We start from the raw sequence: 53,624 nt of genomic DNA, 5'->3' as shown, positions 1-53,624 counted from the left end.
GGCTCAACGAAAAGCGCATCGCCACGATCCGCGCCGGCTCGATCCTGTGGGGCAACGAAACCTGCGCGCAGGATCCGCTCGACCGCTTCGTCAACGTGGTGCGCACCACGGACGCCATCGACGACGCGGTCATCAACGCCTTCTATTGGGCGCTCGACCGCAACCTGTCGGTTCCGCTCGGCGTCGCCGTCATCCAGTCGCTCGACAACTTCCTCGACGAGCTGAAGGCAGTCGGCGCGATCCTTGGCGGTCGGGCGTGGTTCGAGCGCCCGCTCAACACGAACGAGAGCCTCGCCTCGGGCATTTTGCGCGTCGAGTACGACCGTGAGCCCGCCGCGCCCCTGCAGGATCTGCAGTTCGGCGCCCGTCGCAACCTCACCTACTACGCCGAGCTGGCCAACGGCATCCTGCAGACGCTGGAGCGGCAGGCGGCCTGACGGCGCGGGCAACGGAGACCTCCCATGGCGAAGCTTCCCTTCCTCATCCTGCGCGCAGCCAATCTTCTGGCCGAGGACGCCAACGGCCAGACGCTGAACGCTCACCTCGTGCTCGGGCGCACCAAGCTCCCTGTGCAGCGGGAGACATACGAGTCGTTTACGCCGGCCGGCGCCAATGGCGCCGTCGAGATCGCCACCTCGCGTGAGCCCTGCGCGGTGCCCTTCAAAATGCAGGGCATGCAGCCGGAGATGCTGGCGCTGTTCCAGACGCCCTTCGGCACGCGGCGCAAGTTCACCATCCTCGGCGCCCTCGTGAACGAATATGCGACCTCGGCGTCCGAGAGGGAGGTGCAGGTCATCGCCACCATGTACGGGCGCCTCAATGCCGAGACGGACGAGACCGAGGGCGGCGGCTTCGCCGGGACGGAATACGAGATCAAGTCGATCTCGAAATACGTCCTCACCATCGGCACGCGCGAGATCTGCCGGTGGAACGTCGAGCTGGGCGGCTGGGTCGACGGCGACGGGCAGGCCCAGCGCATCGCCAACATGATCGGGGCGAACCTCTGATGGCCGAGGACGATCTGACGCCCGTGAAGCCACCGCCGGGCTTCCCCGGTGCAACGCCCCAGCCGGCCGCACGCATCGCGCCGGCCGGGCCAGTCGTGGCGCCGGCGGATCCCGATCGCTGGTCGACCGTGGTGCCGCTGGACTATCCGCTCCTGGTCGATGGCGAACGGCTCGATCAGCTCACCGTGCGGGCGCTGTCGGGCGTCCAGTTCATGGGCATCATCGTCGATGCTGGCGGCGACGAGGATGCCCTGCTCGATCTCGCCCGCGCCGCCATGGCCGGCGTGCACCCGGCCGTCGTCGCCGGGCTGCGCGATATCGATTACCTGCGCTTCGTGGCTGCCTGCCGCCCTTTCTTGCCGCGCCAGCTACGGGACGACCCGGACCTCGCCGACGTCGTGGCGCTGGCGGACGAAGCGATGGCGGGGACCGAAACAGAGGCCTGACGGCGTTCCCGGCCTTCGTCGCCGAGGTGGCGCATGTGCTGATGACCCCGCTGCCTGCCGTCCTCGCCATGCGCGTGCCCGAGATCCTCATGTGGCACCACGAGGCCGCCCTGCTGACGCTGGGTGAGGAGGACTGACATGTCCAACATGCGCGTCAAGCTCTTCCTGGAGCTGGTGAGCAAGCTGGCTGGCCCGGCCAAGCGGGCGCAGCGTGACCTGCAGGGGGTGAAGAAGGAGGCCGACCGCCTCGGCAAGACGCGCGGCGGCGAGCAGCTGGAGCGCGGGCTCAAGCGAGCCGGCAACGAGTCGCGCCGCACGAAGCGCGAGGTCGCCGGCGTTGTCGTCGAGGCGAAGAAGCTGAACAACACGCGCGCTGGCAAGCGGTTGGCGGACGATCTCCGCAAGGCCGGCAAGGAGGCGGCGCGGACCCGTCAGGAGCTGGACAAGCTCAACAAGCGCCAGCCCCGCAACCAGCGGCAGTCGTCGAGACATGCGTCGGCAGCGGCCGTCGAGCAGCCGCCCGGCCTTATCGCTGGGGGACGTGGCGCGCTGGCGGCGGTCGGTGGCGTCTACGCTGCCCGGCTCGTGACCGGCGGCACCGTGGGACAGTCCATTTCCTTCGAGAAGGCAATGGCGGAGGTACAGAAGAAGCTCGATGGGATGGATGACCCGGCCGCACGGGAGAAGATGGAACGCTTCATCGCGCGTACCGCAATAGACTTCGGACGTCCGCGCGAGGAGGTAGCGTCCGCTGTGGCCGAAGCTGGCGCCAGCGGTATCCCTCTTGAGGATATGGAGCAGTACATTCGGCTCGTGTCCCGCGCATCCGTCGCATGGGACGCTTCAGCAGGACGTGTATCGGAGGACTTGGCGAAGATCCGTGCAGGAACGGGCTGGAACATTGACCAGTTGTCTGACTACGTCGACAAGGTCAATGCCCTTTCCGACGCTGGCGCACTCAAGGAAGTTGATCTCGTTGACATGTTCCGGCGTGCCGGCGCCGCCGCGGAAGCTTCCGCGGTTTCCTTGGACGCTTCATTGGCCGGCCTTTCGGCACTCGGCAACATCGGCATGCCGCCGGAGGTAGCGTCGCGCTTCTTTCCGCAGTTCGCTGCCACGTTGCGAACAGCCCAGTCCGGCGGACGTAAGAAGACCGGTGAGGGTCTGAAGATGCTCGGCTTGTCCGCCAGGAAGGTCGAGAACTCGATGAAGACCGACGCGCTGGCGACAATGCTCAACGTCCTGGAGCGCCTCGAAAAGCACCCGGACAAGGCGACGGCAGCAATTAAGATCTTCGGCCGCGAATGGTGGGATGAAGCGGCGCGCATGGGGCGTGCACTGCCCGAAATCCGCAAGAACCTCGCGATCATCGGCGATCCAGCCAACTGGCAGGGCTCGGCGCAGAAGAACCTCAATATCGAGCTGGAGACCACCGCCAACCACCTCGAACGGCTGAAGTCCCTTGCGACGGAAGTGGGCGACCGCATGGGCCGCTGGGCGCTGCCCGGCATCAACGAGCAGGTCAAGGAGCTGATCGACCTCATGGGCCGCGTCGACGAGCGCGGCACGTTCCTCCAGCGGCTCATGACCAAGATCGACACCTATTACCGCGAGCGGGCGCGGCTCGAAGGGCGGATGGGCGAGAACGGTCTCATCCAGATCGAGCCCGCCGCGGACCTCGGCGCCGGCGGCAACATCGAGAAGAAGCTTGAGGAGAACCTGCCCTGGCTGAGCGGGCGGAAGTGGAACGAGTGGCTCAATGACTGGGTCGGCGGCTCGGCCGAGGACGCCGAGGCGAAGGCCAAGGCGTCGGCCGAGGCCGATCACGCCTATGACAGCCGATTCCGCGACCGGAATGCCGTGCTCGCCCAGATCCACGAGCGCGAGCGGCGCCGCCGTGCCGCCTTCGACAAGCTGCAGGGGAACAGCACGCTGCATTTCGGCCCGTCCGGCCCCATCGGCCGGGAGAGTCGCGGCATCGCCTCGATGGGCGCGGGCAATTGGCCCGGCCTCGACATCAACCTGGGCTCCACCATCACCCAGCAGCTGCAGGAAGCTGCCGACAGTGCCGTCGAGACCGGGGCCACCATCCGCTCGACGCTCTCCGGTACCAATCTCGCCCCGGCCGGGCAGGCGATGATGTCGACGCTCGCCGCCGGCATCCGGGCCGGTGGGGCACAGGCGGTTGCCGAGGCAGAGGCCGTCGCGCGGCGCGTGCAGGCCGTCTCCGGGCGGGCCGGCGGCAGTCGGCCGGCGCCGATCAACGGCGCCCTTCACGACGGAGTCGACTGATGCAGATCCCGCTGCTCGCCCTCGGCCCGCATGTCTTCGCTTCGCTGCCCTTGTCGCTGCAGCGCCTGCGCGAGCGGACGGTCGCAAACTGGCCGGCAGTGGGGCGCTTCGGCGTCGGTCCTGCGCGGCAGTTCACCGGCCGCGGCGAGGACGAGTTCGAGATCGAGGGCCTCTACTTCCACCAGGAGTTCGGCGGGCACGAGGAGTACCTCGCCCTCAAGGCAACGCAGTCGGCCGGCCAACCGGTCGATCTTCTCGGCTGGGCGGCCGGCGGTGCGGCGGCGTCCGTCTTCGGCACCGTCGTCATTCTGGAAGTCGGAGCCGAGCACGAGTGGATCGGCGACAACGGCATCGGCCGCAAGGTCGGATTCGACGTCAGGATCGCTCCCCTTGGCGGCGATCCCCGCTTCGGAGGGCTGTTCTGATGCGCGTCAAGGTGGAGCGGGAGAACATGACCGTCGACCTCGTCGTCTGGCAGGCCTTCGGCCGGCAGGACGAGGGGCTCGTCGAGCAGGTTCTCGCCCTCAATCCCGACATCGCTGACCTCGGCATCATGTTGCCGGTGGGCATCGAGATCGAGGTGCCCGAGCCGCAGGCCCGGCCGAGGACACGACAGGACGTCGTGCGCCTGTGGAGCTGAGATGCCCTACGTCTTCAACACGACACAGCGCGGCTTCACGCCCGTCCTCATCGTGAAGGTGGACGGCCAGGAGGTCTCGGGCGGCTTCTACAATCGCCTGATCGAGGCGAGCGTGCGTGACGAGGCCGGCCAGAAGTCCGATCAGGCCACATTCAAGCTGGACGATGCCGGCAACGCCCTGGAGCTGCCGCGCGAGAAGGCGTCGATCGAGGTCTATGCGGGCTGGAAGGAAACCGGGCCGGCCCAGCTGATCGGGCTTTACGAGCTGCAGACCCCGAGTCTTGCCGGCGACGTGAGCGGCGGCGAGACGATGGTGCTGCAGGCGAGCGCGGCCGACCTGCGGCGCAAGCTGAAGGGCGAAGGCCGGGAGCACTTCGAGAACACGACGGTCGGCGAGATCGTTGAGCGCATCGCCGGCCGCAACGGCCTCTCGGCCCGTGTCTCTCCCGAGCTGGCAGGCATCTCGATCCCATACAAAGCGCGCATCGACAGCAGCGAGATCGACTTTCTGACGCGCCTCGCCGATGACCTGGGCGCCGTGCTGAAGCCCATGGGCAACGTCATCGTCATGGCGCCGCGCGGCATGGCGAAGTCCGCGAGCGGGCTGCACCTGCCAGCCATCAAGATCGAGAAAAGCGACTGCTCGAGTTGGGAGGTGAACCCGAACGGCCGGGCGCAGTACGGCAAGGTGCGGGCCGCCTACATCGACCAGCGTACCGGCAAGCGCGTCATCGTCAACGCACCGACTGGCCTCGACGGCCCGGACTTCACCATCCGCGACCCGCTGCCCGGCCACGAGCAGGCCGAGAAGGCGGCACAGGCCGAGGCGCGGCGCCTGACGCGCAACACTGGCGACGGCCATTTCGAGCTGGCCCTCGGCCGCGTCGACGCCCAGGCCGAGGCCGACGTCATCGCCGGCAGCTCCTTTCGCAAGGAGATCGCCGGCGTGTGGCGTGCCGAGGCCGTTGAGCACACGTGGAACGACGAGGGCTGGCACACCCGCATCGAGATCAAGGCGAAGGAGGACGGGACATCGACCAAGGACGATGATGACGACTGAATGGTGACGTGACGGGGGAGCCCGAGGGCTCCGGCGGCGCAGTCCCTGGCAGGAAAGCCGCCCGACGAGCATAGCACCACATCGCCCGCCACGACGGCCTTGCGAGGCCGCGCGCGCATGGGCGCTGATTCTGGACCGATACACAATATGAATGCTGATCTGCAGACGGTGCGGCCGATCCGTCCGGTGGCCGCCTATATCGGCGGCAAGAAGCAGCTCTCGAAGCTGCTGGCGGACCTCATCGCCGCAACCGACCACACCACCTATTGCGAGCCCTTCGTCGGCATGGGCGGCGTGTTCTTCAAGCGCCATGCCGTGCCCAAGGCCGAGGCGATCAACGACCTCAGCCGCGACGTCGCGACGTTCTTCCGCATCCTGCAGCGGCACTATCAGCCGTTCATGGACATGCTGAAATGGCAGCTGAGCAGCAGGGCAGAGTTCGAACGGCTGCTGAGGCAGGAGCCAGACACGCTGACCGACCTCGAACGTGCGGCTCGCTTCCTCTATCTGCAGCGCCTCTCATTTGGCGGCAAGGTAGCCGGTCGGGTGTTCGGCATCGACACCCAGGCGCCGGGCCGTTTCGACGTGCGCAAGCTGGGGCCGCTCTTGGAGGCGGCACATGAACGCCTCGCTGGTGTCTGGATCGAGTGCCTGCCGTGGCGGCAGTTTATCGAGCGCTGGGACCGTCCGGGCACGCTGTTCTATCTCGACCCGCCGTACTGGGGCACCGAGCACTACTACGGCCGGGAGCTGTTCGGGCGCGACGAGTTCTCCGAGATGGCAGCCGTTTTGAGGGGCCTTCAAGGCCGCTTCATCCTCACGCTGAACGACGTGCCCGACGTCCGGGAATTATTCTCATGGGCACGGATCGAGACGGCCGAATTGACCTACACGGCAGGCGGAAATGGCGCCGCCAAATCCGTGCGCGAGGTGATCATCCGAGGGCCGTCGTGAGGGCGCGGCGTGCGCTCGCATGTGATGTTGCGCAGAGTCGCACGCGATTTTGCGCGCTACAGTTTCCTCCAGATGCTGGCGCAGCGGCTGCCAGTTGCGGCGAAACTCGTCCTCCGTCGAATGCGCATAGTACATCTGTCACCTCCCCGTGCCCGGCTCCAGTTTGCACAGATTTGGATGACGGTGATATCGATGCCCTCGACGCGCTCGCGCCTCGCCGGGAGGGACCCAAGAGTGCAAACAGATGATGTGGCGCGGAGTGGCAAGCGTTCTTGCGCACTGCAGCAAGCCCGTCCTGAAGCGGATGGGGTCGAAAACGGCCACACGGCTGCGGCAAGCGCTGAAGTGGCGCGCCCAAGGGGACTCGAACCCCTGTTTTCGCCGTGAAAGGGCGACGTCCTAGACCGCTAGACGATGGGCGCGCGGCCTCGCGAGGCGAGGTAGCGGCGCGACATATAGAGCGGTTCGCCGGCCGCGGCAAGCACAACCGCCGGGGAAGAACGGTGGATCAGTTCCCATCCACAGCCTTGCCGGGCGTGGCGGGCGCCACGTCCGTGACCCGCAGGTCGACGCGCTCCGCCCCGCCCCAGCGGTCGATGGCGAGGCTGCCGGCAGCGTGGATACGCTCGCCGCGCGCCGCAAGGAGCGCGCGGCCGAGCGGCTGGTCCGCGGCGCGGAAGGCGATGCCGCCGACCTGGCTGCCGTCGCCGGCACGCAGCTTGAGGCGCACATGGCCGTTACCGACGACGGCCGCCTCGGTAAGGATGTGATGCGGAAAGGCGAAGACGGGCTCCGGGTGGCCGGAGCCGAAGGGACCTGCCCCATTGAGCCGTGCCATCAGCTCCACCGTGGCGGAGGCGGCGGTCATCGCCCCGTCGACCAGGAGAAACGTGTCCGCTCCCGCCGCCACGACGCTGTCGCGCAGCAGGGCGTCGATGGCCTCGGTGAAGGCCGGCAGGCTGTCATTATTAAGCGTCACGCCGGCCGCCATGGCATGGCCGCCGCCCTTCGCCACCTGCCCCGCCTCGACCAGCCGGCGCACCGCAGCGCCGAGATCGACCCCGGGAATCGAGCGGCCGGAGCCGGTGAGGCCCCCGTCGCCGTTGGCGGCAAAGGCGAAGGCGGGCTTCTGAAAACGCTCCTTCACCCGCGCGGCGACGAGGCCGGCGACGCCGGGGTGCCAGTCCGGTGCGTGCACCACAAGCACCGCCCGGTCGGGATCGGCCGTGAGCGCCATGTCAGCCTGCGCCATCGCCTCTTCGACGGCGATGAGCTCGATGGCCTGGCGTTCCTTGTTGAGCCGGTCGAGTTCCGCCGCGGTCTCCCGCGCCACGGCATCGTCGAGCGTCAGGAGAAGCCGGGCGCCGAGCGCGGCATCGCCGATCCGTCCGCCGGCATTGATGCGCGGCCCGAGCAGGAAACCGAGATGCCAGGACTCGGGCGGCCCGGACAAAGCGGCCGTATCCATCAGCGCCGTCAGCCCCGCACGGCCGCGCCGGCGCATGACGGCGAGCCCCTGGCGCACGAAGGCACGGTTGAGCCCCTTGAGCGGCACGACGTCGGCCACGGTCGCCAGCGCTACGAGGTCGAGTTCGGCGAGAAGATCGGGCTGGGGCCGGTCGGCCCGCCAGAATCCGGCCTCCCTCAGCGCGCGATTGAGCGCCACGAGCACGAGGAAGACCACCCCCGCCGCAGCGAGATGGCCAAGGCCGGAGAGATCGTCCTGCCGGTTCGGGTTGACGAGGGCCTCGACGCTCGGCAGATCCGTCGGCGCCTGGTGGTGGTCGATGACGACGACATCCATGCCGAGTTCGCGCGCATGAGCGAAGACCGCATGGCTCGCGGTGCCGCAGTCGACGGTGACGAGAAGGCGCGCTCCTGCCTGCCGCAGCGCCGTGACGGCCGCCGTGTTGGGCCCGTAGCCTTCCGTCAGCCGGTCAGGGATGTGAATGACGTAGGGAACGCCGCAGCGGCCGAGAAAGCCGCCGATGAGGGCGGCCGAACAGGCGCCGTCGACGTCGTAGTCGCCGAAGATCGCCACCTGCTCGCCCCTCTGCGCCGCGGCGGCGAGCCGCGCAACGGCGGCCTCCATGTCGCGCAGCACGGCAGGGTCCGGCAGCAGGTCGCGCAGGCGCGGCTCGAGGAAGGGAACGGCATCGCCAGCGGCGACGCCACGCGCGGCGAGCACGCGCGCCACCATGTCCGGCAGGCCATGCTGCTGCACCATGGCGAGGGCCTGCAGCGCCTGCACCTCGTCGCAGCGGTCGCGCCACATGCGGCCGAGCGCCGAGCGGGAGACGCCGAGAAAGGGGCGCGGCGCGTGGGACGCCGCCGCGGGACTGTCTACGGAATCGACGGGAGCCCGCGCGAGGGATGATTCGCTCATGGCCCGATTATTCACGGTGCAAACGGGCGGGCCAACCGCTTCAGGACAGCGCCTTGCGGTACTGGATGAAGCCCGCATCCTCCGCCACGCGGTCGTACAGCGCCCGGCCGGCTGCATTATCCTTGTGCGTCAGCCAGTAGACGCGCTCCGCCCCGGCGGCGCGCGCCGCGTCATAGACCGCCTCGATGAGCCGCCGCGCCAGGCCTCGCCCCCGATGAGTCTCGGCCGTGAAGAGGTCGTTGAGGTAGCAGCGCGGGGCGAGGCTCCACGTCGTGGCGTGGAAGACGTAGTGCGCGATGGCCGCCAGTTCTCCGTCGACGAAGGCGCCGAGGCCATGGATCGGCGCGGCGGGATCGAGCATGCGCGCAAAGGTGCCGTCCGTCACCGCCGGCGGCAGGCAGATGCGGTAGAAGGCCTGATACCCCTGCCACAGCGGTTCCCACGCCGCCCGGTCCACGGCCGCGAACGGCCGCACGACAATGCCAACGTCGGACATCAGGCCTCCTCCACCGGATGACGGCCATCCGGACCGCTCCGCCGAAACTCAATCCAGATGGAACTTGGCGAGCTCCCGGTGCTCGGCCTTGATGCGGCGCACGGTGCCGGTGGCGGAGCGGTAGACCACCGTCTCCGTCTCGATCACGTCCTTGCGGAAGCGCACGCCCGAGAGAAGGGCCCCGTTGGTGACGCCTGTGGCGGCGACGATGACGTCGCCCGAAGCGAGATCGAGCAACTGGTATTTCTTGTTCGGGTCGGTGACGCCCATCTTGGCCGCTCGGTCGAGCTTCTCCGCCGTGTCGAGGATGAGGCGGGCCTGCATCTGGCCGCCGACGCAGCGCAGCGCCCCGGCCGCGAGCACGCCCTCCGGGGCGGCGCCGATGCCGAGATACATGTCGATGCCGGTCTCTTCCGGGTTCGCCGTGAAGATGACGCCGGCGACGTCGCCATCGGTGATAAGGCGGATGCCGGCGCCCGTCTTGCGCACCGCGGCGATCATGTCGGCGTGGCGCGGCCGGTCGAGCATCAGCACGTTGATCTCGTTGGGCTTGACGCCCTTGGCCCTGGCGAGCGCATTGATGTTGTCCGCCGGCGAGGCGTCGAGGTCGATCACCCCGTCCGGATAACCTGGACCAACGGCAATCTTCTGCATGTAGACGTCGGGCGCGCCGAGCAGCGTACCCGCCTCGGCCATGGCCATGACAGTGATGGCGCCGGGCATGTCCTTGGCGCAGAGCGTCGTGCCCTCGAGTGGATCGACCGCGATGTCGACCTTCGGCCCCTTGGTGTTGCCGACCTTCTCGCCGATGAACAGCATCGGCGCCTCGTCGCGCTCGCCCTCGCCGATGACGACAGTGCCGTCGATCGGCAGGCGGTTGAGCTCCCGGCGCATGGCATCGACCGCAGCCTGGTCGGCCGCCTTTTCGTTGCCGCGCCCACGCAGCCGCGCCGCCGCTACGGCGGCGCGCTCGGTCACGCGCACGAGCTCCAGCGTGAGGATGCGTTCGATCAGCTGGTTCGGCTTGACGGTAATCTCGCTCATCGCGGTCGGATCTCCCTAAAGGCCGCTCAGAACAGCGGGCCGGAACGGCCGTCTGGATAGGTCAGAGTACGTGCATGGTCTCGGATGCGGCACGATCGGCCGCGACCTACTCCCGTTCAATACGGATCACTTGTGGCGCCTCGGCGACATGCCCGTCTCCGATCACCTTGTCCACCGCCCTGCGGATGGCGGCTTCCGTCGTCGCATAGGTGATGAGCACCACCGGCACCGGCGCGCCGGAGCGCCCGGAGGGATCCCGCTGGGCGGCATCCTCCGACCGGTGCTGGACGATGCTCTCCAGCGAAATGTCCGCCTCCGCCATGCGGGTGACGATGGAGGCCGCGGCGCCCGGCCTGTCATAGGCGGTGAGGCGCACGTAATAGCCGCCGGTATGCATGCGCATCGCCGCGCGCTCGGGCTTGCGCAGCGCGCCGACGGGCACGCCGAAGGCCGGCACTGCACCGCCCGCGGCAAGGTCGCAGATGTCGGCGACGACGGCCGAGGCGGTCGCGTCGCCCCCCGCCCCTGGGCCGACGAGCGTGACCTCGCGCACCGCATCGGCGTCGATGGTCACGGCGTTGGTGACACCCATCACCTGTGCGATGGCGGAGGATTTCGGCACCATCGTCGGATGGACCCGCTGCTCGATGCCGGTCTTCGTCCGCTCGGCGACGCCGAGCAGCTTGATGCGATAGCCGAGCTCGTCGGCCATGCGGATGTCGATGGGGCTGATCGAGGAGATGCCCTCGACATAGATCGCCTCGGCGTCGATCTCGGTGCCGAAGGCGAGGCTCGTGAGGATCGCAAGCTTGTGTGCCGTGTCGAAGCCGCCGACGTCGAAGGTCGGATCGGCCTCGGCATAGCCCAGCCTCTGCGCGTCCTTGAGGCAGTCGTCGAAGGACAGGCCCTCCGCCTCCATGCGCGACAGGATGTAGTTGCAGGTGCCGTTGAGGATGCCGTAGACGCGGCTGACACTGTTGCCGCCGAGTGCCTCGCGCAGCGTCTTGATGACGGGAATGCCCCCGGCGACGGAGGCCTCGAAGGCGAGCGACACGCCCTTCTTCTCGGCGAGGGCGGCGAGCGTCACGCCGTGCCGCGCTAGCAGCGCCTTGTTGGCGGTGACGACGTGCTTGCCGGTTTCCAGCGCCGCGGTGACGGCCTCGAGGGCCGGGCCGTCCTCCCCGCCAATGAGTTCGACGAAACAGTCGATGTCGCCGCTGCGGGCGAGCGCGACCGGATCGTCGAACCAGGTCAGGGCCGCGAGATCGAAGCCGCGTTCGCGCGCGCGGTCGCGCGCAGTCACGGCGGTCACCCTCACCCGGCGTCCGAGACGGGCGGTGAGCTGCTCGTCCTGACGGACAAGCATGCGCACGGCGGAAGCGCCGACCGTGCCGAGGCCGGCGATGCCGACCCTGAAATCATGCGACATGGTGAACCAAACTCGCGGGAACGAAAGGCAACGAGAGCCGGCGCGGCCGGCGCCTCAGCGCCGGGCCGCGAGCGGGACCACGTTGTGCAACGTTTTGTCCGCCGTTTCAAGGAAGCGGCGGATATTGCGGGCGGCCTGGCGGATGCGCTGCTCGTTCTCCACAATGGCGATCCGCACATAATCGTCGCCATGCTCGCCGAAGCCGATGCCCGGCGCGACGGCGACATCCGCCTTCTCGACGAGCAGCTTCGAGAATTCGAGGCTGCCGAGGCCGCGGAAAGGCTCCGGAATCGGCACCCAGGCAAACATCGAGGCGCTCGGCGTCGGGATCGGCCAGCCCGCCCGGCCGAAGGAATCGACCAGCGCGTCGCGGCGCCGGCGATAGATGTCGCGCATCTCGACGATGCAGTCGTCCGGCCCGTTGAGGGCGGCCGTGGCTGCCACCTGCACGGGCGTATAGGCGCCGTAGTCGAGATAGGACTTCACGCGGGCGAGCGCCGCCAGCAGCCGCTCGTTGCCCACGGCAAAGCCCATGCGCCAGCCGGCCATGGAATAGGTCTTCGACATCGAGGTGAACTCGACCGTGACGTCCACGGCGCCCGGCACCTGCAGCACCGACGGCGGCGGCTCCCCGTCGAAATAGACCTCGGCATAGGCAAGGTCGGACAGGACGATGAGCTCGTGCTTCTTCGCGAAGGCCACGAGGTCCTTGTAGAAGTCGAGCGAAGCCACATAGGCCGTGGGGTTCGACGGATAGCAGACGACGACGGCGATGGGCTTGGGAATCGAATGCACCACCGCCCGCTCGAGCGCGGGGAAGAAGGCCGGCGTCGGCTCGGCCGGCACGGAGCGGATGGCGCCGCCGGCCATCAGGAAGCCGAAGGCGTGGATCGGATAGCTCGGATTGGGGACGAGCACGACATCGCCAGGCCCGGTGATGGCCTGCGCCATGTTGGCGAAACCCTCCTTGGAGCCGAGCGTGGCAACGACCTGGGTGTCGGGATCGAGCTTCACGCCGAAGCGGCGCTCGTAATAGCCCGCCTGGGCCCGGCGCAGGCCGCCGATCCCCTTGGAGGCGGAATAGCGGTCGGTACGCGGTTTGCCCGCGGTCTCCACCAGCTTCTCGATGACATGGCGCGGCGCCGGCAGGTCGGGATTGCCCATGCCGAGGTCGATGATGTCGGCCCCGTTGGCTCGGGCTGCGGCCTTGATCCGGTTCACCTGCTCGAAGACATAGGGCGGCAGACGCTTGATGCGGTGAAAATCGGTCATGGCTACTCAAGTCCCTGGATCGGGCCGCGCATCGCAGTCCTTCCGGCGCGGCAGCTTTGATTTAGCACCCGGCCGGCCAAAGGCAGAATGTTTTTTCGCGCCTGCGGGATGACTGCCGGGCTATTGCGCTGCCGGCGCCGCCGACAGCGCCCTGGCCTCCGAGGCGGCAGCCTCGTTTGCCCGCCGCCGCGCCTCCAGCTCCTGCTTCAGCCGCTCGGCCTCATCGGCGCTCCGCGGGCGGATCGCGCGGGCCGGCGGCTGCACGCCGATGGGCATGTAGTTGAGGTCGCTGGGCCGCGATTGGGCGACGAACTCGGCCGACCGCGGCGCCTCGGCGCGCAGCCCCGTGGCGACGGCGACATTCCGCACTGCCTCACCACCGCTCGTGCAGGCGGCGAGGACGAGCGGCAGCAGCACGAGCAGCGCCTTGCGGGCACGGCTGCCCCGCACGGACTGGAAAAGGCCTCGCAGGTAACGTCTCATCGGTATGAACTCTTGTGAAAGGACCATCTGCGACAAGTCTTGCGTCGATATGCGCGATGCCCATGCCGGCGATCATGCCCGTCAATGATGCCCATGTCACAGATTGTCGGTTAATATGAGGAAAAAGGGAACGGATCGAGACATGCCGTCGAGGAAAGAGGCGGAGGGCGCATGACTGATAAGGGCGACCAGCGACCCGGCACGCCGATGCCGGATTTCGAGGCCCTGTCGCGCAACATGGCCCAGTTCGTGGAGGAAGCTGGCCGGGTGGCGGCCGCCTACCTCAAGCCATACGAGGAGGGCCGCGCCAAGGGCGGAGCCGCCGACGAGGTAGGCGACATCGTCAAGACGCTAGGCAATGTGGCCGAGAAGTGGATGTCCGATCCGCAGAAGGCGATCGAGGCCCAGTCCGCCCTCACCTCTCGCTTCCTCGATCTGTGGGCCTCGACCCTCAAGCGCATGCAGGGCGAACAGGCCGAGCCGGTAATCACGCCAGACCCGAAGGACAAGCGCTTCGCTGACCCCGAGTGGGAGGAAAATCCGCTCTTCGATTTCATCAAGCAGGCCTATCTGCTGACGACCGACTGGGCCGACCGGCTCGCCGCCGAGGCCGAGGGACTCGACGACCACACCCGTCACAAGGCGCAGTTCTACGTGCGCCAGATCGCAAGCGCGCTCGCGCCGTCGAACTTCATCGCCACCAATCCGGAGCTCATCCGAACCACCCTGCGCGAGAGCGGCGCCAACCTGGTGCGTGGCATGCAGATGCTGGCCGAGGACGTGGAGGCCGGCGGCGGCCAGCTCAAGGTGCGCCAGTCGGACCCGCACCGGTTCGAGGTCGGCATCAATCTCGCCAACACGCCCGGCAAGGTCATCTTCCGCAACGAGCTTGTGGAACTCATCCAGTACAGCCCGACGACCGAGAAGGTGCTGCGCCGGCCGCTCCTCATCGTGCCGCCGTGGATCAACAAGTACTACATCCTCGATCTCAACCCGGACAAATCCTTCATCCGCTGGGCGGTGGCGCAGGGACTCACCGTCTTCTGCATCTCCTGGGTCAACCCCGACGAGCGGCTGGCCGAGAAGAGCTTCGAGGATTACATGCGCGAGGGCATCTTCGCCGCCCTCGACGCCATTGCCCGCAACACGGGCGAGGAGGAGGTCTCGGCCGTCGGCTATTGCGTCGGCGGTACCCTGCTCGCGGCGACGCTCGCCTTCATGGCGGCGAACGGCGACACGCGCATCGCCGGCGCCACCTTCCTGACCACCCAGGTGGACTTCACCCATGCCGGCGATCTCAAGGTCTTCGTCGACGAGGACCAGATCAGGGCCATCGAGCAGGAGATGGCCAAGCGCGGCTATCTCGAGGGCTCGCGCATGGCGACCGCCTTCAACATGCTGCGGCCGAACGACCTGATATGGCCCTACATCGTCAACAACTACGTGCGCGGCGTCTCCCCGCTGCCGTTCGACCTGCTCTACTGGAACTCCGATTCCACCCGCATGCCGGCAGCCAACCATTCGTTCTACATGCGCGAATGCTACCTGAAGAACAATCTCGCCAAGGGCCGCATGAACTTCGGCAATACGCGGCTCGAACTGTCGGACGTCACCATACCCACCTATCACCTCGCCACGCGCGAGGACCACATCGCCCCGGCCCGCTCGGTCTTCCTTGGCGCGCAGCTCTTCGGCGGGCGCATCCGCTTCGTGCTTGCCGGCTCGGGACACATCGCCGGCGTCGTCAATCCGCCGGCCAAGCCGAAGTACCAGCACTGGGTCAACGGCAAACCGCGCGGCGAGCTCGACGACTGGCTGAAGGAGGCGCAGGAGGTGCCCGGCTCCTGGTGGCCGGACTGGATCGACTGGATCGCCGCCCAGAGCCCCGAAAGGGTCAAGGCGCGCGACCCCGCCGAGGGGCCGCTCGCGCCCCTATGCGACGCCCCCGGCACCTATGTGAAGATGCGGGACTGAGGCGGGACGCCGACGCGCAAAGGCCGGCGGTTGCCCGCCGGCCTTTCTTCTTGCCCCGAGCTTCTTGCCCGAGCTTCTTGCCCGAGCCGGCGACCCGGCCTGGGCCTTCGCATGGGCAATCCGGGAAAAGCGATCAGTACTTGCGCACGATCGGCGCGGGGATCGGCTTGGCTGGCTCGTCCCAGCGGTACTTGAGCGCCACGGAGACGATGTCGACTGACGGCTTCGTCTCGGCGACGAAGGGCAGCGCCGCGAACTGCGGATTGCCCGGCACGAGGCGAATGTCCGTGTCCTTGACGAAGATGTGTGTGTAGCCGACGTCGAAGGACAGCTGGTCGTTCCACTGGTAGGTGGCGCCGATCGAGGCCCAGAGACGATCGTTGTCGGGAATGCGCACGTCACGCGTGCGGTCGGTGATGGGCGACCACTCGTAGCCGAGGCCGGCACGCAGCGCGAGTTGATCGTTGACCTGATATTCCGCACCGACGGAAGCGAACCAGCCGTCGCGATAGCTGAACGGCAGCGCCGTCACGGCCGTCCCGCTGATCGCGCTCGTGACCGGCACGATGTTGAGCCTGCTCCAGTTCGTCCACTCGACCCCGGCCATCACCTTCCACTGTGGCGACAGGCGCTGGGCGACGCCGAAGGTCAGCACCTCCGGCAGGTTCACATTGGCCTTGACGGGGACGATCGTCGCCGGCCCCACGTGCAGGTTGCCCTCGAGCTGGTGACGGATCGACGACCGGAAGCCGAGGCCGATCTCGGTGCCCTCGAACGGCGTCAGCGTCAGGCCGAGCGTGTAGCCGACGCCGTACGCATCGCCCTCGAGGATGGCGGCCGGGGCGAGGGGCGACAGGCCGAGCGCGCGCTTCAGCGTCACGTCGAGATATTGCACCTGCAGCCCGACACCGATGGAGAGCCAGTCGGTGACCCTGTAGCCGATCGTTGGCGTGACGTTGATGGAGAAGGCCTTCGACGAACGCCCGTAGGTCTGGCCGGCCCAGTTCTGGTCCGGCTTGGTGATGAAGCCGTAGGGCGAATTGATCGACACGCCGAGCCAGAGCCGGTCGTTGACCTGATAGCTCGCATAGCTGGCCGGCACGACGGCCGTCTGGCCGATATTGCCGGACCCGACGGGGGTGCCCCCGAGCGCGCCGACGAGGCCGAGGGTCGGCAGGTCCGGATTGATCTTCGCCTCGGGAAAGATCACCGACGCATGACCCTCGAAGCGGAAGCCGGGGCTCATGGTGATCGTCGCCGGGTTCCAGAACATCGACGAGAGACCGGCAGAACCGGCCGCAACGCCGGAGAATGACATGCCCTGTCCGGTGGCACTCTGCTCACGGATCGCGAAGGAGCCAGCCTGTGCATCGGCCATAGCAACGATCAATGAAACTGAACAAATGGCCGTCCACGTAAGAAATTTCCGAGAATCCCTCATGGATGTTCCCCTGACCCATACGTTCCATGGAGGCGTCTGTTACTTGCGAGCGCCCTTGATTCGCATGCTGCCAAGGCCGTCTTCGACAATCAATGTATTGGTACACATACAAATATCTGAAATGGCGACTAACATTTCAGTCTTGACACCGCAAAAAACACATCAAAACATGCCTTTTGATGCACCGCACAACACCAATCCGGTTCACATGGGTATAGTTCATATCGAAACCATATCGATTTTCGCGCCTGCCCACAGGTCCTTCTCATCCGCGGAAAAAGCGTGCGGCTGGCGACTTTTCGCCTGATGTGACATTACCGCAACAAGCGCCGGTTACGCGCTGCGCGCATCGGATCTGCGCCGATCCGGCTTGCGATCGGCGCCCCGCCGCAGCACACTCCGCCCGCTTGAAACGTTTCAATTGGAGGATACCCCATGAAGTTGGTGCGCTACGGCAATCCGGGTGCGGAGAAGCCGGGCATCGTCGACGCCGAGGGCACGATCCGCGACATCTCCGGCATCGTCCCCGATCTCGCCGGCAAGGCCCTCACAAGGGCCTCGCTGGCGCGCATCGCCGCCGTCGACCCCAAGACCCTTCCAGCCGTGCCGGCCGGCACGCGGCTCGGCCCCTGCGTCGGCAACGTGCGCAACTTCATCGCAGTGGGCCTCAACTATGCCGATCACGCGGCGGAGACGAACTCACCGATCCCGAAGGAGCCGATCCTCTTCAACAAGGCCCCGTCCTGCATCGTCGGCCCCAATGACGACGTGATCGTGCCGCGCGGCTCGCAGAAGACCGACTGGGAGGTCGAGCTCGCCATCGTCATCGGCGAGGAGGCGTCCTACGTCGAGGAGAAGGACGCGCTCGACTACGTGGCCGGCTACTGCGTCTGCAACGACGTGTCGGAGCGCGAGTACCAGATCGAGCGCGGCGGTCAGTGGGCCAAGGGCAAGGGTTGCCCCACCTTCGGTCCCCTCGGCCCCTGGCTCGTCACGACTGACGAGATCAAGGACGTGCAGAACTTGTCCATGTGGCTCGAAGTGAACGGCGAGCGGGTGCAGGACGGCTCGACGAAGACCATGATCTTCTCCGTTCCCTTCCTCGTGTCCTACATCTCGCAGTTCATGAAGCTCGAGCCCGGCGACGTCATCACCACCGGCACGCCTCCCGGCGTCGGCATGGGCATGAAGCCGCCGCGCTTCCTCAAGGGCGGCGAGGTCGTGGAACTCGGCATCGAGGGCCTCGGCACGCAGAAGCAGCAGGTGCGGGCCTACCAGAGCTGAGCATCGGCACGAGTTCCGGTTTAAGGGCGGGCACTTGCCCGCCCTTTTTCACATGGCGCGCAAGCTTCAGACGCCGAGCATCAACCGGATGTTCTGCACTGCCGCACCGGAGGCGCCCTTGCCCAGATTGTCGAGCCGGGCGACGAGCACGGCCTGCCGCCGCGCCTCGTTGGCATAGACCCTGAGCTCCAGCCGATCGGTGTCGTTGAGCGCCTCGGGCTCGATCTTGCCGCCCGTGACGCTCGCATCGTCGTGCCGGGCGACCGAGACGAGCTCGCTCACCGCATAGCGCGTGGCGAGCACCGCCTGCAGGTCGGCCCCCGTCGGCCGCTCGGGCAGCGTGTCGAGATGCAGCGGGATCGACACCAGCATGCCCTGGCGGAAATTGCCGACCGAGGGCACGAAGATCGGCCTGCGCGAGAGGCCGCAATAGGTCTGCAGCTCCGGCAGGTGCTTGTGCTCGAGGCCGAGGCCGTAGAGCTCGAAGGACGGCGCCGTGCCCGCCTCGTAGGCCTCGATCATCGTGCGTCCGCCGCCGGAATAGCCGCTGACCGCATTGACGGTGACGGGATAATCCGCCGGCACGAGTCCGGCGTCGACGAGCGGCCTCAGAAGCGCGATCGCCCCCGTCGGATAGCAGCCCGGATTGGACACCAGGCGCGCCCCGGCGATCGCCGCGCGCTGGCCCGGCGTCATCTCGGCGAAGCCGTAGACCCAGCCCGGCGCGACCCGGTGGGCGGTGCTCGCATCGAGCACGCGCGGACCGGCCTCTCCCAGGGCCTCGACGAGCGCCACCGTCTCCTTGGCGGCCGCGTCCGGCAGGCAGAGCACGACGAGATCGACATCGGCGAGCAGCGCCTTCTTCGCCTCCACGTCCTTGCGCAGCTCCGGCGCGATGGACCTGAGCTCGATCTGCGGCAGCGCCGAGAGCCGCTCGCGGATGCCGAGGCCCGTGGTGCCGGCCTCACCGTCGATGAAGACGCGCGGCGCCCGCGCACCCGCAGCCTTGGCCCGGGCGGGATTGAGAAGCGAGGTGTCGTTCATGGACGGCTCCTGACGATTGTCCGGGCGACGGTTTTCGAGCGTTTGCCGGTGGTAACAGAAGATGGGGACGAAATTGCAACAAAAAAGCCGCGCTGCGGGCGCGGCTCCGATCACGACACGCGAGGTCGCGTCATCGCACGCGCGCAAGGACGGCGCGGCGGCGTCGGTTCGGCGTGGTGTGCGCGACGGTGATCATGGGCACGCTTATCCGGGAAAGGGGCGCCGGTGTCAATGACGACCCGGCCAGTCTCTCCCGTTCGCGGGGAGGGGTATCGCACACGAAGGTCGAGGTCATGATCCTCCCCCGCATGGGGGGAGGGAAAACACTCACCCCCGCGCCCGCTCGGCGAGGATCTGCAGGTAGTGCTGCACCACCGTCGCGCCGGCGATGGCGGTGATGTCAGCATGGTCGTAGGGCGGCGCCACCTCGACGAGGTCCATGCCGCGCCAGTCGATGTCGCGCAGGCTCCACAGCGCCATCAGCGCCTCGGCGCTCGAAAGGCCGCCGGCGACCGGGGTGCCCGTGCCCGGCGCGAAGGCGGGATCGAGCGCGTCGATGTCGAACGACAGATAGGCCGGCCCCTCGCCCACCCGCTCGCGGATGCGCTGGGCGATGCCGGCGACGCCGAGCCCGCGCGCCTCGTAGGCATCGACGATGGCGATGCCGAAATCGTCCGGCGCCACGGTGCGGATGCCGATCTGGATGGAGCGCGAGCAGTCGATCAGCCCCTCCATCTCGGCGCGGGTGACGAAGGTGCCGTGCGAGGTGCCCTCGCCGTCGTCCTCCCAGGTGTCCTGGTGGGCGTCGAACTGCACCAGCGCCAGCGGCCCGTGCTCGGCCACATGGGCGCGCAGCAGCGGCAGGGTGATGGAATGATCGCCGCCGAGCGTCACGAGATGGCATCCGGCCGCGACGATCTCCGCCGCCTGCGCCTCGACGAGGCCGTGCACCTGGTCGAGCCGGCGATAGTCGAACGAGCAGTCGCCCCAGTCGATCACCGTGAGCGCCTCGAAGGGATCGAGCCCGGAGGGGAACTGCGGATCGCCGTCGAAGATCGCGGAGGCGCGGCGCAGCGCCTGCGGCCCGAAGCGCGCCCCCGGCCGGTTGGACGTGGCGCAATCGAACGGCACGCCCCACACGACGACGTCCGCCGCCGACAGATCGCGGCTGTAGCGCCGGCGCATGAAGGACAGCGCCCCCGAATAGGTCGGCTCGAGCGAGCCGCCGTCGAGCGGGCCGAGAAAGGCGTTGTCCGTCGGACGCGGGCGGATCGAATCGTTGCGGCTCACGGCGTCTCCTCGCAGCACTTTGCCGAAGGATAGCCGGCACCCGCGCCGCATCAAGCGTGGGGCGGCGACACGCAGGGCCTCACATCGGCGCGAGCGCCATTGGCAGGCCCGCCCCGTCGAGCTATGGGCGGTGCGATGACGCGCGCACGCCCCCTCTCCCGCCGCTCCCTCATCGGCGGCCTCGCTGCCCTCGCCGCCCCTGCTCTGCCCGCCCGCGCCGCCCCCTCTCTCCGGCAGGGCGGCAGCCAGTTCGTCTGGCTGGAGCCGCGCCGGCAGATGCCGGCGCTCGCCCTGACCGATGTCCGGGGCCGCCGGCACACGCTCGCGCCGGACGGGCGCGTCCATCTCCTCAATTTCTGGGCGAGCTGGTGCCCGCCGTGCCGGGAGGAGATGCCGCGCCTCGAGGCCTTCGTGCGGACGATCGATGCGCAGCGCCTCAACGTCGCCGCCATCTCCTTCGACCGGGACGGCACAAGGGCCGTCGCGCCCTTCCTGAAGCGCCACGGCATCGAGAAGCTCCCCGTCTTCGTCGATCCCGAGGGGGATGTCGCCTATTCGGACGCCGGCAACCGCAAGGGCGCGCCCTTCGCCCTCTACGGCATGCCCATCACCTATCTCGTCGACCGCGGCGGCGGCATCGTCGGCTACATCTCCGGCGCGGTGGACTGGCTGCAGCCGGACGCCGAGGCCTTCCTCGCCGCCTTCATGGCCTGACCTGCGCCGCGCCTACTCCGTCGGCAGCACCGTGAACCCATCCGCCGCGCCCCCCGGAGCGAGCGCGCTCCCCGTTTCGTCATAGCGCTCGATGGCCTCGACCCGCGCGCCGAGCGGCCCCGCGCGGCACGCCGCGAGCATCGCCTCCACGGCATCGGCCGGCCCGGCGAAGACCGCCTCGACGAAGCCCTCGCGCCGGTTGCGCACCCAGCCCGCAAGCCCCCGCGCCCCCGCCTCGCGCGCCGTCCAAGCCCGATAGCCGACGCCCTGCACGCGACCCTTGATGACGGCATGGACGATGACGCGGGAGGTCATGACTCACTCCACAACGACGGCCTCCGACAGCCTACCACGCCATCGCGCGCGGAGGATAAGGAACATTTTCCTTGATCTTAGGATTTGTTCTCTATATGTTCCGACCTGCGCGCGTACCCCTATCATCAGGAGATACCCTCGTGGCCTCGTATGCGATAACCGATGACAAGATCGTCTTCACGAACGGCACGCCGGCCGGCTATACGGTCGGAACCCTCCAGGATGCGATGAATGTTGCGCGAAGCAATGGGAAGCCCCCTGTTCATCGTTGCCGGCACCTACGATGTGGGCAACCTCTCGGTCAGAACCTCCAACGGCGGAGGCGCACCACTTGTCATGGAAGCCAATCCCGGCACCGTGACGTTGCGCTTCACGACTGGTACTTTTTTCCTAGAGATCGACAATGTTCCGGATTGCGTGATCCGCGGCATCACATTCAACGCAAACGGCCGTCCCTATGCCGAGTCCGGCAATGGCGGCGCCATCACCGCCTATCGTGCGCACAGGACCCGCATCGACCGCTGTACGGTGCATGGCGCGCCGGGCATGGGGATCGTCTTCGAACAGTGCGGAACGCGCCAGACGATCGGGACAACCGGAACCGACGAACCCGTCTCCCCGGCAGGCGCTATTGCCGGTTGCGAGGTTTACAACTGCGACACCGCCATCTTCGGCGTGGCCAATGTCAGCTTGTCGGTGACCGGCAACGTCGTTCGAAACTGCGGCAATAACGGCATCCTCATCTGGCAATACTCGCCGCGGTTCGACGGCAGCACCGTGAGCGGCAATGTCATCACTTACATTGAGGCGCAAGGCGGCGGCACCGGCCAGCGCGGCAATGGCGTCAATCTCTACCGCGCCCACGGCTGCACCGTGACGGATAACCGGATTCGCTACTGCAAGTTCAGCGCGGTGCGAGCCAACGTCTGCAACGACACGATTATCTCCGGCAATAACATCTACGCGATGGGCGAGATGGCCATCTACGTCGAAGAGACGGACGGCGCATCCGGAGAGAACGACGTCGGCACCGTCGTCGGCTCGAACCTGATCGACACCTGCGGCAGCGGCATCTCCGTCACCAACTTCAACAATGGCGGCAGGCTCGCGAGCATCACCGGCAACGTGGTCCGCAATGCCAGGCAGTCGAACAATCCGACGGTGAGCTATGACACGGGCACGGGCATCAGTGCGGAAGGCGACTGCGTCGTCAACGGCAATGTCGTCGAGTGCGCCCTCCGCTACGGCATCGTTGTCGGAACGAACAATTATGCCCGCAACCTGATCGCTTCCGACAACGTCATCCGCCGGTGCGGCATCGGTATTGCAGCCTCGGCCAACGCGAATGCGGGCCACATGCTTGTGACCGACAACATGATCCAGATGCCGGCGGGCGTTTCTACCGAAAATGGTATCGTGGCCTATACCTATCTCGGCGAGACCAGCGGCGTGAGGATCGACGCAACGATGAGCGGCATCACGCCGAGCACCTATCCCAAGATCCACCTTGGCCTCAACATCGTGCACGACCAGCAGACGCCCGATCCGGTACCGGTGCCCTGCCTGGCCAGCCTGCCGGTCTTCTGAGGCAGCGCACCGCGAGGGAGGGAAGACCTCCCTCGCATTAACCCGGTCTTGGCATTTTGCGCACAGACTGGCGGCGATTCTTTGGGAGAATGATTGCCATGAATGCCAACGCGACCGGAATGGCCGCTGCGCGTGAGGCGCCCCCCCGCCTTGCCGAATTGCTTGCGAAACAACGGCCGGATTGGCATTCCGAATGGGCATGGGCCAACTACAAGTCCACGCTCGTCGACCTCGTCAGGGCCTACCACCTTCGCCACCTGTGCGAGATCGGCGGCGGACGTGACCCTTCGTTCACGGCCGAGGAGGCTGCGGAACTCGGCATCACGCTCACCATCAACGACATCAGCGCCACCGAGCTCGAAAAAGCGCCGCCGGGCTTTCCGACAGCCTGCTTCGACGTATCGGGAGATATCGCCGCAGCGGGTATCGCGCCCGGCCAGTTCGACCTGATGTTCTCGCGCATGGTCTTCGAGCATGTGAAGGACGTGCGGCAGGCCTGGCGCAACATTCACACGTTGCTCGCACCGGGCGGCGTGGCGGTGGCGTTCTTCCCCACCCTCTATTCGTTGCCCTTCCTCGCCAATCACCTGATGCCGGAATGGCTGTCGAGCGCCATCGTGCGCGCCTTCTATCCCAACCGGGGCGAAGAGACCGACGACCCCAAGTTCCCCGCCGTTTACGACTGGTGCTTCTCCAGTGAGGCCCGGATGCTGCCCATGCTGCGGGACTGCGGCTTCTCGGACGTGGCCATCCAGCCTTTCTGGGGGCATGGCTATTTCAAGCGGCTGCCCGTGGTGCGGCAGATCGATGATGCCTTCAACGCCTTTTCCGCACGGCACGACTGGCGGAGCATGTCCGCCTACGCCTACGTGCTGGTGCGCAAGTAGTCACGCAAATTCCAGAATCACCGCATCCACCGCGAGGCTGTCGCCCTCCTTCGCGTGGATCTTCGCGACGGTGCCGTCGCGCTCGGCCTTGAGCACGTTCTCCATCTTCATCGCCTCGACGATGGCGAGCGTCTCGCCGGCCTTGACCTCCTGGCCCTCGGCGACGGCGATGGCCTTGACGAGGCCGGGCATGGGGCAGAGCAGCTGCTTCGAGGTGTCGGCCGCCACCTTCTCCGGCATCAGGGCGGCAAGCTCGGCCTCGCGCCGGGTATAGACGCGCGCCTCCGTGGCCGTGCCCGCGTGGGCGAGCGCCACGCCGTTGAGGATCGGCCGCACCTGCACCGCGATCGCCTTGCCGTCGACGCGGCCGTGCCATACCGGCTCACCGGGGCGCCAGGACGACGCGACGGCGACCGTGCGCCCGTCGGAAAAGGCGAGAACGAGAGCCCCGTCCCTGTCGTCGATGGTGAGCGGGATGGCCTCGCGACCCAGCATCACCACCCGCTCGCGCTCGAACCTGACAGGCTTGGCCGAGCGCAACTGGCCCGAGATGCGGCGCTTGCGCTCGTTGAACAGATGGTCGATGGCCGCCGCCACCGCCGCGAGGTGGATGGCGACCTCCCCTTCGGGCTTCGGCATGGCGAAGCCGTCGGGAAACTCCTCGGCGATGAAGCCCGTCGACAGGCGGCCCTCCTGCCAGCGCGGATGGGCCATCAGCGCCGAGAGGAAGGGAATGTTGTGGCGGATGCCGTCGATGGCGAAGGCATCGAGCGCCCGCTGCTGAGCCGCGATGGCGGCCGCGCGCGTCGGCGCGTGGGTGATCAGCTTGGCGATCATCGGGTCGTAGTAGATGGAGATCTCGCCCCCTTCCACGACGCCGGTGTCGTTGCGCACCCGCGCCCCGTCCGCCTCGCCCTCGGCCGGCGGGCGATAGGTGACGAGCCGGCCCGTCGAGGGCAGGAAGCCGCGCGTCGGGTCCTCGGCATAGACGCGGCTCTCGACGGCCCAGCCGTCGAGCCGGATGTCTTCCTGCGAAAAACGCAGCTTCTCGCCGGCGGCGATGCGGATCATCTCCTCGACGAGGTCGATGCCGGTGACCATCTCGGTCACCGGATGCTCCACCTGCAGACGGGTGTTCATCTCGAGGAAGTAGAAGGAGCGGTCCTGGCCCGCCACGAACTCGACCGTGCCGGCCGAGTCGTAGCTCACCGCCTTGGCGAGCGCCACCGCCTGCTCGCCCATCCTGCGGCGCGTCGCCTCGTCGAGCAGCGGCGAGGGCGCCTCCTCGATGACCTTCTGGTTGCGGCGCTGGATGGAGCACTCGCGCTCGCCGAGATAGACGACGTTGCCGTGCTTGTCGCCGATGACCTGGATCTCGACGTGGCGCGGATCGGTGATGAATTTCTCCACGAACACCCGGTCGTCGCCGAAGGAGGATGCCGCCTCCGAGCGGGCGCGGGCGAAGCCCTCCGCCACCTCGGCCGCCGAATAGGCGATGCGCATGCCCTTGCCGCCGCCGCCCGCCGAGGCCTTGATCATGACCGGATAGCCGATGTCGTCGGCGATCCTCACCGCCTCTTCCGGGCTCTCGATGACGCCGAGAAAGCCCGGCACGGTCGAGACCTTCGCGGCATTGGCGAATTTCTTCGATTCGATCTTGTCGCCCATGGCCTCGATGGCCTTGGGGTTGGGCCCGATGAAGGTGATGCCGGCGCTTGCCAGCGCCTCGGCGAAGGCTGCCCGCTCGGACAGGAAGCCGTAGCCCGGATGCACCGCCTCCGCCCCGGTCTGCCGGCAGGCCTCGACGATCTTCTCGATGACGAGATAGGACTGGGCGGCGGGCGCCGGCCCGACGAAGACGGCCTCGTCCGCCATCTCCACGTGCAGCGCGTCCCTGTCCGCCTCGGAGAACACCGCCACCGTCCCGATGCCCATGCGACGCGCCGTCTTGATGACCCGGCAGGCGATCTCGCCGCGATTGGCAATCAGGATCTTCGAGAACATGGACGCTCCCCTGGTGACCGTTTCCCCTCACCGCTTCTAGACGAGAGCGCCGGGGGCGACAATTGCGGCGAAAGACGGATGCTCATCCGGGCATTTGTGCAGAGGCGACAAGAAAGCCGGCGGCGAGCGCGACAAGCGCGAGCAAGGACACGAGGCTGAAGCGCCCGGCATAGGCCCTCCCGCCGAGCGTCGCGGCATAGATGCATTTGGCGATCGTGTTGCTGCCGACGGCGATGGCGATGGCGATGGCGCCCGCACCGAGAGCGAGACGGTCGGGCACGAGGCCGGACACGCCGAGCGACACCGCATCGACATCGGCAAGACCCGAGACGGCAGCGACGGCATAGACGCCCACGGCGCCGAGATGCTCGGCCGCCAGATCGCCCGCCACGCGCACGAAGGCGAGCAGCGCGGCGAGCTTGAGCACCTCGCCGAGCTCGAACGGGTTGCCGCCCTCGGGGGCGGCCGATTGCGCCGGCGCCCCTTCGCGGCGGGCGAGCAGCCAGGCGCCGGCGACGAGCACGGCGGCTCCGAGCCCGAGGCCCGGCGCCAGCAGCCGGCCGAGTTCAGGCGCGACCGCCGTGACGATGACGGCCGTGCGGATGAAGGACACCGCCCCCGCCGCGAGCGCGCCGGCGGCGAGCGGCAGCGCCGCCTCCCCCATCCGGGCAAGCCGGGCATTGGCGAGCGTCACTGCCGTGGAGGACACGAGCCCGCCGGTGGCGCCGGCGACGAGCCGACCGCGTTCCGCGCCGAAGAGCTGCACCGCGACATAGCCGAGAAAGGACACACCGGCGAGGATGATGGCAAGCAGCCAGACCCGCGCCGGGTTGAGCCCCATGAACTGCGGCAGCGGCTCGTCGGGAATGAGCGGCAGCGCCACGAAGGTCATGACGGCGAGCACGATGGCGGAGCGCAGTTCGCTCCAGCGCATGCGCCGCAGCAGCGCGTGAAGCACCTCGCGGCTGGCGAGAAGCGCCGTCATGACGACGGCCGCGGCCCCTGCGAAGGCCGGATCTCCGAGGACCACAAGCGCCCCGAGCACGAAGGTCGCCTGCCCGGCGACGACGCCAGTGACGCTGAAATTGGCGTCGGCCTCCGCCTCTCGGCGCTTGAACGTGATGAGCGCGGCCGACAACACGGCGAGCGCTGCGACGAGGACGATCGCCGCAACCGGTGCGTTCTGCGGCGCCAGCGCCTGGGCGGTGATCGCGGCGATACCGCCGAAGAAGCCGAACAGCGCGAAGGTGCGCACACCCGCGGTGCGGCTGCCGGCCGGCGCGTCACGCTCGCGCCAATGGCGCTCGACACCGACGAGAAGGCCCACGGCGAGGGACACCGCGAGCCTGTGGAAGAGATCGTTGAGGTCCATGCGCAGAATGCGTCACTGCTCGCATGGCTTGTAAAGGGAAATGATGCGCACTCTGCCGTTTATGCCGCGGCGAAGCGGCGCGGCATGGCCTTCACCGGCACGCCCAAGGCCCGTCGCAGGCGATTGCCCTGGCCGCGCAACAGGAAGGCGAGCAGAACCTCGTCCACCTGCTGGGCCTCGCGCACCACCTCCATGCCGATGCGCAGCGCGTTGACCGTCGGCCCGCCGCCGGCGCCGAGAGAGGTGACCAGCCAGTGCGCATCCTCGCCGCGCACGATGCCGGTGGGACGCTCGCCCCACACGACGAAATCCACCACCATCGCCACGAGGCAATCGGCGAAGGATGCATCCTGATCCTTCACCGCGCGGTCGAGCGCGATCAGCACATCCGCTTCTTCCCGGAACGCGATGCCATCCGGCAAGATCTCGCGCTGCAGATACGCCACGTCCTTCGCAGTAATGCGCTGACGGTCGAGGATCTCATCGACGAAACGGAAGAAGTTCTTGTTGATCATTGTTTGATGCCTCCCCGGCATTCTTTTCGCCGGTGTGATTGCTTCCTGTCGCGAACGATCCTGCGCCCAACCACTCGCCAAGTTCTTAACGGCCAATCGTGAATCTTTGTTCAGGTTAAGCGTTGTTGACGGCCCGTGGTTGACGGAAAATCACCGTCATCGGTGCAACTGTCGCCATCCTGCCGAGGTTCCCGGCTTGCAGGGGTGCAAGAGGCATTTGCGCGGCTAGGGATTTGCGCTGCCGTCGCCATCTGGCAGCAAGAGCACAACAGCAGCCAGGGAGCAGAGCCATGGCACGTTCGGCAGGCATCCACCACGTCACCGCCATCGCGAGCGATCCGCGGCGCAACCTCGACTTCTACACTCGCGTTCTCGGGCTGCGCTTCGTCAAGAAGACGGTGAACTTCGACGATCCCAGCACCTACCACTTCTATTTTGGCGACGAGGAGGGCAACCCTGGCACCATCCTCACCTTCTTCCCATGGTCGCATGTGGCGCCGGGACGGCCGGGCGTCGGCCAGACGCTGGAAACCGCCTTCCTCATCCCCGAGGAAGCGCTCGGCTTCTGGACGGAGCGGCTCGTGACCCTCGGCGTCACGCATGAGGCACCCATCAGACGCTTCGACCGCACGGTCCTGCCGTTTCGGGATCCTGACGGCATGCGCCTTGCGCTCGTCGCAACGCCAGGCCTCGTCGCATCGAGGGCCTGGACGACGGCCGACATCCCGGCGGAAGCCGCCGTCCGCGGCTTCGCGGGCGTGACGCTGCTCGTCGACCGGCCGGAGCCCACGGCCGCGGTGCTGACGGAGGTCTTCGGCTTTGTGGAAGTCGGCCGAACGGAGAACCTCGTCCGCTACCGGGGCGAGGCCGAGGTCGGCGGCTATGTGGACCTGCGCATTGCCGGCGGCTTCCTGCCCGGCACGATGGGCGCCGGCTCGGTGCACCATGTCGCCTTCCGGGCCGCAGGCGACGCGGACCAGGCGGCGATGGCGAAGGCGCTGCGCGAGAAGCTCGGCATCGTCACGACGGAGCAGAAGGAGCGCAACTATTTCCGCTCCGTCTATTTCCGGGAGCCCGGCGGCGTCATCTTCGAGATCGCCACCGACGATCCGGGCTTTGGCATCGACGAGAGCTTCGAGGCGCTCGGCACCTCCCTCAAGCTGCCGCCCTTCTACGAGAAGGACCGGGAGCGGATCGAGGCCGTCCTGCCCGCGCTCGACTGAGCCGGACCATCACCCCCGTGAGCCGTGCCCGCCCTCGCGCGGGCACGGCAGGGATAATTGCGATGAGCGACTTCATCCATCACTATGAAGCTGGCGGCACTGAGCGCCCGCCGCTCCTCCTGCTGCACGGCACCGGCGGCGACGAGCACGACCTCGTGCCGCTCGGCCGCACGCTCGCCCCCGGGGCGGCTCTCCTGTCGCCACGCGGCAAGGTGCTGGAGAACGGCATGCCCCGCTTTTTCCGCCGCTTCGGCGAGGGGCGGTTCGACGTCGAGGACATCAAGCTCCGCGCGGCCGAGCTTGCCGGCTTCGTCGAGGAGGCGCGCGAGCGCTACGGCATCGCGCAGCCAATCGCGCTCGGCTTCTCCAACGGCGCCAACATCGCCGCGGCGATGCTGCTGCTCGCGCCGGAAGCGCTCGCCGGGGCCGTCCTCTTGAGGGTCATGACGCCGCTGGTGCCGGACGTGCTGCCGGACCTTGCCGGCAAGCCCGTGCTGATGCTGTCGGGGTCGGCCGATCCGATCGTCCCGGCCGACGATGCGGGGCGGCTCGCCAGCCTGCTGCGCGAGGCGAGCGCGACGGTGCAGCACCAGGTGCTGCCGGCCGGGCACGGCCTGACGCAGGCGGACGTCAATCTCTCCGCACGCTGGCTGGCCGAGGCCGGTTGAAGCCTCTCAAAGGACAAGGAGGGCCCGGAGCGCGGATCGCCCCGCTCCGGGCCTTGCCTTTTTGCGCCCTCGCCTCCTCCGTCACCTGCAGCCTCGCGTCCCCTGCAAGGCTCGCCCGGCAGCCCTGACCCGCAACCGCTTGTCAATCACCGAAGAGCAACGGAGTGTGTGGCGTCGGCCCCGACGACCGGCTCTACCGAGGGGAAAGAAGAATTGGTACAGGTTGCGGCTCACAGGTCGCCGGCGCGCGACGATGCGCTCGACAAGGCTCTCCGGCTTCTCGAAACACTGCCGCTGGTCGACGGCCACAACGACCTGCCATGGGTGATTCGTGAGGACGTCCGGGCTCGCGGCGACGTCTTCGCCTATGACCTGACGCGCGAGCATCAGGACGGCGACACCGACATCCCACGCCTCCTCGCCGGCCGCGTCAGCGCCCAGTTCTGGGCCGCCTTCATCCCGACTCATGTGCCCCACCCCGGCCGCACCACGCTGGAGCAGATCGATGTCATCCTGCGCCTGCAGGAGGCGCATCCCGACGTCTTCATGCCGGCGACGAAGGCGAGCGACATCGCGAAGGCCAAGAAGCTCGGCAGGATCGCCTCCTTCATCGCGGTGGAGGGCGGCGTCGGCCTCGAGAACAGCCTGGCGCCGCTGCGCGTCTGGCACGCCGCCGGCGCGCGGCTGATGACGCTCTGCCACAACGAGACGCTGGACTGGGTCGATTCCGCCACCGATGCGCCGCGCCACGGCGGCCTCACCGCCTTTGGCCGTGCCGTGGTGCGGGAACTCAACCGCCTCGGCATGATCGTCGACTGCGCCCATGTCTCGCACGACGTCATGCGCCAGGTGCTCGACGTCTCGCGCGCGCCTGTCGTCTTCTCCCACTCGAATGCCTTTGCCCTGTGCGACCACCCGCGCAACGTGCCCGACGACGTGCTCGCCCGCGTCAGGGGCAACGGCGGCATTGTCATGGCAACCTTCGTGCCGGACTTCATCGGCCAGCAGTCGCGCGACTGGATGCGTCCGCTCAAGGACGAGTTCGGCAAGAGCCGACACGACATCGACATGGGAGCCGCGGTCGCGGCGCGGGCGCGCGACGCAGGCCCCTGGCCGCGCGGCACGCTCGAGCAGCTCTGCGATCACATCGAATATATCGCCGACAAGGCCGGCCTGCGGCACGTGGGCATCGGCTCCGACTTCTTCGGCGGTCCGACGCCGCCGGGCCTGGAGGACGCGAGCCGTTTCCCTCACCTCCTCGCCGAGCTCATCCGCCGTGGCTGGTCGGACGACGCCATCGCCGGCATCGCCTCACGCAATTTCCTGCGCGTCTTCCGCACGGTGGAGCGCATCGGGCGCGAATTGCGCAAGAGCGAGAAACCGGCGCTGGGGACGGTGGAGGAGATCGACGGACGGTAGGCGCCGGCCCCAGATACCGGTTCACGCGAACCCTTTCCGCCCGTCGTGGCCGGGCTTGTCCCGGCCATCCACGCCTTTCAGCCAAGCGCAGCGTCGCCGCGTGGATGCCCGCGACAAGCGCGGGCATGACGGTGGGAACTCTACTATCCCGCGCCGCGAGGAAGCGGCGATCCCCCTCACAACGGAATATTGTCGTGCTTGCGCCAGGGCTGCTCCGCCTTCTTGGCGCGCAGCATGGCGAAGGCGCGGGCGACGCGCCGGCGCGTCGAATGCGGCATGATCACCTCGTCGATATAGCCGCGCTCGGCGGCGACGAAGGGCGACATGAAGCGGTCCTCGTATTGCTTCGTGCGCGCCGCGATCTTCTCGGCATCGCCGATGTCCTGCCGGAAGATGATCTCGACAGCGCCCTTGGCTCCCATCACAGCGATCTGCGCTGTCGGCCAGGCGTAGTTCACGTCTCCGCCCACGTGCTTCGAGGCCATGACGTCGTAGGCGCCGCCGAAGGCCTTGCGGGTGATGACGGTGACGAGCGGCACGGTCGCCTCCGAATAGGCGTAGAGCAGCTTCGCCCCGTGTTTGATGAGCCCGCCATATTCCTGCGCCGTGCCGGGCAGGAAGCCGGGCACGTCGACAAGGGTCAGGATCGGGATCTCGAAGGCGTCGCAGAAGCGCACGAAGCGCGCCGCCTTGCGCGAGGCATCCGCATCTAGCACGCCGGCGAGCACCATCGGCTGGTTGGCCACGACGCCCACCGTGCGCCCCTCGAGCCGGATGAATCCGGTGATGATGTTCCTGGCATAAGCCTCTTGGATCTCGAAGAAATCGCCCTCATCCGCGATCTTCAGGACGAGTTCCTTCATGTCGTAGGGTTTGTTCGGGTTGTCCGGCACGAGCGTGTCGAGCGACATTTCCACCCGGTCCGCCTCGTCCTCGGTCGGCCATTCCGGCACGCCCTCGGTGTTGTTGGCGGGCAGGAAGTCCATCAGCCGGCGGATCTGCAGCAGCGCCTCGACGTCGTTGTCCCACGCGCCGTCGGCGACGGAGGACTTCGTCGTGTGCACCTTGGCACCGCCGAGTTCCTCCGAAGTGACCGTCTCGTTGGTCACGGTCTTCACCACGTCCGGCCCGGTCACGAACATGTAGCTCGTGTCGCGCACCATGAAGATGAAGTCGGTCATCGCCGGGGAATAGACGTCGCCGCCGGCGCAGGGGCCCATGATGACCGAGATCTGCGGAATGACACCCGAGGCGATGACATTGCGCTTGAACACCTCGCCATAGCCGCCGAGCGCCGCGACCCCCTCCTGGATGCGGGCGCCGCCGGCATCGAACAGGCCGATGATCGGCGCGCGCATCTTCACCGCCATGTCCTGGATCTTGGTGATCTTCTGCGCGTGCGTTTCCGAGAGCGAGCCGCCGAAGACGGTGAAGTCCTTGGCGAAGACGAAGACGGTGCGGCCGTTGATGGTGCCCCAGCCGGTGACGACGCCGTCACCCGGGAACTTCGTCCCCTCCATGCCGAAATCGACGCAGCGGTGCTCGACGAACATGTCGAACTCCTCGAACGAGCCCGTATCGAGCAGCAGTGCGATGCGCTCGCGCGCCGTGAGCTTGCCGCGCGCATGCTGGGCGGCGATGCGCTTCTCGCCGCCGCCGAGGCGCGCCCCGGCGCGCCGCTCTTCGAGCCTTTCGAGGATGTCCTTCATGCGCCTCCCCCACGGTCGGTTCCTTGTCGCCTGCGTGATTAGCACGCCGGCAAAGCCGCAGGAACCGATACGGTAGGCGGATAAGTGCAAGGCCGGTTGCGGCAGGTCCCCGTCAGCCGAGCGCCCGCAGCATCCCGGCGGCCGCGGCGAAGTCGCGCCATCTGACGGCGCGGCGCGCCAGCGCCTCCTCATCCTCGCCCCAGATCTCCATCTGCACCTCTTCGTCGAGATGCGACGCCCGCCAGCCAGCCTCCGCCGTCAGGTGCCCATGGGCAACGGCCAGCGCAATGACGGCCGAGCCGCTGAGCGTCGTCAGCACATGGAGCGCCGCGAGCGCCACGGGAGCCTCGAACCTGGCGACCGCGGCCGCCATGGCAGCGAGCGATTCTTCCGGCTGGGCCACGAACATCACGCCCTCGGCCAGCACGAAACGCGCGCCGAGCGCTTCCCGCGCCCAGGCGAGCATCGGGTCCCAGATGTCCCGCTGTCGTGCAACGAGCCGCTCCGGCCCCTCGGCGCGGTAGCACAGGAGGTCCGAGCCGGCATATTTCACGACATCGGCCGCCACCGCCGCCATCTCGCGCGCGACCCCGTCGATGGCCGAATTGGCGAGCCGTGTCAGCGGCATCGTCGCGGGGTCGATGCGCTCGCCCTGTGCCGCCCATTCCGCCGCCACGGCCTCTCCGACCGTCCGCGTCGGCAGCGCCAGGAGCGCCCTGCCGGGCGTGCGGGCCGGACGCCCGTCGAGCACGAGGACGAAGCCCTCCGCGCGCTCCTCCACCGCCGCCTCCTTGTAGAAGCGGCGCGGCAGGTTCGCCTTCATCGACTGCTGGGCCACCCGCATCGGGTCACGCACGGTCTCGCCGTCCGCGGGAAACCAGTCGCTGGTCAGTTCGTCACGCATGGTGGGTCCTTAACACGTAGAAGCCGACGCGGCGACGCGGAAGCGATTCCACGCCAATGACTTGCAGGCAAAAGCGGAATCTGCGACCGAGCCGCCGGTCACACCGCCGCGCCGAAGGCCCGGGCTGAATCAGAATCGGCAAGAACGGCCGCAAGTTCTTCAATCGACTCCACAATCACCTGCGCCCCCGCCTCCCGCAGGGCATCGACCCGGCAATAGCCCCAGCCGACACCGACGGCACGGCAACCGGCGGCCCGCGCCATCTGCATGTCATAGGTGCTGTCGCCGATCATCACGGTTTCGGCCGGCGCGGCACCCACCTCCCCCATCGCCTGTTCGAGCATGGCCGGATGGGGTTTCGATGGCGCATCGTCGGCCGTCTGCACGCTGGCGAAGAGCGTGTGCCAGCCGTGGGCATCGAACAGCCGGCGCACGCCGCGCCGCGACTTGCCGGTGGCGATGCCGAGGAGATGATCCTCCCGCCCCGCGAGATCGCGCACCAGCGCATCGGACCCGGCAAAGAGCGGTGACGCGAGCGCCGGCTCGGCGAGAAGCCGCGGGAAAGTCATCCGATAGGTCGCCTCCAGCGCAGCATGCGGCCCGTCCGGCCCGGCGAGCGCGCGAAAGGTCTCGGCGAGCGACAGGCCGACGACCGAGAGCACCTCTTCCCGGCTCGGTGCCGGCAGCCCATGCGCGGCAAAGGTCGCCTCCTGCGCGGCCACGAGCAGGTTCTGGCTGTCGAGCAGCGTGCCGTCGATGTCGAAGACGAGGAAGCGCACGGCTACTCCTCCGGCGCCTCGACGATCGGATCGTAGCCGCCCGTATCGAAGCCTAGCAGGTTCCAGGACTGCTGCATGTGCGGCGGCAGCGGCGCCGTCACGTCGATGGGCTTGCCCGTGCGCGGATGCGGGATGACGATGCGCCGCGCCAGCAGATGCAGCCGGTTCTGGATGCCGCCCGGCAGTTCCCAGTTCTCGACGTTGAAATATTTCGGGTCGCCGACGATCGGGTGGCCGATATGGGCCGTATGTGCGCGCAATTGGTGCGTGCGCCCGGTCACCGGCTTCAGCGACAGCCACGAGAGCTTCTGCGCCGCCGTGTCCACGACGGCGTAATAGGTGACGGCATGGCTCGCCCCGTCGTCTCCGTGCAGGGCGACGCGCATGCGGGCATCGCCGTCGCTCGCCTCCTCCCTGGCGAGATAGGTGGAGACGCGGCCCTGCCGCACGCGCGGCACGCCGGCGACCAGCGCCCAGTAGATCTTGCGCGCCGAGCGCGAGCGGAAGGACTTGGCGAGCGTCGTTGCCGCAAAGCGCGTCTTGGCGATGACGAGGCAGCCAGCCGTGTCCTTGTCGAGCCGGTGCACGAGGCGCGGCTTCTGGCCCTCGGCGTCGCGCAGCGCTTCCAGCATGCCGTCGACATGGCGTGTCGTGCCCGAGCCGCCCTGCACCGCAAGGCCCATGGGCTTGTTGAGCACGAGGACGTCCTTGTCCTCGTAGAGCGTGATGGATTTGAGGAAGGTCGCGTCGCTCTCGTCCTTCGCCGGGGTGCGGGCGGCCGGCTTTTTCTCCTCGAGCTTGAGCGGCGGCACGCGCACGCTCTGGCCCGCCTCAAGCCGCTCATTCGGCTTGGCGCGCTTCATGTCGATGCGCAACTCGCCCTTGCGCACGATGCGCTGGATATGGGTGAAGGCGAGCTGCGGGAAACGGGCGACGAGAAAACGGTCGAGGCGCATGCCCGCTTCATCCGGCGCGACCGTCAGGGTCTGCACGCCGGTAACGAGCGTCTCGGTCGCTGCCGCCTTGGCCGCCGCCTTGGTGCCCGCCTTGGCCGAAGATGCCGGCGCCTGCCCTGCGCGGGGCGTCTTGGCGGGGGTCACCGCCTTCGCGCGCTCGGGACCGGACGTGGCGCGCGCAGACCCCTTGCCCGAGCCCTTCGCGATGCCCGGCCCCTTGGCGCCCCGAGCAGCTGGCCGGCCCGCGCGCCCTTGCCCCCGGCCGTTTCGCACAGTTGGGCCGGAGCGCGGGCCTGAGCCACCGGAGCCGGTTCTCGTGTTCTTCATGCGATGCTCCGAATGCAGCCGGGCCTGGCGTCGTCGCGCCCTGCCCGTCGATAGCCTCTTCAGCGGGCAAAGTCACCGCCGCCGCTCGGCCCTCAGCTTTTCCCACCACTCCAGCCGCTTGCGGATCTCGCGTTCGAAGCCGCGCTCCACCGGTTCGTAGAAATGCTGGCGCCCGAGCTTCTCCGGCCAGTAGTCCTGCCCCGAGAAGGCGTCCGGCTCGTCGTGGTCGTAGGCGTAGCCGGCGCCGTAGCCCTCGTTCTTCATGAAGCGCGTCGGCGCGTTGAGGATGGTCATCGGCGGCATGAGGGAGCCTGCTTCCTTGGCGACGCGGCTCGCCGCCTTGAAGGCGACATAGGTCGCGTTCGACTTCGGCGCTGTAGCGAGATAGATCACCGCCTGCGCCAGCGCCAGTTCTCCCTCCGGCGTGCCGAGGAAGTCGTAGGCCTCCTTCGCCGCATTGGCGACGACGAGGGCCTGCGGGTCGGCGAGGCCGATGTCCTCCACCGCCATACGCACGAGGCGGCGGGCGAGGAACAGCGGATCCTCGCCCGCGTCCAGCATGCGGGCGAGATAATAGAGCGCGGCGTCGGGATCGGAGCCGCGGATCGTCTTGTGCAGGGCCGAGATGAGGTTGTAGTGCCCGTCCTGCGCCTTGTCGTAGATCGGCGCCCGGCGCTGCACGATATCCTGCAGCTTGGCCGTGTCGAACATTTCGCCCTCGCCCGCCGCGCGCCAGATCTCTTCCGCCAGCGTCAGCGAGGCGCGCCCGTCCCCATCGGCCATGCGCACGAGCGACAGCCGCGCCTCCGCATCGAGCGGCAGCGGTTTTCCCTCGATTTCCTCGGCCCTTGCGAGGAGCTTCTGAATCGCTTCCTCATCGAGGGCCTTGAAGGTCATCACCCGGGCGCGGGAGAGGAGCGCGGCGTTGAGAGAGAAGGACGGGTTCTCCGTCGTCGCGCCGACGAGCGTGATGGTGCCGTCCTCCATCACCGGCAGGAAGGCATCGAGCTGCGCCCGGTTAAAGCGGTGAATCTCATCGACGAAGAGCAGGGTGCCCTGCCCCGCGGCGCGGCGGCCGCGGGCCGTCTCGAAGGCCTTCTTGAGGTCGGCGACGCCGGAGAAGATGGCCGACATCGGCTCGAAGACGAGCTTCGTCTCGCCGGCGAGCAGCCGCGCGACGGTCGTCTTGCCGGTCCCCGGCGGCCCCCAGAAGATGAGAGAGCCCACCGACCCGGAGCGCAGGAGGCGCGTCAGCGCCCCGTTCGGCCCGACGAGATGGTCCTGCCCCACGACCTCGGCGAGGCGCTGCGGCCGCAGCCGGTCGGCGAGCGGTCGCGGCGCTTCCTTGTCCAGCCCCGCTGCCCCGAAGAGATCGGTCATCGCACCGGCTCAGCCCCCGAGCACCGTGGTGAAGACCTGGCCCTTGCGGTTGATCATCAGCTCCCAATAGCGGGCGCGCTGGCTCGTCGCACGGGCGAGATCCCGCGAGGAGGCGATCTTCACGCCGTTGATCGCCATGATGATATCGCCCTTCTGGAAGCCGAACTGCGCCGCCGGACTGCCCTCGGCGAGCTCCGCGACGACAGCGCCGCTCTCCGCCTCCTCGAGATACAGCTCCTCCACCACAGCGGGTGACAGGTTGACCGCGGTAATGCCCGTCAACGGCGTGCGCCCGCCGACCGTAACCGGATCGCGCGGCGGATCCTCGGGCGCGGCGATGAGCGGAACCGAAAGCGTTACCTCCTTGCCGCCGCGCAGCACCGTCAGCGGTAATGTTCCGCCGATCGGCCGCGTCGCGAAGCGGTAGCCGAAACCATCCGGATCGTCGATGGGCTGCCCCCCGACGGCCGTGATGAGGTCGCCGCGCCGGAGCCCCGCCTTGGCTGCTGGCCCGCGCTCGTCGACCGAGGCGACCAGTGCCCCCGCCGGCCGCGGCAGGCCAAGGCTTTCCGCGATATCGCTGGTGACCTGCTGGAGCCGCGCGCCGAACCACGGCCGACGCACAGCGGCGCCCCCGTTGCGCGCCGATTCGACGACGACGCGCACCATGGCCGAGGGAATGGCGAAGCCGATGCCATGACTGCCGCCGGAACGCGAGAAGATCGCCGTGTTGATACCGACGAGTTCGCCGCGCATGTTGACGAGCGCCCCGCCCGAATTGCCCGGGTTGATCGCGGCATCCGTCTGGATGAAGGACTGGAAGTCGCTGATACCCACCTGGGTCCGGGCGAGCGCCGACACGATGCCCTGTGTCACCGTCTGCCCGACCCCGAACGGATTGCCGATGGCAATGACAAAATCCCCGACCTCGAGCCCTTCGGAATCGCCGAAGCTGAGCGCCGGGAACGGACCCTTCTCTGCAAGCCGAAGCACGGCAAGATCCGTCCGCGGGTCGCGCAGCACGATCTCGGCGGCGAACTCGCGTCGGTCGGCGAGCGCCACCTTCACCTCCGTCATGCCCTCGATGACGTGATTGTTGGTGACGACGAGACCGGACGGATCGACGATGACGCCCGAGCCAAGCGAGCGCTGCACCCGCTCGCGCGGCACGCCGAAGCCGCCGTCCCCGAAGAAGCGGCGAAAGAAGGGATCATCGAAGAAGGGATTGGACGGCCGCTTCTCGACGCGTGCGCCGTAGACGTTGACGACACTCGGCGCCGTCTCCTTGACGACCGGCGCGAGCGAGAGCTGCACCTGCGCCCTGCTGGCGGGCACCTGGCGCTCCTGCGCCGGCACCGGCCCCGCTGCGACGAGGGCCGCGACGAGAGCAGGAAGGACAAGCGAACGATGCATCGATGGTGTCTCGCTGTGCTGCCGTAGACGGATCCGGAAAGGTCTCTCCGGCAGATATAGTTTCCCGCGCGATTACGCGCAAAGCGGGGCGCGCCTCTCGGGCCACCTTTCTCCCACGGAGCTGGACCAAAACGGCGCAAAACAAAAGGGCGGCCGAAGCCGCCCTCGTTCAACGCCGGCAAGGCGAAGGCTCAGCTCTCGCCGGCCTCGACGACCTCTTCCTTCTGCGTCGGGCCCGAATCCTGGCCCTTGGCATCGACGTCGCGATCGACGAACTCGATCACGGCCATCGGCGCGTTGTCGCCGTAGCGGAAGCCGGCCTTCAGCACGCGCGTGTAGCCGCCGTTGCGCTCCTTGTAGCGCGGACCGAGCACGTCGAAGAGCTTCTTGACGAGGGCGACGTCGCGGATCTGGGCGATCGCCTGGCGGCGGGCGTGCAGGTCGCCGCGCTTGCCGAGGGTGACAAGCTTCTCGACCACCGGACGCAGGTCCTTCGCCTTGGGCAGCGTGGTGACGATCTGCTCGTGCTTGATCAGCGCACCGGCCATGTTGGCGAACATCGCCTTGCGGTGCTCGGACGAGCGGTTGAAACGACGATGCGCGAAACCGTGACGCATGGCTCTCTCCTTGTCTCACGGCCGCCGTGCCAAGGTACGGCCGTCCATTGTTCTTGAGGCAGTGGGCAACCGGCAATCGGAACCGAACTCCGACTGCCTCATGCCAACTGCCGATTGCTATTCAGTAGTGTTCCTCGAAGCGCTTGGCGAGCTCGTCGATGTTGTCCGGTGGCCAGCCGCTCACTTCCATGCCGAGGTGCAGGCCCATGGAGGCGAGCACTTCCTTGATCTCGTTGAGCGACTTGCGGCCGAAGTTCGGCGTGCGCAGCATCTCGGCTTCCGTCTTCTGGATGAGGTCGCCGATGTAGACGATGTTGTCGTTCTTGAGGCAGTTGGCCGAACGCACCGAAAGCTCGAGCTCGTCCACCTTCTTGAGCAGCGCCGGGTTGAAGGGCAGCTGCGGCGTCGAGACGGCGGCCTCCTCGCGGCGGGGCTCCTCAAAGTTGACGAACACGGCGAGCTGGTCCTGCAGGATGCGCGCGGCATAGGCCACCGCGTCCTCCGGGCTGACGGCCCCGTTCGTCTCGACCGTCATCGTCAGCTTGTCGTAGTCGAGGATCTGGCCCTCGCGCGTGTTCTCCACGCGGTAGGAGACCTTCTTGACCGGGCTGTAGAGGCTGTCCACGGCGATGAGGCCGATCGGCGCATCCTCGGGACGGTTGTGCTCGGCCGCCACGTAGCCCTTGCCCGTGTTGACCGTGAACTCCATGCGGATCTCCGCGCCCTCATCGAGCGTGCACAGGGCCAGCTCCGGGTTGAGGATCTCCACATCGCCGACCGTTGCGATATCACCCGCCGTGACGACGCCCGGGCCCTGCTTGCGCAGCGTCATGCGCTTGGGACCGTCGCCCTGCATCTTGACCGCGATGGTCTTGATGTTGAGCACGATGTCCGTCACGTCTTCCCGCACGCCGGGAATGGACGAGAACTCGTGCAGGACGCCGTCGATGTGCACGGCCGTCACCGCCGCGCCCTGCAGCGACGACAGCAGCACGCGCCTCAGCGCGTTGCCGAGCGTCAGGCCGAACCCGCGCTCCAGCGGCTCGGCGACGACCGTCGCCACGCGCCTGGCATCGTCACCCGGCGACACCTCGAGCTTGTTCGGCTTGATGAGCTCTTGCCAGTTCTTCTGGATCACGACCGCACCTCATGCGTGTCTCAAACGTCGGGCGGGGCACGACAGCCTCGCCCGCTACAGGCGCGGCACGGCGGCTGAGCCGTGCCGACAAGGCATCAGACGCGCCGGCGCTTGCGCGGGCGGCAGCCGTTGTGCGGAATCGGCGTCACGTCGCGGATCGACGTCACTGTGAAGCCCGCCGCCTGAAGCGCGCGCAGAGCCGATTCGCGACCCGAGCCCGGGCCCGACACCTCGACCTCGAGCGTGCGCATGCCGTGCTCGGCCGCCTTGCGCGCCGCATCCTCGGCCGCAACCTGGGCTGCATAGGGGGTCGACTTGCGCGAGCCCTTGAAGCCCATGGCGCCGGCGGACGACCAGGAGATCGTGTTGCCCTGCGCGTCGGTGATGGTGATCATCGTGTTGTTGAAGGAGGCGTTCACGTGGGCGACGCCCGACACGATGTTCTTGCGTTCACGGCGGCGAACGCGGGTGGCTTCTCTTGCCATTCTTCAGGATCCTTCAAGCGCGCCCGTCACACCAGGCGCTCGGGATTGCTGGGAGGCAGTAGTCAGTAGGCAGTAGGCAGTCGGATAATTGTCCCGATTGCCGACTGCCGATTGCCGACTGCCGGGGTTACTTCTTCTTGCCGGCGATCGGCTTGGCCTTGCCCTTGCGGGTGCGCGCATTCGTGTGAGTGCGCTGGCCGCGAACCGGCAGGTTGCGGCGGTGGCGCAGGCCGCGGTAGCACCCGAGGTCCATGAGCCGTTTGATGTTCATCGACACTTCGCGGCGCAGGTCGCCTTCGACGAGATAGTCGCGGTCGATCGTCTCGCGGATCTGCAGCACTTCCTGGTCGGTCAGTTCGTTGACGCGCCGCTCGGCCGGAATGCCGACCTTCTCGCAGATCTCGCCCGCGTTCTTCGGGCCGATGCCGTGGATGTACTGCAGCGCGATGACCACGCGCTTGCTCGTCGGAATGTTTACACCAGCGATACGGGCCATTGCCGTCTCCATGTGCCGGCCGGACAACCCGACCGGGCGTTGTGGCCTGCGTCCGGTGGAGCCCGGCCCTTGCAGGCGTCAATAAGACGAGCGACGCCGCCGCCTCTCGCGGAGGAAGCAGCATCGCTCATGAACGTAGGGCGCGTCCACTACCGCCTTGTCGAGGCAAAGTCAACCCGCCCGAACAAATCCGTCAGGCGGCGACGAGTACGCGTTCGATGTCCGCCGAGACCTTGTCGATGTCCTGCATGCCGTCGATCACGGCGAGCTGGCCCCGCTCCGCGTAATAGGGCGCGACAACCGCAGTATCACGGTTGTAGGCCGCGAGCCGGGTCTTGAAGACCTCCGGATCGTCGTCCTTGCGCACAGCTTCGCCCCGGGCCCTCGTCTCCTCGGCCCGCTTCACGATACGACCGACGAGTTCATCCTGATCCACCTTGAGCTCGACCACGGCGTCGAGCTTGAGCCCCTTGCTCTCCAGCAGGTCGTCGAGTGCCTTCGCCTGGGCGACGGTCCGCGGAAAGCCGTCGAGAATGAAACCCTTGCGGGCATCCGGCTCGTCCAGTCGCTCGGCAACGATGCCGATGACGATGTCGTCGGAGACGAGCTGTCCGGCATCCATGACCGCCCGGGCCTTCAGGCCGATGGGCGTCCCCGCGGCCACAGCGGCGCGCAGCATGTCGCCGGTCGAAAGCTGCGGTATGCCGTAGCGGGCCACCAGCCGCTTGGCCTGTGTGCCCTTGCCCGCTCCCGGCGGCCCCAACAGAATGAGCCTCATTTGCGCCTTGCCCCCCGCAGCTTGGCCTTCTTCACCAACCCTTCGTACTGATGGGCGAGAAGATGCCCATGCACCTGCGCGACCGTATCCATGGTCACGCTCACGACAATGAGGAGCGATGTGCCACCGAAATAGAACGGCAATGCGGCATAGGAGATGAGAATCTCCGGAATGAGGCAGATCAGCGCCAGATAGGCCGCGCCGATGACCGTGATGCGCGTCAGTACCGTATCGATATAGTCGGCGGTGCGCTCGCCGGGCCGGATGCCCGGAATGAAGCCGCCATGCTTCTTGAGATTGTCCGCGGTCTCCATCGGATTGAACACGATGGCCGTATAGAAGAACGCGAAAAAGACGATCAGCGCCACGTAGAGGATCATGTACACGGGCCGGCCGTGGCCGATATAGGCCGAGATCGTCGACAGGATGCCGGTACCCTGGTCCTGCGAGAAGGTGGCAATTGTCGTCGGCAGCAGCAGCAGCGACGAGGCGAAGATCGGCGGGATCACGCCGGCCGTGTTGAGCTTGAGCGGCAGGAAGGACGTCTGCCCCTCGTACATGCGGTTGCCGACTTGGCGCTTGGGATAGTTGATCAGCAGCCGGCGCTGGGCGCGCTCCATGAAGACGATAAAGGCGATGACGGCGACCGCCATCACGATCACGCCCAGGATGAGGCCGGTCGAGACCGCGCCCTGGCGGCCGAGCTCGAGCGTGCCGGCCACCGCCGATGGCAGCTCCGCCACGATGCCCGCGAAGATGATGAGCGAAATGCCGTTGCCGATGCCACGCGAGGTGATCTGCTCGCCGAGCCACATCAGGAACATGGTGCCGCCCGTCAGCGTGATCACCGTCGAGATGCGGAAGAACATGCCGGGATCCTGCACCACGTTGCCGGAGCTCTCGAGCCCGATCGCGATGCCATAGGCCTGGAACACGGCCAGGAGCACGGTCAGATAGCGCGTGTACTGGTTGATCACCTTGCGGCCCTGCTCACCCTCCTTCTTGAGGGCCTCGAGCGTCGGCACGACGCTGGTCAGGAGCTGCACGATGATTGATGCCGAGATGTACGGCATGATGTTGAGGGCGAAGATGGCCATGCGGCCGACCGCTCCACCCGCGAACATGTTGAAGAGGCCAAGCACGCCGGCCTGCGCCTGGCGGAAGATGTCCGCGACGGCATTGGGATCGATGCCCGGCAGTGGAATGTAGGTGCCGACGCGATAGACGACGAGGGCGGCGAGCGTGAACCAGATGCGCTTCTTGAGTTCCTCGGCCTTGGCCAAGGCCCCGAAATTCAGATTCGCTGCGAGCTGTTCAGCTGCCGATGCCATATCGCTTCATCCCTTACGATCCCCCGCATGGACGCGGCGGCCGGAGAAGGCCCCAGCCGCCGCACCGTTGCTCAAGTGGGATCTAGCTCACGCTTCCGCCACGGACTGCGCGAGAATCTTCACCGAACCGCCGGCCTTCTCGATGGCCGAAACCGCGTTCTTGGACGCGCCGGCGACCTCGAACACGAGCTTGGCGGTGAGCTCGCCCTGGCCGAGGATCTTCACGCCGTCGCGCGCACGGGCGCAGATGCCGGCGGCGACGAGCGCCTCGACCGTGACCGGAGCCGCGGCGTCGAGCTTGCCGGCATCGACGGCCTCCTGGACGCGGCCCACGTTGACCTCGTTGAGATCACGCGAGAAGGGGTTCCAGAAGCCGCGCTTCGGCAGGCGCCGGTAGAGCGGCATCTGGCCACCCTCGAAGCCCTTGATGCGCACGCCCGAGCGGGAGGTCTGGCCCTTGACGCCACGCCCGCCGGTCTTGCCCTTGCCCGAGCCGATGCCCCGGCCGATGCGCATGCGCTTCTTGGTCGCGCCTTCGTTATCGCGAATGTCAGTGAGTTTCATGGGTCTTCCCTCCTCACTGCTCGTCGACGACGCGCACGAGGTGCTTGACGCTCGCGATCATGCCGCGCACGGCGGGCGTGTCCTCGAGGGTCGAGCGACGATGGAGCTTGTTGAGGCCGAGGCCGATCAGCGTCTGGCGCTGCACGCCGGGACGGCGCAGCGGGCTGCCGATCTGCACGACCGTGACGGTCTTGGCGGACTTCTTGTCAGTCATCACCAGCACTCCCCTCACGCATCGGCGCCGGCGGCCTCGGCGTCACCATCGCGACGACGGGCCTGGAGAGTGGAAACCTTGAGGCCGCGGCGGGCAGCGACCGAACGCGGGCTGTCCTCGCGCTTCAGCGCGTCAAACGTTGCCCGCACGAGGTTGTACGGGTTCGACGAGCCGAGCGACTTCGCCACGACATCGTGCATGCCAAGCGTCTCGAAGACGGCGCGCATCGGGCCGCCGGCGATGATGCCGGTACCGGCCGGAGCGGCGCGCAGGACGACGCGGCCGGCGCCCCAGCGCCCGGCAACGTCGTGATGCAGCGTGCGGCCTTCCTTCAGCGGCACGCGGACCATGCCGCGCTTGGCGGCATCGGTGGCCTTGCGGATGGCCTCCGGCACCTCGCGGGCCTTGCCGTGGCCAAAGCCGACGCGGCCCTTCTGGTCGCCGACGACGACGAGGGCGGCGAAGCCGAAGCGGCGGCCACCCTTCACGACCTTGGCGACGCGGTTGATGTGGACCAGGCGGTCCACGAACTCGCTGTCGCGCTCCTCGCGCTCACGCGGTTGACGTTCTCTAGCCATATCTTCTTCTCGACTGACGCGGGGCGGCTCCGCTCGCAAAACATGCCGCCAGTGGCAGACTCGCGCCTGCAATGTGGGACACACATGCAACGCACGAGAGCCAATGACAAGAGCCCAACCGGACTCTGAAACGCAAAAGCGGCTGCGCGCCTTTGCGTTTCACAGGCCGTTCCGGCGACGGAAACGGGCGAAGCGCCGTCTCCGGCACTCCGCCCGCCACCGGTCATCCTGCCTCAGAAGCTGAGGCCGCCCTCGCGGGCCGCTTCAGCCAGCGCCTTCACGCGGCCGTGGTAGATGAACGGTCCGCGGTCGAACACGACTTCCTTCACGCCTGCCTTGACGGCACGCTCGGCGATCAGCTTGCCGACGGCAGCAGCGGCCTCGACCGTCGCACCGGTTCTGAGCTGCTCGCGCATGTCCTTCTCCAGCGTCGAGGCCGCAACCAGCGTGCGGCCTGCAGCGTCATCGATGATCTGCGCGTAGATCTGCTTCGACGACCGGAAAACGCTCAGCCGCGGGCGGCCATTGGCGGCGGCGCGGATCGCGCGACGCACGCGCGCCGTGCGGCGTTCCGTCGCGTTGAGGTGCTTGCCCATCTCATCCGCTCCTTACTTCTTCTTGCCTTCCTTGCGGAAGATGAACTCGTCCGCATATTTCACGCCCTTGCCCTTGTAGGGCTCGGGGCCGCGGAACCTGCGGATCTCCGACGCAATCTGGCCCACCTGCTGCTTGTCGATACCCCCGACGACGATCTCCGTCGGCTTCGGCGTCGCAATCGTGATCCCCTGCGGGATCTCGAAATCGATGTCGTGGCTGTAGCCGAGGGACAGCTTCAGCACCTTGCCGGCAACAGCGGCCTTGTAGCCGACGCCGTTGATCTCGAGCTTCTTCTCGAAGCCCTTCGACACGCCTTCGATGATATTCGACAGCTGGGAGCGCGACATGCCCCAAAGGGCACGCGCACGTTTGGAATCGTCGCGCGGGTCGACCTTGATCGCCCCATTTTCGAGGACGACGATGACGTCGTCGGGAACGATGAAGAACAGCTCGCCCTTGGCGCCTTTCACCTTCACCGTCTGGCCGTCGACGCTGGCCGTCACGCCGGACGGCACCGCAACAGGCTTCTTACCGATACGAGACATTTGGCCTCTCCGTGGTTCTAGTCCGTGCCCTGAAGATCAGAAGACCTTGCAGAGCACTTCGCCGCCCACGTTCGTCTCGCGCGCCAGGTGGTCGGCCATGACCCCACGCGGCGTCGAGAGAATGGTGATGCCGAGGCCGTCGGCCACGCGCGGCATGGTATCGACCGAGGCATAGACGCGACGGCCGGGCTTCGACACACGCTCGATCGAGCGGATGACCGGCTCGCCGTCGTAGTATTTCAGCTCGATCTCGAACTCGGTCCGGCCGTTGCCGTACTCGGTCGTCGAATAGCCGCGGATGTAGCCTTCGGACTGCAGCACGTCGAGGACGCGTGCCCGCAGCTTCGAGCCGGGGGTGGAAACCTTGCCGCGACGACGCATCTGCGCGTTGCGGATGCGGGTCAGCATATCGCCGAGCGGATCGTTGATCGCCATGGGGGATCCTCCTTACCAGCTCGACTTCACAAGGCCGGGGATGAGCCCCTTCGACCCGAGCTCGCGCAGCGCGACACGCGACATCTTCAGCTTGCGGTAGTAGGCGCGCGGACGGCCCGTCACCTCGCACCGGTTGCGGATGCGCGTGGGATTCGCGTTGCGCGGAACTTCCGCCAGCTTCAGGCGCGCCTCGAAGCGCTCCTCCATCGACTTCGACTCGTCGTTGGCGATGGCGAGCAGACGCTCGCGCCGGCCCGCATACTTCTTCACAAGCCGCTCGCGCCGCTTGTTCTTCTCGACTGAACTCTTCTTCGCCATGTCTATCTCCGGTGTCCGCGTTTGAGAGAAAGGGCTCTCACTGCCGGAACGGGAAGTTGAAGTGCTTGAGGAGGGCACGCGCCTCCTCATCGGTCTTGGCGGTGGTGCAGACGATGATGTCCATGCCCCAGATCGCCTCGGCCTTGTCGTAGTTGATCTCGGGGAACACCAGGTGCTCCTTGATCCCGAGAGCAAAGTTGCCGCGCCCGTCGAACGACTTCGGGTTGAGGCCCCGGAAGTCGCGCACGCGCGGCAGCGCCACCGTGATGAGACGGTCGACGAACTCGTACATGCGGCTCTTGCGCAGGGTGACCTTGGCGCCGATCGGCATGTTCTCGCGCACCTTGAAGCCGGCGATGGCCTTCCGGGCTCGCGTGATCACCGGTTTCTGACCGGCGATGAGGCCGAGATCCTCGGCCGCCACAGACGCCTTCTTGGAGTCGTTGACGGACTCGCCGACACCCATGTTGATCACGATCTTCTCGATGGTCGGAACCTGCATGGGGTTCTTGTAGCCGAACTCCTCGATGAGCTTCGGCCGAACGACCTCGTCGTAATGCTTCTTCATGCGCGGCGTGTAGGCCGCGTCCATCTTCGCCGTCTCAGCCATCGATCAGATCTCCCGAGCGCTTGGCGAACCGAACCTTGCGCCCGTCCTCGAGCACCTTGAAACCGACGCGGGTCGGCTTGCCGTCCTTGGGATCGGCAACGGCGAGATTCGACAGGTGCACCGGCAGCTCCTTGGAGATGATGCCGCCCTCCTGGTTCGCCGTCTGGCGCTGGTGGCGCTTGACGATGTTGATGCCGCGAACGAGCGCACGCTCGTCCTTCGGCATGACCTGGACGACTTCGCCGGTGCGGCCCTTGTCGCGGCCGGTCAGCACGACAACCTTGTCGCCCTTCTTGATCTTCGCAGCCATCACAGCACCTCGGGCGCCAGCGAAATGATCTTCATGTGGTTCTTCGCGCGCAGCTCACGCGGCACGGGCCCGAAGATGCGGGTGCCGACGGGCTCCTTCTGATTGTTGATCAGAACGGCCGCATTGCGGTCGAAGCGGATGACCGATCCGTCGGCCCGGCGAATGTCCTTGGCGGTGCGCACGACGACCGCCTTCATGACGTCGCCCTTCTTGACGCGCCCGCGCGGAATGGCTTCCTTCACCGAGACGACGATGATGTCGCCGACGCCGGCATACTTACGCTTCGAACCACCCAATACCTTGATGCACATCACGCGACGGGCGCCGGAATTGTCGGCGACGTCGAGATTGGTTTGCATCTGGATCATGGCAACGATCCTTTCTGTGTCTCAAGCGGTTTCCGGCTCGGCCCTGCCTGCCGGACTACGCCTGACGGGGATCTCCCGTCCCCTCGCCTACGCATTAGCGCACGCTCCATAACCGAATGTCCGCCCCGGGGAAAGGGGGCGGACGTTCGGAAAAGCCCGTGCAACCAGATAATCGCGGGACGGCCGGCGGATTGTCGCCCGCACGACCTGTCCCGAGCCTCAGCCCTTGGTCGCCTCTTCGCGCACAACCCAGGACTTCAGCTTGGACAAGGGCCGCGACTCCTCGATCCAGACGATGTCGCCGACCTTGAACTGGTTGTTCTCGTCGTGGGCGTGGTAGTTTTTCGTCCGGCGCACCGTCTTCTTGAAGAGCGGATGCGTGAACCGGCGCTCGACCTTGACCACGACGGTCTTGTCCTGCTTGTCGCTGACGACGACGCCCTGCAATACACGTTTCGGCATAGTCGCCTCCTCAAGCCTTCGCTTCAGCGAGCTTGGCCCGCTGCAACGTGCGCACGCGCGCGATGTCCTTGCGGACCTCATGGACGCGGGCGGTGTTCTCAAGCTGCCCCGTAGCACGCTGGAAGCGAAGATTGAACTGCTCTTTCTTCAACTTCACGAGCTCGTCCTGGAGCTGATCGACCGTCATGGTCTTGAGGTCGGAGAGCCGCTGCTTGGTCTTCATCTCCCGCTCCCTCACTCGGCAATGCGCTGGATGAAGCGCGTCTTGATCGGCAGCTTGGCCGCACCGAGACGCAGCGCCTCGCGAGCGATGTCCTCGGCGACGCCGTCGAGCTCGAACATGATGCGGCCGGGCTTCACGCGGCACGCCCAGTACTCCGGCGCGCCCTTGCCCTTACCCATACGCACTTCGGTCGGCTTGTCGGTCACGGGCACGTCCGGGAAGATCCGGATCCACACGCGGCCGGCGCGCTTCATGTGGCGCGTGATGGCACGACGCGCGGCCTCGATCTGGCGCGCGGTGATGCGCTCCGGCTCGAGGGCCTTGAGGCCGAACTGGCCGAAATTCAGGTCCGTGCCGCCCTTGGCGACGCCATGGATGCGCCCCTTGAACTGCTTACGGAACTTTGTCTTCTTGGGCTGCAGCATTATCCTGCCTCCTGACCGCCGGCGGCCTTACGCCGCGGCCTCGCGACGGCCGCCGGAGCGCTGCCCGCCTTCATCGGCAAGCCGCTTGTCCTGCGCCATCGGATCGTGTTCGAGGATCTCGCCCTTGAAGATCCACACCTTGATGCCGCACGTGCCGTAGGTCGTGAACGCCGTGGCCGTGCCGTAATCGACATCGGCGCGCAGCGTGTGCAGCGGCACGCGGCCCTCGCGGTACCATTCCATCCGGGCGATCTCGGCGCCGCCGAGGCGGCCCGAGCAGTTGATACGGATGCCCTCGGCCCCGAGACGCATCGCAGACTGGACGGCGCGCTTCATCGCGCGGCGAAAGGCGACGCGACGCTCGAGCTGCTGGGCGATCGACTCGGCGACGAGCGTCGCGTCGATCTCAGGCTTGCGCACCTCGACGATGTTGATCGCCACGTCCGCGTCGGTCATCTTGGCCACGGTCTTGCGCAGCTTGTCGATGTCCGCGCCCTTCTTGCCGATCACCACGCCCGGACGGGCGGAATAGATCGTGACACGGCACTTCTTGTGCGGACGCTCGATGACGATCTTCGACACCGCCGCCTGCTTGAGCTGCTTCATCAGCGCTTCGCGGATTGCGATGTCTTCGTGCAGAAGCTTGCCGTATTCGCCCTTGTCGGCGAACCAGCGCGAGTCCCAGGTCCGGTTGATGCCGAGCCGCAGACCGATCGGGTTGACTTTCTGTCCCATCAGTTGCTCCTCACGCTTCCGCAGCGACTTCCCGAACCACGATGGTCAGGTTCGAGAACGGCTTCTCGATGCGCGCCCCGCGACCGCGGGCGCGGGCGTGGAAGCGCTTCATGACAAGCGACTTGCCGACATGCGCCTCGGCAACGACGAGATCGTCGACGTCGAGGTCATGGTTGTTCTCGGCGTTGGCGATCGCGCTCTCGAGCGCCTTCTTGACGTCGACGGCAATGCGCTTGCGGCTGAACTCGAGATCGGCGAGCGCGGTCGAGACCTTCTTGCCGCGGATCAAAGCGGCAACGAGGTTGAGCTTCTGCGGGGAGACGCGCAGGTTGCGCGCCACCGCCTTGGCCTCGTTGTCGTTGAGCGCGCGGGTAGCGGACTGCTTACCCATGCCTCACCTCCTCTTCGCCTTCTTGTCCGCCGCGTGCCCATAAAAGGTCCGCGTCGGAGAGAATTCGCCAAACTTGTGGCCGACCATCTCCTCGGTCACCAGGACCGGGACATGCTTCTGACCGTTGTAGACCCCAAACGTCAGGCCGACGAACTGCGGCAGGATCGTGGAGCGACGGCTCCAGATCTTGATCACCTCAGAGCGACCGGAACCGCGAGCGGCCTCGGCCTTCTTGAGGAGGTAGCCGTCGACGAACGGGCCCTTCCAAACCGAACGTGCCATCGCGCGCCCCTTACTTCTTCTTCCGCTGGTGGCGGCTCGTGACGATGAAATCGTCCGTCCGCTTGTTCGAGCGGGTCCTCTTGCCCTTCGTCGGCTTGCCCCAGGGGGTCACCGGATGGCGACCACCGGAGGTGCGACCTTCACCGCCACCGTGCGGGTGATCGATCGGGTTCATCGTCACGCCGCGGTTGTGCGGCCGACGGCCGAGCCAGCGCGAGCGGCCAGCCTTGCCAATCGAGATGTTCATGTGGTCCGGGTTCGACACCGCGCCCACGGTCGCGAAGCACTGGCCATGGACCAGGCGCTGCTCGCCCGAATTGAGACGCAGGATGACGTAGCCCTGGTCACGGCCGACGATCTGCGCATAGGTGCCGGCCGAGCGGGCCAGCGCGCCCCCCTTGCCGATCTTCAGCTCGACGTTGTGCACGATCGTGCCGACCGGGATGTTGCCCAGCGGCATCGCATTGCCCGGCTTGATGTCGGCCTGCTCGCCCGCCATCACCACGTCGCCCGCCGACAGGCGCTGCGGCGCGAGGATGTAGGAGAGCGTACCGTCCTCGTACTTCACCAGCGCGATGAAGGCCGAACGGTTCGGATCGTACTCGATCCGCTCGACGGTGGCGGGCACGCCCAGCTTCTCGCGGCGCTTGAAGTCGACGAGCCGGTAGCTCTGCTTGTGGCCGCCGCCGCGGAACCGCACGGTCACGCGGCCGTTGTTGTTGCGGCCACCCGAACCGGACTTGCCCTCGGTCAGCGTCTTGACCGGCTTGCCCTTGTAGAGCTCCGAACGGTCGACGATGACGAGCTGGCGCAGGCCCGGCGTGACCGGTTTGAATGTCTTCAGAGCCATCGGCTCACTCCCTCACCTGCTCAAAGACCCGTCGTCACGTCGATCGTCTGCCCCTCGGCGAGGGTGACGACCGCCTTCTTGACGTCGGAGCGCTGACCGACCATGCCGCGGAAGCGCTTGACCTTGCCCTTCGTGACGAGCGTGTTGACGCCCGTCACCTTCACGTCGAACAATTTCTCGACAGCCGCCTTGATCTGCGGCTTCGTCGCCGTCCTGGCGACCTTGAACACGACCTTGTTCTGCTCGGAGGCAGAGGTCGCCTTCTCGGTGATCACCGGAGCGACGATGACGTCGTAATGGCGCGGATCGATGCTCATTTGAAGCGTGCCTCCAGCGCGTCCACGGCGGCCTTGGTCAGGACCAGCTTGTCCCGCCGCAGGATGTCGTAGACGTTGATGCCCTGGACCGGCAGCACGTCCACATTCGGAATGTTGCGGGCCGCCAGGCCGAAATTGCCGTCCACCGTCGCGCCGTCGATGATCAGCGCATTGGTCAGGCCGAGCTTGCCGAAACGCTCCTTGAGCGCCTTGGTCTTCGGCTCGCTCACCGTCGCGGCTTCGAGAACGACGATCGATCCGTCCTTGGCCTTAGCCGAGAGGGCGTGGCGCAGCGCGAGCTGGCGCACCCGCTTCGGCAGGTCATGGTCGTGATCGCGCACGACCGGGCCGAAAGCCTTGCCGCCACCGCGGAACTGCGGCGCGGAGGCCGCGCCGTGGCGGGCGTTACCCGTGCCCTTCTGGCGGTACAGCTTCTTGGTCGTCCGGCTGATCTCCGAGCGGCCGAGCGTCTTGTGCGTGCCGGCTTGGCGCTTCGCCAGCTGCCAGCGCACGTAGCGGTGGATGAGGTCGGCCCGCGGCTCAAGGCCGAAGATCGCCTCGTTGAGCTCGATCGAGCCGGCCTTGCCGCCGTCGAGCGTCGTCACGTCGAGCTTCATCACGCGCGCTCCTCACCTTCGATCGCCGGTGCGGCCGCGCCGTTGCCACGCTCGCGGAACGCACCCGGAACCGGAGCGTCCTTCGGCAGCGCGCGCTTGACCGCGTCGCGAACCATGATCCAACCGCCGGCAACGCCGGGGACCGCGCCCTGCACCAGGATCAGACCGCGCTCCGCGTCCGTCTGGACGACGCGCAGGTTCTGGGTCGTGACCCGCTCGCTGCCGAGATGGCCGGGCATCTTCTTGTTCTTGAAGGTCTTGCCCGGATCCTGGCGGCCGCCGGTCGAACCGATGGAGCGGTGCGAGATGGACACGCCGTGCGAGGCACGAAGACCACCAAAGTTCCAGCGCTTCATGCCGCCGGCGAAGCCCTTGCCGGTCGTCACGCCCGTCACGTCGACGAACTGGCCGACGACGAAGTGGTCGGCCGTGATCTCGGCGCCCACGGGGATGACGTGCTCGGGGTCGACCCGGAACTCGGCGAGGCGCTTCTTCGGCTCCACCTCGGCAGCCGCGAAGCGGCCGCGCTCGGCCTTCGACACGTTCTTGACCTTGGCCGTGCCGACGCCGACCTGCAGCGCGGTGTAGCCGTTCTTTTCCATCGTCCGGTGCGCGACAACCTGGCAGTTGTCCACCTTCAGGACCGTGACCGGAACATGTTCCCCGGCGTCGGTGAAGACGCGGGTCATGCCGACCTTCTTTGCAATGACGCCAGAGCGCATGAGCGTATCCTCTAAGGCGTTCCCGAGGCTGATGGGCAAAAGCCCATCAGAGCCTGATTTCCACATCGACGCCCGCGGCGAGGTCGAGCTTCATGAGCGCATCGACCGTCTGCGGAGTCGGCTCAACGATGTCGAGGACACGCATATGCGTGCGCATCTCGAACTGCTCGCGCGACTTCTTGTCGATGTGCGGCGAGCGGTTGACCGTGAACTTCTTCATGCGCGTCGGCAGCGGGATCGGGCCCCGGACCTCCGCGCCCGTCCGCTTCGCGGTCGACACGATCTCGCGCGTCGACGCGTCGAGGATGCCATGGTCGAACGCTTTCAGGCGGATTCGAATATTCTGACCGTTCATAACAGACCCCTTGGGCCGACCCCGGAGAAGACCGGCGCCGCGTGGTGCGGCGCGCGGCCTTGTGCCTTGCTTACTCGATGATGGAGGCGACGACGCCGGCGCCAACCGTGCGGCCACCCTCGCGGATGGCGAAGCGCAGCTTCTCCT

The 53,624-nt window shown here is 67.2% G+C and carries 62 protein-coding genes, 1 tRNA gene and 1 pseudogene (1 of these 64 running past the window's edge); 16 read left to right on the top strand and 48 right to left on the bottom strand.

Annotated elements, in window-relative coordinates:
- From P2T65_RS20050 to P2T65_RS20015, 8 genes are all read left to right on the top strand, one after another.
- On the top strand, positions 1-437 hold the 3' end of the coding sequence (locus tag P2T65_RS20050; RefSeq protein WP_276200552.1) for a phage tail protein. Its footprint begins 775 nt before the window's first position; the window shows 437 of its 1,212 coding nt (coding positions 776-1,212); the start codon falls outside the window, past its left edge; its stop codon occupies positions 435-437.
- Positions 438-461: 24 nt separating this feature from the next.
- Entirely contained in the window at positions 462-1,007 is a 546-nt protein-coding gene (locus P2T65_RS20045; RefSeq protein WP_183316890.1) for a phage major tail tube protein, read from the top strand.
- Positions 1,007-1,453, top strand: a complete 447-nt coding sequence (locus P2T65_RS20040) for a phage tail assembly protein (RefSeq protein WP_276200551.1) — start codon at positions 1,007-1,009, stop codon at positions 1,451-1,453. The genes P2T65_RS20045 and P2T65_RS20040 overlap by 1 nt, the downstream gene beginning before the upstream one ends.
- Positions 1,454-1,591: 138 nt before the next feature.
- Positions 1,592-3,745 carry a phage tail tape measure protein gene (locus tag P2T65_RS20035; RefSeq protein WP_276200550.1) on the top strand — a complete coding sequence of 718 codons (2,154 nt, stop codon included), beginning with the start codon at positions 1,592-1,594 and terminating at the stop codon, positions 3,743-3,745.
- Positions 3,745-4,170: a phage tail protein gene (locus P2T65_RS20030; protein ID WP_276200549.1), complete on the top strand. Its 426-nt coding sequence runs from the start codon at positions 3,745-3,747 to the stop codon at positions 4,168-4,170. The genes P2T65_RS20035 and P2T65_RS20030 overlap by 1 nt, the downstream gene beginning before the upstream one ends.
- Positions 4,170-4,385 (top strand): tail protein X, encoded by a 216-nt coding sequence (locus P2T65_RS20025; RefSeq protein ID WP_276200548.1) that lies wholly within the window; start codon positions 4,170-4,172, stop codon positions 4,383-4,385. The genes P2T65_RS20030 and P2T65_RS20025 overlap by 1 nt, the downstream gene beginning before the upstream one ends.
- A gap of 1 nt (position 4,386) precedes the next feature.
- Positions 4,387-5,445: a contractile injection system protein, VgrG/Pvc8 family gene (locus P2T65_RS20020; protein WP_276200547.1), complete on the top strand. Its 1,059-nt coding sequence runs from the start codon at positions 4,387-4,389 to the stop codon at positions 5,443-5,445.
- Positions 5,446-5,592: 147 nt separating this feature from the next.
- Entirely contained in the window at positions 5,593-6,399 is an 807-nt protein-coding gene (locus P2T65_RS20015) for a DNA adenine methylase (protein WP_276200560.1), read from the top strand.
- A 346-nt stretch (positions 6,400-6,745) separates the two neighbouring features.
- Here the strand turns inward: P2T65_RS20015 and P2T65_RS20010 are convergent.
- The 7 genes from P2T65_RS20010 to P2T65_RS19980 form a co-directional block, all read right to left on the bottom strand.
- A tRNA-Glu gene (locus tag P2T65_RS20010) sits at positions 6,746-6,821 on the bottom strand.
- A gap of 86 nt (positions 6,822-6,907) precedes the next feature.
- Positions 6,908-8,674, bottom strand: coding sequence for a single-stranded-DNA-specific exonuclease RecJ (gene recJ / locus P2T65_RS20005; RefSeq protein ID WP_276200559.1), 1,767 nt, complete (start codon positions 8,672-8,674; stop codon positions 6,908-6,910).
- Positions 8,675-8,825: 151 nt separating this feature from the next.
- Positions 8,826-9,281, bottom strand: coding sequence for a GNAT family N-acetyltransferase (locus tag P2T65_RS20000; RefSeq protein ID WP_055457995.1), 456 nt, complete (start codon positions 9,279-9,281; stop codon positions 8,826-8,828).
- Positions 9,282-9,329: 48 nt separating this feature from the next.
- Complete coding sequence (gene glpX / locus P2T65_RS19995; RefSeq protein WP_055457994.1) at positions 9,330-10,325, bottom strand: class II fructose-bisphosphatase; 996 nt, start codon at positions 10,323-10,325, stop codon at positions 9,330-9,332.
- A 106-nt stretch (positions 10,326-10,431) separates the two neighbouring features.
- Positions 10,432-11,754 carry a homoserine dehydrogenase gene (locus P2T65_RS19990; protein WP_055457993.1) on the bottom strand — a complete coding sequence of 441 codons (1,323 nt, stop codon included), beginning with the start codon at positions 11,752-11,754 and terminating at the stop codon, positions 10,432-10,434.
- A gap of 54 nt (positions 11,755-11,808) precedes the next feature.
- A complete protein-coding gene (locus P2T65_RS19985; RefSeq protein WP_055457992.1) occupies positions 11,809-13,026 on the bottom strand; it encodes an LL-diaminopimelate aminotransferase in 1,218 nt (405 codons plus the stop codon).
- 120 nt (positions 13,027-13,146) lie between these two features.
- The gene (locus P2T65_RS19980; RefSeq protein WP_276200546.1) at positions 13,147-13,509 is read right to left on the bottom strand and encodes a hypothetical protein; all 363 of its coding nucleotides are present in this window, start codon (positions 13,507-13,509) and stop codon (positions 13,147-13,149) included.
- A gap of 171 nt (positions 13,510-13,680) precedes the next feature.
- On the opposite strand from P2T65_RS19980, the gene phaC reads away from it, so the two are divergent.
- Entirely contained in the window at positions 13,681-15,483 is a 1,803-nt protein-coding gene (phaC, locus tag P2T65_RS19975) for a class I poly(R)-hydroxyalkanoic acid synthase (RefSeq protein WP_055457990.1), read from the top strand.
- Positions 15,484-15,616: 133 nt separating this feature from the next.
- On the opposite strand, the gene P2T65_RS19970 is transcribed toward phaC, so the two are convergent.
- Positions 15,617-16,861, bottom strand: a complete 1,245-nt coding sequence (locus P2T65_RS19970) for an outer membrane protein transport protein (RefSeq protein ID WP_245280463.1) — start codon at positions 16,859-16,861, stop codon at positions 15,617-15,619.
- Positions 16,862-17,359: 498 nt separating this feature from the next.
- Between P2T65_RS19970 and P2T65_RS19965 the strand changes: the two genes are divergently transcribed.
- The gene (locus tag P2T65_RS19965; RefSeq protein WP_055457988.1) at positions 17,360-18,208 is read left to right on the top strand and encodes a fumarylacetoacetate hydrolase family protein; all 849 of its coding nucleotides are present in this window, start codon (positions 17,360-17,362) and stop codon (positions 18,206-18,208) included.
- Between the two features lie 66 nt (positions 18,209-18,274).
- Here P2T65_RS19965 and argC read toward each other — a convergent pair whose 3' ends face one another.
- Together argC and speB are read right to left on the bottom strand one after the other, a co-directional pair.
- Positions 18,275-19,252 (bottom strand): N-acetyl-gamma-glutamyl-phosphate reductase, encoded by a 978-nt coding sequence (gene argC, locus P2T65_RS19960; RefSeq protein WP_276200545.1) that lies wholly within the window; start codon positions 19,250-19,252, stop codon positions 18,275-18,277.
- Between the two features lie 327 nt (positions 19,253-19,579).
- Positions 19,580-20,542 (bottom strand): agmatinase, encoded by a 963-nt coding sequence (gene speB, locus P2T65_RS19955; protein ID WP_055457986.1) that lies wholly within the window; start codon positions 20,540-20,542, stop codon positions 19,580-19,582.
- 135 nt (positions 20,543-20,677) lie between these two features.
- Here speB and P2T65_RS19950 point away from each other — a divergent pair, with 135 nt between their 5' ends.
- Complete coding sequence (locus tag P2T65_RS19950; RefSeq protein ID WP_071924482.1) at positions 20,678-21,256, top strand: TlpA disulfide reductase family protein; 579 nt, start codon at positions 20,678-20,680, stop codon at positions 21,254-21,256.
- A 12-nt stretch (positions 21,257-21,268) separates the two neighbouring features.
- On the opposite strand, the gene P2T65_RS19945 is transcribed toward P2T65_RS19950, so the two are convergent.
- A complete protein-coding gene (locus tag P2T65_RS19945) occupies positions 21,269-21,571 on the bottom strand; it encodes an acylphosphatase (RefSeq protein WP_071923943.1) in 303 nt (100 codons plus the stop codon).
- A 231-nt stretch (positions 21,572-21,802) separates the two neighbouring features.
- Between P2T65_RS19945 and P2T65_RS19940 the strand changes: the two genes are divergently transcribed.
- The gene (locus P2T65_RS19940; RefSeq protein WP_276200544.1) at positions 21,803-23,158 is read left to right on the top strand and encodes a TIGR03808 family TAT-translocated repetitive protein; all 1,356 of its coding nucleotides are present in this window, start codon (positions 21,803-21,805) and stop codon (positions 23,156-23,158) included.
- 98 nt (positions 23,159-23,256) lie between these two features.
- Positions 23,257-24,045, top strand: a complete 789-nt coding sequence (locus tag P2T65_RS19935; protein ID WP_276200543.1) for a class I SAM-dependent methyltransferase — start codon at positions 23,257-23,259, stop codon at positions 24,043-24,045.
- On the opposite strand, the gene P2T65_RS19930 is transcribed toward P2T65_RS19935, so the two are convergent.
- From P2T65_RS19930 to P2T65_RS19920, 3 genes are all read right to left on the bottom strand, one after another.
- Complete coding sequence (locus P2T65_RS19930) at positions 24,046-26,049, bottom strand: acetyl/propionyl/methylcrotonyl-CoA carboxylase subunit alpha (RefSeq protein WP_276200542.1); 2,004 nt, start codon at positions 26,047-26,049, stop codon at positions 24,046-24,048.
- 82 nt (positions 26,050-26,131) lie between these two features.
- Entirely contained in the window at positions 26,132-27,421 is a 1,290-nt protein-coding gene (locus tag P2T65_RS19925; protein WP_276200541.1) for a DUF4010 domain-containing protein, read from the bottom strand.
- A 59-nt stretch (positions 27,422-27,480) separates the two neighbouring features.
- Positions 27,481-28,032 carry a hypothetical protein gene (locus tag P2T65_RS19920; protein ID WP_245316204.1) on the bottom strand — a complete coding sequence of 184 codons (552 nt, stop codon included), beginning with the start codon at positions 28,030-28,032 and terminating at the stop codon, positions 27,481-27,483.
- A 194-nt stretch (positions 28,033-28,226) separates the two neighbouring features.
- Between P2T65_RS19920 and P2T65_RS19915 the strand changes: the two genes are divergently transcribed.
- From P2T65_RS19915 to P2T65_RS19905, 3 genes are all read left to right on the top strand, one after another.
- The gene (locus P2T65_RS19915; RefSeq protein ID WP_276200540.1) at positions 28,227-29,159 is read left to right on the top strand and encodes a ring-cleaving dioxygenase; all 933 of its coding nucleotides are present in this window, start codon (positions 28,227-28,229) and stop codon (positions 29,157-29,159) included.
- Between the two features lie 62 nt (positions 29,160-29,221).
- On the top strand, positions 29,222-29,827 hold the full coding sequence (locus P2T65_RS19910) for an alpha/beta hydrolase (RefSeq protein ID WP_055457977.1): 606 nt from the start codon (positions 29,222-29,224) through the stop codon (positions 29,825-29,827).
- A 213-nt stretch (positions 29,828-30,040) separates the two neighbouring features.
- Positions 30,041-31,246, top strand: a complete 1,206-nt coding sequence (locus P2T65_RS19905; RefSeq protein WP_276200539.1) for a dipeptidase — start codon at positions 30,041-30,043, stop codon at positions 31,244-31,246.
- A 176-nt stretch (positions 31,247-31,422) separates the two neighbouring features.
- On the opposite strand, the gene P2T65_RS19900 is transcribed toward P2T65_RS19905, so the two are convergent.
- The 34 genes and pseudogenes from P2T65_RS19900 to P2T65_RS19735 all read right to left on the bottom strand — a co-directional run.
- Positions 31,423-32,955, bottom strand: a complete 1,533-nt coding sequence (locus P2T65_RS19900; protein WP_055457975.1) for an acyl-CoA carboxylase subunit beta — start codon at positions 32,953-32,955, stop codon at positions 31,423-31,425.
- A gap of 112 nt (positions 32,956-33,067) precedes the next feature.
- Positions 33,068-33,859 carry an ATP12 family protein gene (locus P2T65_RS19895; protein WP_276200538.1) on the bottom strand — a complete coding sequence of 264 codons (792 nt, stop codon included), beginning with the start codon at positions 33,857-33,859 and terminating at the stop codon, positions 33,068-33,070.
- 98 nt (positions 33,860-33,957) lie between these two features.
- Positions 33,958-34,638, bottom strand: a complete 681-nt coding sequence (locus tag P2T65_RS19890; RefSeq protein WP_276200537.1) for an HAD-IA family hydrolase — start codon at positions 34,636-34,638, stop codon at positions 33,958-33,960.
- A 2-nt stretch (positions 34,639-34,640) separates the two neighbouring features.
- Positions 34,641-35,921, bottom strand: coding sequence for an RluA family pseudouridine synthase (locus P2T65_RS19885; protein ID WP_276200536.1), 1,281 nt, complete (start codon positions 35,919-35,921; stop codon positions 34,641-34,643).
- A gap of 72 nt (positions 35,922-35,993) precedes the next feature.
- The gene (locus tag P2T65_RS19880) at positions 35,994-37,301 is read right to left on the bottom strand and encodes a replication-associated recombination protein A (RefSeq protein ID WP_055457971.1); all 1,308 of its coding nucleotides are present in this window, start codon (positions 37,299-37,301) and stop codon (positions 35,994-35,996) included.
- A gap of 9 nt (positions 37,302-37,310) precedes the next feature.
- Positions 37,311-38,714 (bottom strand): DegQ family serine endoprotease, encoded by a 1,404-nt coding sequence (locus P2T65_RS19875; RefSeq protein ID WP_055457970.1) that lies wholly within the window; start codon positions 38,712-38,714, stop codon positions 37,311-37,313.
- Between the two features lie 191 nt (positions 38,715-38,905).
- A complete protein-coding gene (gene rplQ, locus P2T65_RS19870; protein WP_055457969.1) occupies positions 38,906-39,331 on the bottom strand; it encodes a 50S ribosomal protein L17 in 426 nt (141 codons plus the stop codon).
- Between the two features lie 121 nt (positions 39,332-39,452).
- Positions 39,453-40,469, bottom strand: a complete 1,017-nt coding sequence (locus P2T65_RS19865) for a DNA-directed RNA polymerase subunit alpha (protein ID WP_019403799.1) — start codon at positions 40,467-40,469, stop codon at positions 39,453-39,455.
- Positions 40,470-40,564: 95 nt separating this feature from the next.
- On the bottom strand, positions 40,565-40,954 hold the full coding sequence (gene rpsK / locus P2T65_RS19860; RefSeq protein ID WP_019403800.1) for a 30S ribosomal protein S11: 390 nt from the start codon (positions 40,952-40,954) through the stop codon (positions 40,565-40,567).
- A gap of 127 nt (positions 40,955-41,081) precedes the next feature.
- Positions 41,082-41,450: a 30S ribosomal protein S13 gene (rpsM, locus tag P2T65_RS19855; protein WP_055457968.1), complete on the bottom strand. Its 369-nt coding sequence runs from the start codon at positions 41,448-41,450 to the stop codon at positions 41,082-41,084.
- 193 nt (positions 41,451-41,643) lie between these two features.
- Positions 41,644-42,228: an adenylate kinase gene (locus P2T65_RS19850; RefSeq protein WP_055457967.1), complete on the bottom strand. Its 585-nt coding sequence runs from the start codon at positions 42,226-42,228 to the stop codon at positions 41,644-41,646.
- Positions 42,225-43,559, bottom strand: a complete 1,335-nt coding sequence (secY, locus tag P2T65_RS19845; RefSeq protein WP_063187988.1) for a preprotein translocase subunit SecY — start codon at positions 43,557-43,559, stop codon at positions 42,225-42,227. Before secY ends, P2T65_RS19850 begins: the two co-directional genes overlap by 4 nt.
- A gap of 87 nt (positions 43,560-43,646) precedes the next feature.
- A complete protein-coding gene (gene rplO, locus P2T65_RS19840) occupies positions 43,647-44,123 on the bottom strand; it encodes a 50S ribosomal protein L15 (RefSeq protein WP_055457965.1) in 477 nt (158 codons plus the stop codon).
- Between the two features lie 13 nt (positions 44,124-44,136).
- Complete coding sequence (gene rpmD, locus P2T65_RS19835; protein ID WP_019403805.1) at positions 44,137-44,337, bottom strand: 50S ribosomal protein L30; 201 nt, start codon at positions 44,335-44,337, stop codon at positions 44,137-44,139.
- A 14-nt stretch (positions 44,338-44,351) separates the two neighbouring features.
- Positions 44,352-44,915, bottom strand: coding sequence for a 30S ribosomal protein S5 (rpsE, locus tag P2T65_RS19830; protein ID WP_019403806.1), 564 nt, complete (start codon positions 44,913-44,915; stop codon positions 44,352-44,354).
- Between the two features lie 233 nt (positions 44,916-45,148).
- Complete coding sequence (gene rplR / locus P2T65_RS19825; RefSeq protein WP_055457964.1) at positions 45,149-45,511, bottom strand: 50S ribosomal protein L18; 363 nt, start codon at positions 45,509-45,511, stop codon at positions 45,149-45,151.
- A 12-nt stretch (positions 45,512-45,523) separates the two neighbouring features.
- Entirely contained in the window at positions 45,524-46,057 is a 534-nt protein-coding gene (gene rplF / locus P2T65_RS19820) for a 50S ribosomal protein L6 (protein ID WP_055457963.1), read from the bottom strand.
- A 36-nt stretch (positions 46,058-46,093) separates the two neighbouring features.
- A complete protein-coding gene (rpsH, locus tag P2T65_RS19815; RefSeq protein ID WP_019403809.1) occupies positions 46,094-46,492 on the bottom strand; it encodes a 30S ribosomal protein S8 in 399 nt (132 codons plus the stop codon).
- A 12-nt stretch (positions 46,493-46,504) separates the two neighbouring features.
- Positions 46,505-46,810 (bottom strand): 30S ribosomal protein S14, encoded by a 306-nt coding sequence (rpsN, locus tag P2T65_RS19810; protein WP_055457962.1) that lies wholly within the window; start codon positions 46,808-46,810, stop codon positions 46,505-46,507.
- A gap of 37 nt (positions 46,811-46,847) precedes the next feature.
- On the bottom strand, positions 46,848-47,420 hold the full coding sequence (rplE, locus tag P2T65_RS19805) for a 50S ribosomal protein L5 (protein ID WP_055457961.1): 573 nt from the start codon (positions 47,418-47,420) through the stop codon (positions 46,848-46,850).
- Positions 47,413-47,730, bottom strand: a complete 318-nt coding sequence (rplX, locus tag P2T65_RS19800) for a 50S ribosomal protein L24 (RefSeq protein ID WP_055457960.1) — start codon at positions 47,728-47,730, stop codon at positions 47,413-47,415. Before rplX ends, rplE begins: the two co-directional genes overlap by 8 nt.
- Positions 47,730-48,098, bottom strand: coding sequence for a 50S ribosomal protein L14 (rplN, locus tag P2T65_RS19795; RefSeq protein WP_019403813.1), 369 nt, complete (start codon positions 48,096-48,098; stop codon positions 47,730-47,732). The genes rplX and rplN overlap by 1 nt, the downstream gene beginning before the upstream one ends.
- 219 nt (positions 48,099-48,317) lie before the next feature.
- Entirely contained in the window at positions 48,318-48,560 is a 243-nt protein-coding gene (gene rpsQ, locus P2T65_RS19790; RefSeq protein WP_055457959.1) for a 30S ribosomal protein S17, read from the bottom strand.
- A gap of 10 nt (positions 48,561-48,570) precedes the next feature.
- A complete protein-coding gene (gene rpmC / locus P2T65_RS19785; RefSeq protein WP_055457958.1) occupies positions 48,571-48,783 on the bottom strand; it encodes a 50S ribosomal protein L29 in 213 nt (70 codons plus the stop codon).
- Positions 48,784-48,794: 11 nt separating this feature from the next.
- Positions 48,795-49,208 carry a 50S ribosomal protein L16 gene (gene rplP / locus P2T65_RS19780; protein ID WP_019403816.1) on the bottom strand — a complete coding sequence of 138 codons (414 nt, stop codon included), beginning with the start codon at positions 49,206-49,208 and terminating at the stop codon, positions 48,795-48,797.
- Between the two features lie 27 nt (positions 49,209-49,235).
- Positions 49,236-49,943, bottom strand: a complete 708-nt coding sequence (rpsC, locus tag P2T65_RS19775; RefSeq protein ID WP_019403817.1) for a 30S ribosomal protein S3 — start codon at positions 49,941-49,943, stop codon at positions 49,236-49,238.
- A gap of 10 nt (positions 49,944-49,953) precedes the next feature.
- The gene (gene rplV, locus P2T65_RS19770) at positions 49,954-50,334 is read right to left on the bottom strand and encodes a 50S ribosomal protein L22 (RefSeq protein ID WP_055457957.1); all 381 of its coding nucleotides are present in this window, start codon (positions 50,332-50,334) and stop codon (positions 49,954-49,956) included.
- A 3-nt stretch (positions 50,335-50,337) separates the two neighbouring features.
- On the bottom strand, positions 50,338-50,616 hold the full coding sequence (rpsS, locus tag P2T65_RS19765) for a 30S ribosomal protein S19 (protein ID WP_055457956.1): 279 nt from the start codon (positions 50,614-50,616) through the stop codon (positions 50,338-50,340).
- A gap of 10 nt (positions 50,617-50,626) precedes the next feature.
- Entirely contained in the window at positions 50,627-51,466 is an 840-nt protein-coding gene (rplB, locus tag P2T65_RS19760; protein ID WP_055457955.1) for a 50S ribosomal protein L2, read from the bottom strand.
- 20 nt (positions 51,467-51,486) lie between these two features.
- Positions 51,487-51,783, bottom strand: a complete 297-nt coding sequence (locus tag P2T65_RS19755) for a 50S ribosomal protein L23 (protein WP_055457954.1) — start codon at positions 51,781-51,783, stop codon at positions 51,487-51,489.
- Positions 51,780-52,400 (bottom strand): 50S ribosomal protein L4, encoded by a 621-nt coding sequence (rplD, locus tag P2T65_RS19750; RefSeq protein ID WP_055457953.1) that lies wholly within the window; start codon positions 52,398-52,400, stop codon positions 51,780-51,782. The genes P2T65_RS19755 and rplD overlap by 4 nt, the downstream gene beginning before the upstream one ends.
- On the bottom strand, positions 52,400-53,122 hold the full coding sequence (rplC, locus tag P2T65_RS19745; protein WP_055457952.1) for a 50S ribosomal protein L3: 723 nt from the start codon (positions 53,120-53,122) through the stop codon (positions 52,400-52,402). The genes rplD and rplC overlap by 1 nt, the downstream gene beginning before the upstream one ends.
- A gap of 46 nt (positions 53,123-53,168) precedes the next feature.
- Positions 53,169-53,477: a 30S ribosomal protein S10 gene (rpsJ, locus tag P2T65_RS19740; RefSeq protein WP_055457951.1), complete on the bottom strand. Its 309-nt coding sequence runs from the start codon at positions 53,475-53,477 to the stop codon at positions 53,169-53,171.
- A gap of 70 nt (positions 53,478-53,547) precedes the next feature.
- A pseudogene (locus P2T65_RS19735) lies at positions 53,548-53,624 on the bottom strand (elongation factor Tu); the annotation flags it as partial.

Source organism: Chelatococcus sp. XZ-Ab1 (genome assembly GCF_029309855.1).
Taxonomy (GTDB): Bacteria; Pseudomonadota; Alphaproteobacteria; order Rhizobiales; family Beijerinckiaceae; genus Chelatococcus_A; species Chelatococcus_A sambhunathii.
This window is presented reverse-complemented; position numbering and strand designations above follow the sequence as displayed.

Excerpts from the sequence above, each read along its gene's own strand:
- P2T65_RS20045 (WP_183316890.1), top strand. The coding sequence starts at position 462 with ATGGCGAAGCTTCCCTTCCTCATCCTGCGCGCAGCCAATCTTCTGGCC.
- P2T65_RS20040 (WP_276200551.1), top strand. The coding sequence starts at position 1,007 with ATGGCCGAGGACGATCTGACGCCCGTGAAGCCACCGCCGGGCTTCCCC.
- P2T65_RS20035 (WP_276200550.1), top strand. The coding sequence starts at position 1,592 with ATGTCCAACATGCGCGTCAAGCTCTTCCTGGAGCTGGTGAGCAAGCTG.
- P2T65_RS20030 (WP_276200549.1), top strand. The coding sequence starts at position 3,745 with ATGCAGATCCCGCTGCTCGCCCTCGGCCCGCATGTCTTCGCTTCGCTG.
- P2T65_RS20025 (WP_276200548.1), top strand. The coding sequence starts at position 4,170 with ATGCGCGTCAAGGTGGAGCGGGAGAACATGACCGTCGACCTCGTCGTC.
- P2T65_RS20020 (WP_276200547.1), top strand. The coding sequence starts at position 4,387 with ATGCCCTACGTCTTCAACACGACACAGCGCGGCTTCACGCCCGTCCTC.
- P2T65_RS20015 (WP_276200560.1), top strand. The coding sequence starts at position 5,593 with ATGAATGCTGATCTGCAGACGGTGCGGCCGATCCGTCCGGTGGCCGCC.
- recJ (WP_276200559.1), bottom strand. The coding sequence starts at position 8,674 with ATGTGGCGCGACCGCTGCGACGAGGTGCAGGCGCTGCAGGCCCTCGCC.
- P2T65_RS20000 (WP_055457995.1), bottom strand. The coding sequence starts at position 9,281 with ATGTCCGACGTTGGCATTGTCGTGCGGCCGTTCGCGGCCGTGGACCGG.
- glpX (WP_055457994.1), bottom strand. The coding sequence starts at position 10,325 with ATGAGCGAGATTACCGTCAAGCCGAACCAGCTGATCGAACGCATCCTC.
- P2T65_RS19990 (WP_055457993.1), bottom strand. The coding sequence starts at position 11,754 with ATGTCGCATGATTTCAGGGTCGGCATCGCCGGCCTCGGCACGGTCGGC.
- P2T65_RS19985 (WP_055457992.1), bottom strand. The coding sequence starts at position 13,026 with ATGACCGATTTTCACCGCATCAAGCGTCTGCCGCCCTATGTCTTCGAG.
- P2T65_RS19980 (WP_276200546.1), bottom strand. The coding sequence starts at position 13,509 with ATGAGACGTTACCTGCGAGGCCTTTTCCAGTCCGTGCGGGGCAGCCGT.
- phaC (WP_055457990.1), top strand. The coding sequence starts at position 13,681 with ATGACTGATAAGGGCGACCAGCGACCCGGCACGCCGATGCCGGATTTC.
- P2T65_RS19970 (WP_245280463.1), bottom strand. The coding sequence starts at position 16,861 with ATGGCCGATGCACAGGCTGGCTCCTTCGCGATCCGTGAGCAGAGTGCC.
- P2T65_RS19965 (WP_055457988.1), top strand. The coding sequence starts at position 17,360 with ATGAAGTTGGTGCGCTACGGCAATCCGGGTGCGGAGAAGCCGGGCATC.
- argC (WP_276200545.1), bottom strand. The coding sequence starts at position 19,252 with ATGAACGACACCTCGCTTCTCAATCCCGCCCGGGCCAAGGCTGCGGGT.
- P2T65_RS19950 (WP_071924482.1), top strand. The coding sequence starts at position 20,678 with ATGACGCGCGCACGCCCCCTCTCCCGCCGCTCCCTCATCGGCGGCCTC.
- P2T65_RS19945 (WP_071923943.1), bottom strand. The coding sequence starts at position 21,571 with ATGACCTCCCGCGTCATCGTCCATGCCGTCATCAAGGGTCGCGTGCAG.
- P2T65_RS19940 (WP_276200544.1), top strand. The coding sequence starts at position 21,803 with ATGTTGCGCGAAGCAATGGGAAGCCCCCTGTTCATCGTTGCCGGCACC.
- P2T65_RS19935 (WP_276200543.1), top strand. The coding sequence starts at position 23,257 with ATGAATGCCAACGCGACCGGAATGGCCGCTGCGCGTGAGGCGCCCCCC.
- P2T65_RS19930 (WP_276200542.1), bottom strand. The coding sequence starts at position 26,049 with ATGTTCTCGAAGATCCTGATTGCCAATCGCGGCGAGATCGCCTGCCGG.
- P2T65_RS19925 (WP_276200541.1), bottom strand. The coding sequence starts at position 27,421 with ATGGACCTCAACGATCTCTTCCACAGGCTCGCGGTGTCCCTCGCCGTG.
- P2T65_RS19915 (WP_276200540.1), top strand. The coding sequence starts at position 28,227 with ATGGCACGTTCGGCAGGCATCCACCACGTCACCGCCATCGCGAGCGAT.
- P2T65_RS19910 (WP_055457977.1), top strand. The coding sequence starts at position 29,222 with ATGAGCGACTTCATCCATCACTATGAAGCTGGCGGCACTGAGCGCCCG.
- P2T65_RS19900 (WP_055457975.1), bottom strand. The coding sequence starts at position 32,955 with ATGAAGGACATCCTCGAAAGGCTCGAAGAGCGGCGCGCCGGGGCGCGC.
- P2T65_RS19895 (WP_276200538.1), bottom strand. The coding sequence starts at position 33,859 with ATGCGTGACGAACTGACCAGCGACTGGTTTCCCGCGGACGGCGAGACC.
- P2T65_RS19885 (WP_276200536.1), bottom strand. The coding sequence starts at position 35,921 with ATGAAGAACACGAGAACCGGCTCCGGTGGCTCAGGCCCGCGCTCCGGC.
- P2T65_RS19880 (WP_055457971.1), bottom strand. The coding sequence starts at position 37,301 with ATGACCGATCTCTTCGGGGCAGCGGGGCTGGACAAGGAAGCGCCGCGA.
- P2T65_RS19875 (WP_055457970.1), bottom strand. The coding sequence starts at position 38,714 with ATGCATCGTTCGCTTGTCCTTCCTGCTCTCGTCGCGGCCCTCGTCGCA.
- rplQ (WP_055457969.1), bottom strand. The coding sequence starts at position 39,331 with ATGCGTCACGGTTTCGCGCATCGTCGTTTCAACCGCTCGTCCGAGCAC.
- rpsK (WP_019403800.1), bottom strand. The coding sequence starts at position 40,954 with ATGGCAAGAGAAGCCACCCGCGTTCGCCGCCGTGAACGCAAGAACATC.
- rpsM (WP_055457968.1), bottom strand. The coding sequence starts at position 41,450 with ATGGCCCGTATCGCTGGTGTAAACATTCCGACGAGCAAGCGCGTGGTC.
- P2T65_RS19850 (WP_055457967.1), bottom strand. The coding sequence starts at position 42,228 with ATGAGGCTCATTCTGTTGGGGCCGCCGGGAGCGGGCAAGGGCACACAG.
- secY (WP_063187988.1), bottom strand. The coding sequence starts at position 43,559 with ATGGCATCGGCAGCTGAACAGCTCGCAGCGAATCTGAATTTCGGGGCC.
- rplO (WP_055457965.1), bottom strand. The coding sequence starts at position 44,123 with ATGAAACTCACTGACATTCGCGATAACGAAGGCGCGACCAAGAAGCGC.
- rpmD (WP_019403805.1), bottom strand. The coding sequence starts at position 44,337 with ATGACTGACAAGAAGTCCGCCAAGACCGTCACGGTCGTGCAGATCGGC.
- rpsE (WP_019403806.1), bottom strand. The coding sequence starts at position 44,915 with ATGGCTAGAGAACGTCAACCGCGTGAGCGCGAGGAGCGCGACAGCGAG.
- rplR (WP_055457964.1), bottom strand. The coding sequence starts at position 45,511 with ATGGGCAAGCACCTCAACGCGACGGAACGCCGCACGGCGCGCGTGCGT.
- rplF (WP_055457963.1), bottom strand. The coding sequence starts at position 46,057 with ATGTCTCGTATCGGTAAGAAGCCTGTTGCGGTGCCGTCCGGCGTGACG.
- rpsH (WP_019403809.1), bottom strand. The coding sequence starts at position 46,492 with ATGGCGATCAACGATCCGCTCGGCGATATGCTGACCCGCATCCGCAAC.
- rpsN (WP_055457962.1), bottom strand. The coding sequence starts at position 46,810 with ATGGCGAAGAAGAGTTCAGTCGAGAAGAACAAGCGGCGCGAGCGGCTT.
- rplE (WP_055457961.1), bottom strand. The coding sequence starts at position 47,420 with ATGGCTGAGACGGCGAAGATGGACGCGGCCTACACGCCGCGCATGAAG.
- rplX (WP_055457960.1), bottom strand. The coding sequence starts at position 47,730 with ATGGCTGCGAAGATCAAGAAGGGCGACAAGGTTGTCGTGCTGACCGGC.
- rplN (WP_019403813.1), bottom strand. The coding sequence starts at position 48,098 with ATGATCCAGATGCAAACCAATCTCGACGTCGCCGACAATTCCGGCGCC.
- rpsQ (WP_055457959.1), bottom strand. The coding sequence starts at position 48,560 with ATGCCGAAACGTGTATTGCAGGGCGTCGTCGTCAGCGACAAGCAGGAC.
- rpmC (WP_055457958.1), bottom strand. The coding sequence starts at position 48,783 with ATGAAGACCAAGCAGCGGCTCTCCGACCTCAAGACCATGACGGTCGAT.
- rplP (WP_019403816.1), bottom strand. The coding sequence starts at position 49,208 with ATGCTGCAGCCCAAGAAGACAAAGTTCCGTAAGCAGTTCAAGGGGCGC.
- rpsC (WP_019403817.1), bottom strand. The coding sequence starts at position 49,943 with ATGGGACAGAAAGTCAACCCGATCGGTCTGCGGCTCGGCATCAACCGG.
- rplV (WP_055457957.1), bottom strand. The coding sequence starts at position 50,334 with ATGGGTAAGCAGTCCGCTACCCGCGCGCTCAACGACAACGAGGCCAAG.
- rpsS (WP_055457956.1), bottom strand. The coding sequence starts at position 50,616 with ATGGCACGTTCGGTTTGGAAGGGCCCGTTCGTCGACGGCTACCTCCTC.
- rplB (WP_055457955.1), bottom strand. The coding sequence starts at position 51,466 with ATGGCTCTGAAGACATTCAAACCGGTCACGCCGGGCCTGCGCCAGCTC.
- P2T65_RS19755 (WP_055457954.1), bottom strand. The coding sequence starts at position 51,783 with ATGAGCATCGATCCGCGCCATTACGACGTCATCGTCGCTCCGGTGATC.
- rplD (WP_055457953.1), bottom strand. The coding sequence starts at position 52,400 with ATGAAGCTCGACGTGACGACGCTCGACGGCGGCAAGGCCGGCTCGATC.
- rplC (WP_055457952.1), bottom strand. The coding sequence starts at position 53,122 with ATGCGCTCTGGCGTCATTGCAAAGAAGGTCGGCATGACCCGCGTCTTC.
- rpsJ (WP_055457951.1), bottom strand. The coding sequence starts at position 53,477 with ATGAACGGTCAGAATATTCGAATCCGCCTGAAAGCGTTCGACCATGGC.